General features: G+C 50.1%; 34 protein-coding genes, 1 rRNA gene, 1 other RNA gene and 1 riboswitch (1 of these 37 cut by a window edge). Of the genes, 10 read left to right on the top strand and 26 right to left on the bottom strand.

Features of this window, described 5'->3' with window-relative positions; genetic code table 11:
- From FN001_RS03810 to FN001_RS17960, 11 genes are all read right to left on the bottom strand, one after another.
- Positions 1 to 342: ribosomal RNA gene (locus FN001_RS03810) — 16S ribosomal RNA — on the bottom strand; the annotation flags it as partial.
- Between the two features lie 577 nt (positions 343 to 919).
- Complete coding sequence (locus FN001_RS03805) at positions 920 to 1669, bottom strand: CvpA family protein (protein WP_243121925.1); 750 nt, start codon at positions 1667 to 1669, stop codon at positions 920 to 922.
- On the bottom strand, positions 1669 to 2502 hold the full coding sequence (locus tag FN001_RS03800; RefSeq protein ID WP_118651041.1) for an HAD family hydrolase: 834 nt from the start codon (positions 2500 to 2502) through the stop codon (positions 1669 to 1671). The genes FN001_RS03805 and FN001_RS03800 overlap by 1 nt, the downstream gene beginning before the upstream one ends.
- Positions 2503 to 2751: 249 nt before the next feature.
- Positions 2752 to 5010 carry a tetratricopeptide repeat protein gene (locus FN001_RS03795; RefSeq protein ID WP_142410846.1) on the bottom strand — a complete coding sequence of 753 codons (2259 nt, stop codon included), beginning with the start codon at positions 5008 to 5010 and terminating at the stop codon, positions 2752 to 2754.
- A 45-nt stretch (positions 5011 to 5055) separates the two neighbouring features.
- Positions 5056 to 5655 (bottom strand): recombination mediator RecR, encoded by a 600-nt coding sequence (recR, locus tag FN001_RS03790; RefSeq protein WP_118298196.1) that lies wholly within the window; start codon positions 5653 to 5655, stop codon positions 5056 to 5058.
- 3 nt (positions 5656 to 5658) lie between these two features.
- Positions 5659 to 6009 carry a YbaB/EbfC family nucleoid-associated protein gene (locus tag FN001_RS03785; RefSeq protein WP_021903984.1) on the bottom strand — a complete coding sequence of 117 codons (351 nt, stop codon included), beginning with the start codon at positions 6007 to 6009 and terminating at the stop codon, positions 5659 to 5661.
- Between the two features lie 170 nt (positions 6010 to 6179).
- On the bottom strand, positions 6180 to 7907 hold the full coding sequence (gene dnaX / locus FN001_RS03780) for a DNA polymerase III subunit gamma/tau (RefSeq protein WP_142410845.1): 1728 nt from the start codon (positions 7905 to 7907) through the stop codon (positions 6180 to 6182).
- A gap of 6 nt (positions 7908 to 7913) precedes the next feature.
- A complete protein-coding gene (locus FN001_RS03775; RefSeq protein ID WP_117470010.1) occupies positions 7914 to 8996 on the bottom strand; it encodes a 6-phosphofructokinase in 1083 nt (360 codons plus the stop codon).
- Between the two features lie 331 nt (positions 8997 to 9327).
- Positions 9328 to 10815: a metallophosphoesterase gene (locus tag FN001_RS03770; protein ID WP_142410844.1), complete on the bottom strand. Its 1488-nt coding sequence runs from the start codon at positions 10813 to 10815 to the stop codon at positions 9328 to 9330.
- Between the two features lie 31 nt (positions 10816 to 10846).
- Positions 10847 to 11108: signal recognition particle sRNA large type (gene ffs, locus FN001_RS03765), an RNA gene on the bottom strand.
- 198 nt (positions 11109 to 11306) lie between these two features.
- Entirely contained in the window at positions 11307 to 12107 is an 801-nt protein-coding gene (locus FN001_RS17960) for a hypothetical protein (RefSeq protein ID WP_185911834.1), read from the bottom strand.
- Between the two features lie 382 nt (positions 12108 to 12489).
- On the opposite strand from FN001_RS17960, the gene FN001_RS03755 reads away from it, so the two are divergent.
- On the top strand, positions 12490 to 13341 hold the full coding sequence (locus FN001_RS03755; protein ID WP_142410843.1) for a YitT family protein: 852 nt from the start codon (positions 12490 to 12492) through the stop codon (positions 13339 to 13341).
- Between the two features lie 365 nt (positions 13342 to 13706).
- Here FN001_RS03755 and tadA read toward each other — a convergent pair whose 3' ends face one another.
- Positions 13707 to 14240 carry a tRNA adenosine(34) deaminase TadA gene (gene tadA, locus FN001_RS03750; RefSeq protein ID WP_207705618.1) on the bottom strand — a complete coding sequence of 178 codons (534 nt, stop codon included), beginning with the start codon at positions 14238 to 14240 and terminating at the stop codon, positions 13707 to 13709.
- A gap of 301 nt (positions 14241 to 14541) precedes the next feature.
- On the opposite strand from tadA, the gene FN001_RS03745 reads away from it, so the two are divergent.
- From FN001_RS03745 to FN001_RS03710, 8 genes are all read left to right on the top strand, one after another.
- Positions 14542 to 15504, top strand: a complete 963-nt coding sequence (locus FN001_RS03745; protein WP_142410841.1) for a type 2 periplasmic-binding domain-containing protein — start codon at positions 14542 to 14544, stop codon at positions 15502 to 15504.
- A 99-nt stretch (positions 15505 to 15603) separates the two neighbouring features.
- On the top strand, positions 15604 to 16104 hold the full coding sequence (locus tag FN001_RS03740; RefSeq protein ID WP_021903976.1) for a tripartite tricarboxylate transporter TctB family protein: 501 nt from the start codon (positions 15604 to 15606) through the stop codon (positions 16102 to 16104).
- A 16-nt stretch (positions 16105 to 16120) separates the two neighbouring features.
- Positions 16121 to 17617, top strand: coding sequence for a tripartite tricarboxylate transporter permease (locus FN001_RS03735; protein WP_021903975.1), 1497 nt, complete (start codon positions 16121 to 16123; stop codon positions 17615 to 17617).
- A gap of 2 nt (positions 17618 to 17619) precedes the next feature.
- A complete protein-coding gene (locus FN001_RS03730) occupies positions 17620 to 18978 on the top strand; it encodes a sulfatase family protein (RefSeq protein ID WP_142410840.1) in 1359 nt (452 codons plus the stop codon).
- 83 nt (positions 18979 to 19061) lie between these two features.
- A complete protein-coding gene (locus tag FN001_RS03725) occupies positions 19062 to 20180 on the top strand; it encodes a GntR family transcriptional regulator (RefSeq protein ID WP_243121924.1) in 1119 nt (372 codons plus the stop codon).
- A gap of 44 nt (positions 20181 to 20224) precedes the next feature.
- Positions 20225 to 21328, top strand: a complete 1104-nt coding sequence (locus FN001_RS03720; RefSeq protein WP_142410839.1) for a radical SAM/SPASM domain-containing protein — start codon at positions 20225 to 20227, stop codon at positions 21326 to 21328.
- Between the two features lie 11 nt (positions 21329 to 21339).
- Entirely contained in the window at positions 21340 to 21906 is a 567-nt protein-coding gene (locus FN001_RS03715; RefSeq protein ID WP_142410838.1) for a chromate transporter, read from the top strand.
- Positions 21903 to 22472, top strand: a complete 570-nt coding sequence (locus tag FN001_RS03710; protein WP_142410837.1) for a chromate transporter — start codon at positions 21903 to 21905, stop codon at positions 22470 to 22472. Before FN001_RS03715 ends, FN001_RS03710 begins: the two co-directional genes overlap by 4 nt.
- On the opposite strand, the gene FN001_RS03705 is transcribed toward FN001_RS03710, so the two are convergent.
- The 14 genes from FN001_RS03705 to FN001_RS03640 all read right to left on the bottom strand — a co-directional run bounded on the left by FN001_RS03705 (position 22459) and on the right by FN001_RS03640 (position 41340).
- Positions 22459 to 23841, bottom strand: coding sequence for a DUF6128 domain-containing protein (locus FN001_RS03705; RefSeq protein ID WP_142410836.1), 1383 nt, complete (start codon positions 23839 to 23841; stop codon positions 22459 to 22461). The genes FN001_RS03710 and FN001_RS03705 overlap by 14 nt on opposite strands.
- Positions 23842 to 23930: 89 nt before the next feature.
- On the bottom strand, positions 23931 to 25106 hold the full coding sequence (locus FN001_RS03700; protein WP_118532259.1) for an NAD(P)-dependent malic enzyme: 1176 nt from the start codon (positions 25104 to 25106) through the stop codon (positions 23931 to 23933).
- 376 nt (positions 25107 to 25482) lie between these two features.
- Positions 25483 to 27090 (bottom strand): gamma-glutamyltransferase family protein, encoded by a 1608-nt coding sequence (locus FN001_RS03695; RefSeq protein ID WP_207705617.1) that lies wholly within the window; start codon positions 27088 to 27090, stop codon positions 25483 to 25485.
- 194 nt (positions 27091 to 27284) lie between these two features.
- A complete protein-coding gene (locus FN001_RS03690) occupies positions 27285 to 28001 on the bottom strand; it encodes an ABC transporter ATP-binding protein (RefSeq protein ID WP_142410834.1) in 717 nt (238 codons plus the stop codon).
- Positions 27994 to 28965 carry an ABC transporter ATP-binding protein gene (locus FN001_RS03685; RefSeq protein WP_118298205.1) on the bottom strand — a complete coding sequence of 324 codons (972 nt, stop codon included), beginning with the start codon at positions 28963 to 28965 and terminating at the stop codon, positions 27994 to 27996. The genes FN001_RS03690 and FN001_RS03685 overlap by 8 nt, the downstream gene beginning before the upstream one ends.
- A 107-nt stretch (positions 28966 to 29072) precedes the next feature.
- Positions 29073 to 29912: an ABC transporter permease gene (locus tag FN001_RS03680; RefSeq protein WP_118728184.1), complete on the bottom strand. Its 840-nt coding sequence runs from the start codon at positions 29910 to 29912 to the stop codon at positions 29073 to 29075.
- Positions 29909 to 30862 (bottom strand): ABC transporter permease, encoded by a 954-nt coding sequence (locus FN001_RS03675; protein WP_142410833.1) that lies wholly within the window; start codon positions 30860 to 30862, stop codon positions 29909 to 29911. The genes FN001_RS03680 and FN001_RS03675 overlap by 4 nt, the downstream gene beginning before the upstream one ends.
- Before the next feature lie 5 nt (positions 30863 to 30867).
- Positions 30868 to 32511, bottom strand: coding sequence for an ABC transporter substrate-binding protein (locus FN001_RS03670; protein ID WP_142410832.1), 1644 nt, complete (start codon positions 32509 to 32511; stop codon positions 30868 to 30870).
- A 323-nt stretch (positions 32512 to 32834) separates the two neighbouring features.
- Positions 32835 to 33074, bottom strand: a riboswitch (cobalamin riboswitch).
- A gap of 56 nt (positions 33075 to 33130) precedes the next feature.
- Complete coding sequence (yfcE, locus tag FN001_RS03665) at positions 33131 to 33679, bottom strand: phosphodiesterase (protein WP_142410831.1); 549 nt, start codon at positions 33677 to 33679, stop codon at positions 33131 to 33133.
- 90 nt (positions 33680 to 33769) lie between these two features.
- Entirely contained in the window at positions 33770 to 34315 is a 546-nt protein-coding gene (locus tag FN001_RS03660) for a GNAT family N-acetyltransferase (protein ID WP_142410873.1), read from the bottom strand.
- A 272-nt stretch (positions 34316 to 34587) separates the two neighbouring features.
- Entirely contained in the window at positions 34588 to 36003 is a 1416-nt protein-coding gene (gene rlmD / locus FN001_RS03655; protein ID WP_185911830.1) for a 23S rRNA (uracil(1939)-C(5))-methyltransferase RlmD, read from the bottom strand.
- A 473-nt stretch (positions 36004 to 36476) separates the two neighbouring features.
- Entirely contained in the window at positions 36477 to 38177 is a 1701-nt protein-coding gene (locus FN001_RS03650; protein WP_142410830.1) for a carbon starvation CstA family protein, read from the bottom strand.
- Between the two features lie 836 nt (positions 38178 to 39013).
- Positions 39014 to 39958 (bottom strand): 3'-5' exoribonuclease YhaM family protein, encoded by a 945-nt coding sequence (locus FN001_RS03645; protein ID WP_118321794.1) that lies wholly within the window; start codon positions 39956 to 39958, stop codon positions 39014 to 39016.
- Between the two features lie 56 nt (positions 39959 to 40014).
- Entirely contained in the window at positions 40015 to 41340 is a 1326-nt protein-coding gene (locus tag FN001_RS03640) for a S1C family serine protease (protein ID WP_142410829.1), read from the bottom strand.
- 391 nt (positions 41341 to 41731) lie between these two features.
- Here FN001_RS03640 and FN001_RS03635 point away from each other — a divergent pair, with 391 nt between their 5' ends.
- Positions 41732 to 42805, top strand: partial view of an endonuclease MutS2 gene (locus FN001_RS03635; protein ID WP_118651063.1) — the 5' end (the start) only. The gene runs 1323 nt beyond the window's last position; the window shows 1074 of its 2397 coding nt (coding positions 1–1074); its start codon is at positions 41732 to 41734; the stop codon falls past the right edge of the window.

The raw sequence follows: 42805 nt of genomic DNA, 5'->3' as shown, positions 1-42805 counted from the left end.
TGTCTCAGTCCCAATGTGGCCGGTCACCCTCTCAGGTCGGCTACTGATCGTTGCCTTGGTGGGCCGTTACCTCACCAACTAGCTAATCAGACGCGGGTCCATCTCATACCACCGGAGTTTTTCACACCGTACCATGTGGTACTGTGCGCTTATGCGGTATTAGCAATCGTTTCCAATCGTTATCCCCCTGTATGAGGCAGGTTACCCACGCGTTACTCACCCGTCCGCCACTCGGTAAATAAGAATCCATCCGAAAACTTCAACTCATTTACCTCGTTCGACTTGCATGTGTTAGGCACGCCGCCAGCGTTCATCCTGAGCCAGGATCAAACTCTCATGTTAAAGTGTTTGTATCCAGGTTCAAAATTTAGCTTGGCTAATTTTTAAACCGTTCTACTGTTTTGTTAGGTTTTGTTCTGAATGTTCTCATTCATGGTCTAAACCAAAGACCATTTTTATAAGAATTTTCAGGGTTTTACATACTGTTCAGTTTTCAAGGAACTGTTTTTGTCGCTTCTGTGTTTCAGAAGCAACTCGTTTATTCTATCATACCGTTTCCGGTTTGTCAAGAACTTTTTAAAACTTTTTTTGAAGTAATTAAGAAGTTTTCTTAATGACTCTTAATAAGTTTTGCCCTGTCGCTCAAGGCGAATATTATAATAACAAATCTGTGCCGAAAAGTCAACTGTTTTTTCTATTTTTTTCGAAGTTTTTTCTTTTGCATGTGCAATTACAACATAATGGGGTACATCCGCATTTCCAACGCAAGATATACCCCATTTCTGTATTGTCTTATTCGTATTTATCTCAGTTAAAAACTGTATCTCCATCGAGACACTTTTATAGACTCTCGCCGCCTAAAAGGGAGTGGCGTCTTATCTGACCGGGTGATCCATTTCCCGATTACCGTCTCTTTCTATTACAAAACGCTTCTCACCAGTCCGACCACAAGATAGGAAAGCATGTTATGGTCATACAGCCATGTCAGCCAGATACTTCCGTTGATCTGGTCGATCATGCTCTTTCCGATCGGGCTGCCGGAAAACAGGGTAAGGACCAGACATCCTATCCACACAAAGATCAGCGCCTCCGTGAGCCCCAGGACTGCCCCTGTGATCTTATTGAGTCCATATATGATCGGCAGGCGGGAGAGCAGGTTCAGCCATACGATAACTATGTGAAGAGACGCATAGAATACCGTAAACAATACCGTAAATATGATCACACGGATCACACGGTCCGCCAGATATTTTCCGACATAGTCCTCAAAGATCTGTACTCCCATCTCCTGATATACTTCGCCGTTGTTGTTCTCGATCAGAAGCTTTTTGACCTGGTCCGGGATTTCCAGACTTTCGATAACTGCGCGTTCCCCCGCTTTTCCGGCGAGACCGGCCGTCTGGGCCATCTCATCCATCTTTTCATCAAGGCCGCTGGCCTTCAGTGCACTCTCCTTCATCGTTTCATAGAGTGCCGTATTGTGCTCCAGCCACGCAGCTGTCTGCGGGATCGCAACGCGCACCGCGAACAGCGTGATAAAAAGTGACATCACGGAGACTGCTATTCTTATAAATCCTCTGTAATGACCGTACAGCATCATCCCAATGAGATATGCCGCAACAGCCACCTCCAGCCAACGGCCGGATAACATTTCCAATATTTCCATCATTACTCAATTCCTGTAAAATGGCAGATCGCTTTCGCGACTCCCGCCTCATTGTTCGTCTTTGTGATATAATCTGCTGCCGCCTTTACGGATTCTTCGCCGTTTTCCATGGCAACACCGATCCCCGCCATGCGAATCATGGACAGGTCATTCTCCCCGTCTCCAAAGCTCATAGTAGCCTCCCGGTCGATTCCAAGGCGTGCTGCAAGACGGATCAGTGCTCCGCCTTTATCGGCGCCTTCCGCGTTGATCTCGAGGTTATTTGGAATCGATGAAGAGACAAGGATCCCCGGGATCTTTGAAAGTTCCTCACGCATCCTCTTTCTGGCATCCATATCGCAAAAGAACATGTTGATCTTATCCGCGTCCTGTCCGCGTTCTTTCAAATATGCAATGTTGTCCGGAACCGAATCCCTGGTTCTCCGCACAAGCTCCGCCAGACCTTCCGATGATACATATTTATATATATCATTATAAAATTCCGGCATCGTATATCCGATCCCTCCAATGTATACATCATACATGATCTCATCCGGGCTCGTCCGCGCCATCATCATGATCTTTTCCGCCAGCGCCACCGGGATCCGGCAGGAGTCGATAATCTCATTTTTTGCGAGATCTACCACCTGTGCCCCGTTTGTGAGGATCGCATAATGTACACCCGGCAGATTCCGGAGTTCATCCGGCAGTCCGCGCATCGTGCGGCCGGTCGCCGGGACGATCTCGATCCCACGCGCCGCACATTCCCGGAAAACGCGCAGATTTTCTTCCGGGATCTTCTTTTCATCGTCAAGCAGCGTTCCATCCATATCCGCCGCGATCAGTCTGATCTCCATAATATTCTCCTGTCATCATAGTCTGCCCACAAGATATCTTTTTAAGCTCCGCCCGCCGCCGTCATTTTCCGGCAGGAGATCTTCTTATCCGGCAGTTCTCATGGGCAGTAATCGTATTCCTCTCAGCAAACATAAGTTCGTATCTGTTGGTGAAAAATTTGCGCACCATCCCACTGCAAACGCAATGATCACATGGTGCGCATATTCATTTTTCAGCCTTTCAGCCTTCGCATCTGTACTTTTTATCGTTTAGTCGAAGAAGTCTTTTTCATGAAGGATCAGAAGGCCTTCTTTTGTATATGTCGGGGAGAAGAGTCCTGCGATCTTCTTTCCGAGAGACTTTTTCTCTGCCTTGTCAGCAGCTTCCTCGATCAGATCGACAGCCGCTGCCTTTGTCAGGCGGACTTCATCCTCTTCCATCATCTCGATGCGCTCATACAGGGCAAGAAGACTCTTTCCTGTGATGCTGCAGTCGATCTCTGATGCATATTTGCAAGCATACTGGGCGAATTCGTCCGGATCCATCTCTTCCTTATCGTCATAGTCTTCCGGAACAACCTCCTCTGCAGCTTCCGCTTTCACCGGAATCTTCGGTTTTTCTTTGTCTGCAGCCGGCTTCTTCGGAGCTTCTTTGGACTTTCCAAATATTCCTGTCTTCTTCGGCGGGATATATTCCTCTTCCTCCGGTTCCTCTTCCGGCTCTTCTTCCTCGTAAGCGTCTTTTTCCGGTTCTTCTGTTTCTTCAGCCGCCGGCATCTTCGGTTCTTCCTCCGGCTCCGTCTGTGTTTCCGGTTCCGGTGTCAGAGTATAAGCTTCCTCTTCCTCCGGTTTCTGTTCCGGCTCCTCTTCCATCTCCTGCTCCGCACTTACCACATCGCGGGCGATCTGTTCCTGTTTTTCTGTGGAACGTTTCAGAGCAGCTTCCATTTCTGCTTCCGCTTTTTTCTGTTCAGCCGCTTCCTCATCGCTTCCGATGTACTGGAATTTACTTGCGAGAGAGGTATTGTGGGCATGGAGCGCCTCAAGGTTCTCCGGGGTATCGATCAAGACAACGATCATGCCGGAGCGGTCTTTTTCCATCAGGTCATCCAGTTCATTCTGGACAGCATCAGTAAGACCTGCCGCGTGCTGGATGATCAGATCTTTCCCTGCGAGCATGTCAGCAACTGCGCTGATCCCGCGCTTATTTAATTTCTCACTGCTGATCTTTGCAACCGGGTTCTTGATCCCGAGCTCGCGGTGGATCTCCTTTAAGGATTCAACAGCCATGGAAAGACCTTCCGCGTCCGTCTCCGCCTCGATCATCAGGTTGTTGGTATCGAGCATATCATCCAGGGATTCCAGTTCCAGATCTTCCTCGTCGTCATCCTCTTCCGGAGCCGGAATATTGCGGACCTGGTTTCTGCGTGCGCGCTCTCTGTCGATCTCCGCCTGTTTTTTCACACGGCGTTCTTCTTCCTCGCGTCTCGCAGCTTCCCGCTCTTCCTCCGCACGGCGGAGCGCTTCCTCTTCCATCTCTTCCCGCTCTTTTGCGGCGCGGATCGCCAGTTTCTGGCGCTCGATCTCCCGTTCTTCCTCTGTCGGGATCGTGTGCTCCGTTTCTTCCGTTCCCTGCGCATCTTCCGCAGCTTCCTGTCTTTCCCGGCGGATCGCACTGAGATCTGCAATGGTTCTTGTCGCATCCATGTCGTTGTCTTCCTCGACAACAGCCGTCCGTCCCTCTTCCTCGGAAAGTCTGGACATCTCGTCTGCCAGCTTCTTTGTCTGGGCATCCTCATGGATCTGCAGGGCAACCTCTCTTGAGACATCCGTGTCTGGAGTTTCCTCCTCGTAGTCATCCTGTTCCGGGGCATTTCCGCTGTATTCTTCCTCAACAGCGCGCAGTTTTGCCTCGTATTTCTCCCTATTCTCCACAAGGTCCATCTGATATTTGTTCAACGGTGCATACTGAAGTTTCAGATCCATCGCCTTGTCCACATATTTGCCGAGACCGAATAAGAGCATGATGCGGTCACATGTGGCAACACACTTGTCCTCGATCCCTGCTTTGTGGTAGAGCTCTGCCAGCTCATACAGCCATTTCTCATCCACCTCGGATGAAGTATACACTTCCAGCGCACGGATCAGCTGATCCACCGGTGCCTTTTTCGCCTTTAAGATCTTGTAGCGGAGCAGGTACTGGCGCGGATCATCCTGTGCGAGATCGCAGAATTCTCTGTAGTACGCCTCTGCTTCAGCCGTGCTTCCGTCCTTTAAGGCGAGATCCGCCAGTTTATAGAGCAGGCGCTTACCGACCGGTGCGCGCTCGAAAGCCAGGAGCAGAATATCCTTCGCCTCCTGGTACTCCTCATTTTTCTCATAGATCTGAGCGATCATGGACAGCAGGCTCGCGTTGCGGACACGGTGCCAGTCGATGGTATCCGCGATCTTCATCGCAGTTCCGTAATCTCCGCGGCTGACCATCTTTTTGATCTGCTCGACTTTAATATTAAACTCGTATTTATCCATTTCTTTCGCATCTCCTGAAACCGGAACAGCCATCTGCTGCCGGTTTTATAATTCCACCCGGCCTTCCAACGCCCGGAGAAGTGTGACTTCATCAATATATTCCAGATCTCCGCCGACCGGAACACCGCTGGCGATCCTCGTCACCTTGATCCCTGTCGGCTTGATCAGTTTGCTTATGTACATTGCCGTCGTCTCGCCCTCAAGACTTGAGTTTGTGGCGATAATGACTTCCTTCACTTCTTCCGTCTGAAGACGCGTCATCAGCTCTTTTAATTTGATATCTCCCGGTCCGATCCCAAGCATCGGGGAGATCGCGCCGTGGAGCACATGGTACACCCCGTCGAATTTTCCCGTTTTTTCGTATGCCGCCAGATCACGCGGGTTCTCCACGACCATGATCACACTGTGGTCTCTGGTCTGGCTCCGGCAGATCGGGCAGAGTTCCTGGTCTGTCAGGGTGAAGCACTCCTTGCAGTAATGAACATTGTGTTTCGCATCCCGGATCGAGTTCGAGAGCCGTTCCACCTGTTCCTCCGGCATGTTGATGATGTGGAATGCCAGACGCTGGGCCGTCTTATTTCCGATTCCCGGAAGTTTCGACAGCTCCTCTATCAATTTTGATATCTGACTGCTGTAGTAATCCATAATTTAGAAGGAAAGTCCTCCCAGGTTTCCGAGACCGCCTGTGAGCTCGGACATCACTGCGCTGGACTCAGCCTCCATCTGGTGGAACGCCTCATTTGTCGCAGCAACGATAAGATCCTCGAGCATCTCAACATCATCCGGATCTACTGCCTCCGGGGAGATCTTTACAGCGACAACTTCCTTCTTGCCGGATACGGTAACGGATACAGCTCCGCCGCCTGCTGTTGCTGTGTACTGCTTCTCCTCAAGCTCTTTTGTCTTCTCTTCCATCTGGCGCTGCATTCTCTGCGCCTGTTTCATAAGATTTGTCATATTGCCGGGCATACCGCCCGGAAAACCGCCACGTCTTGCCATGGTGTATTTCCTCCTGATATTCTTAGTTTTTATAAATGATGTTCAGGCTCAAAAAAGCTTTTTGAGTCCTTCCGTCAACGCTGACCGGACATTGCCCATATAGGTATGACCGGTTCACAGGTTTCAAGTTGAATCTGTGTTTATATTAATCGCAGCTTTTATCACTGCGGCTAATCTTCGATTGTAATATCCATATGGATGTTTTCTCTCAGCTCATCATCGCTGATATAGCGGGTATCCATCCGTTCCCCGTTTTCCCGCATGCGGGATTTAAAATACAGGGATTTTCCGTATTTCTGCTCCACATACCTTTCCAGATCCCCGAGGACGCTCGGACGGCTTCCGATGGCAAAATTCATCGGATCATTGAACACGATGCAGAGACAGCTGTCGCCCGCCGGTTCCACTACGGTCTCCCGGAAACTCGGGCGTATGGACATACCCATGTCGCGGACGATCTTGCCCCACTCATTCCGGATCATGTTGAGATCCTCCAGCTGGGCTTTCGGCAGTGATACAGTCCTCGGCTCATAAGCCTGGCCGGAAGCCGGGGGATTCTGCATTCCCGCCGGATTCTGCGCTGGCTGACCTGCCGGTCCCGCGCCATTTCCCGGTGCTCCGGCACCGTCGTAAGCAGGCTGTGCATACATCTGCGGTGAAATCTGCGCGGCTCCCATCATCGGATCACCGGCGATCCCGGCATTCTGCGCGGGAACATAGCCGCCTGCGGGCATCGCAGGGATCCCTTCCTCCACCATGCGCTCCAGCCTTTCCAGGCGCTCCAGGATGGAATCCATGTTCTGATCCATCTCCGGCTTGGTGAGCTTGATGAATGCAAGCTCGATGAGCACGCGTTTCTGGTTTGCGAAACGGATCTGGTTGGAGAGCTCCGAGAACACGCGGATATATCTCATCAGAGTATTCTCGTCCACAAGCGCCGCGTCTTCCCTCATCTGCGCCAGATTGTCCTCCGACATATCCAGAAGGTCTTCCGCATCATCCGCCGTCTTTAACAGGAGCAGATTTCGGAGAAACCAGATGAAATCCACGACAAACTGGGAAAGTTCCCGGCCCTGGACTACCATCTCCTCAAGCTTCAGGATACAGTCCTTCGTCCGGTTCTCCCGGATCGCATGGAACAGATCCCGGAATACGCTGTTGTCGACAGCGCCGAGGACATCCAGCACATGTTCATACGTCAGCGTCTCGCCGAAGTGGAACGCCGCGCACTGGTCCAGGAGACTTAGAGCGTCTCGCATGGAACCGTCTCCGGCTTTTGCCACATAGCGGAGCGCTTTTTCCTCCACCGGCATATTTTCCGCTTCCGTAAGTTCTTTTAACCGTGCCGTGATCGTGTCCAGCGTAATGCGCCGGAAATCATACCGCTGGCATCTGGAAAGCACCGTGATCGGGATCTTGTGGACCTCTGTGGTCGCCAGGATAAAGATTACATAGGACGGCGGCTCCTCCAGTGTCTTTAACAGGGCGTTGAACGCGCCTGTTGAGAGCATATGAACCTCATCGATGATGTATACGCGATATTTTCCCTCCGTCGGCGGGTACTGGACCTGTTCACGGATCTCACGGATGTTCTCAACGCCATTGTTGGACGCAGCATCGATCTCCACCACGTTTAACGAGGTTCCCGCCGCGATCTGCCTGCAGCTCGGGCATTCGCCGCAGGGACTTCCGTCCACCGGATGTTCACAGTTTACCGCCCTGGCCAGGATCTTCGCCACCGTTGTCTTACCGGTTCCGCGGGTTCCGCAGAACAGATACGCATGCCCGATCCTGCCGGAACCGATCTGATTCTGTAAAGTTTTAACGATATGGTCCTGGCCTTTTACATCCGCAAAGACCTGCGGACGCCATTTCCTGTATAACGCTTGATATGACATGTTCTATCAGTCTCCGAAACTGATTCCGATAAGCTTCGCTTCTTTTACAATATCGGACTGCGGATCCACATATTTCAGTTTGCCGGCAGATTCTGCCAGCGGGATATCCGTGATCACATTGTTTTTTACAACGACCAGCTTGCCGAATTCATTATTTTTGATCATGTCGGCGGCATGAGCGCCGATCCTTGTGGAGAGAACGCGGTCATACGGGACCGGAGTGCCGCCGCGCTGCATATGGCCCGGAACGGTCACACGGATCTCCTGTCCTGTCATCTCCTGGATCTTCGCGCCGATCTCATACGCGACGGACTGGTATTTCGTTGCGCGTTCCTCCAGATACTTCTTATACTCTTTCTTGGAAAGAGCCGCCTGTTCTTTTGAGATCGCACCCTCAGCCACCGCAAGGATCGAGAAACGGCTTCCGTTCTTCGTCCGCTCTTTGATCTTCTTTACGACTTTATTTAAGTCATACGGGATCTCCGGGATCAGGATGATATCCGCTCCGCCGGCGATGCCTGCATGAAGTGTGAGCCAGCCGACTTTATGTCCCATGACTTCCACGATGAAGACACGTCCGTGGGAGGACGCGGTCGTGTGGATACAGTCGATCGCATTCGTCGCGATATCCACAGCGCTCTGGAATCCGAACGTCATATCCGTTCCCCAGAGATCGTTATCGATGGTCTTCGGAAGTCCGATCACGTTGAGTCCTTCCTGGCTTAAGAGATTTGCCGTTTTCTGGCTTCCATTTCCGCCGAGGACGACTAAAGCGTCCAACTTCAATTTATAGTAGGTGTGCTTCATGAGCTCCACCTTGTCGAGTCCGTTCTCGTCCGGCACACGCATCAGCTTGAACGGCTGTCTGGAGGTACCGAGCATCGTTCCGCCTTTTGTGAGGACGCCTGAAAAATCTGACTGTTTCATCATCAGGTAGTTTGCGTACATCAGACCTTTATAGCCGTCTTCAAATCCGATAATTTCCACTTCATCTTTGTAGATCTGGTACAGACCTTTTGCGACTCCGCGCATCGTTGCGTTTAACGCCTGGCAGTCGCCGCCGCTCGTAAGGAATCCAACTCTCTTCATCGTCTTGTCCTTTCTCCGATTTCTTTCAGTCGAAATGTGAATGCATGTATCCAAGATAAGATTATAATACAAAGAAAAGAGACGGGCAAGAAAAACTTGTCTCCTCTCTCTTTTCTAGGCATATTAGTTACTGTACACGGTAGGAATTTTCTGAACTGAAAATTCCGTACAATACAGTTGTGGCAGCAGATTTTGCCGATTCGGAATGCGAAGCATCGGCAAAATCGTGTTACAGTGCGCGGGCATAGAGTGCCCGTGTACTGTAACACATATTATGGACAAAAATAAGGTCCTCATGCAGACCGGCAGACGGTGCGTCCGCTCTTTTTTATTATTCCGGGCGTTTCAAACGGACCGGATTCGGGATCTCGGCATGGTTATTTGCCGACATCGTGTCGCGCATCATTCCGTCGAGCTGGCGGAACTCAACGCTCGGATCCATGTAGCGGACCCAGAGGCCGTATCCGAACTCGTTTTTCTTCTCCGAATAACTGATCGGCACTCCGGCATAGTAATCCTTGTAGATATCCGTATAAAAGTCCGCCATAACTTCTTTTAATTCTTTCGGCACATCCTCCAGGGTTTTAAAGATCTGATTCTTGATGACCGTCTGCAGATAATCCGCTGCATAGGATGAGAACTCAAGAAGGTTCGGATCCGTCTCCCCGTTTGCGGCCGCCCAGGTGGAAACATCCACGGTCTTTGCGAGATAATCGATGCTGCCGTCCGTGTTTAACGTTACAGTCCCGTACTGACATGGCGGCAGGATCAGGGAATTGCTCACGATCTCCCAGATTCCGTAAGTGTCTGAGCCCATTCCCGGCTCTGTCAGGTGTTTCATGACCTTCTGCGTGTGGAGATGGCCGCTGAAGTACACAGGCGTCAGATAACGTTCAAAGAGTTCCCGGACCTCGTCACAGTTCTCGATCACGCATTCCTCCACATAGACACGGCTCAGGCGCTGGAGATTGTGGTGTCCAACCGGGATCACGGTGATTCCTTCGGCATACGCCTCTTTCAGGCATTCTTCCATCCATTCCAGCGTTCCCTCTTTAATCTCACCGTACACCTCATTTTCCGGCTCGCAGACCGTCGTATCAAGCATCATGAGCCAGGTGGTATCATTCAGTTCCACCAGATAACTCAGGGAATCCGGTGCTTCGCTCTTTGCCTCATTGTATCCGAAATCTCCGTAAATCTCCCGGAATTCTTCCGACGTCACGCTTTCCACATCCGTTCTCTGATCCCCGAAGTATTCTCCGGCATTCGGCTTGTTGATATCGTGATTTCCGGGGATCACATAGACCGAGATCCCTGCGTCTTTGATCTTCCGGAGTTTTTCCGCAAATTCCAGGTGGTTTGCCTTTTCTCCATTTAAACTCAGGTCGCCGCTCAGGATCAGGGCATCCGGATGTGCCTCAAGAACTTCCGATTCAAACGCCTGCCATAACTGTGGCTGATAGCGGATCACTTTTCCATCACTGCTGTTTACAAGCTGGTCAAATGCTGCGCCATAATCCGTCAACGACGGTGACATGTAGTGGGTGTCAGACGCGATGATCAGATGCGTCTCGATCTTTTCCCGGTCCACCGGATCTCCGGGACCTTCCGTCTCCTCTTCGGTCGGCTCCTCGGTTTCTGTTCCAGTCTCCGATTCCGTTTCTGTCGGCGGTTCCGACTCGGTTGTTGACGGTTCTGTCTCTTCCGCGGCACTCTCTTTTGTTTGATCCGGAACATGATCCCGCACTGCGGGCAGGACAAAGATCACCCCAGCCAATAAAAAAAGAAGCGCCAGCAATAGCAGAAATTTCTTTCTCATTCACTGTCACCTCTTAAGATTTCTTTTTTATCCGCACGCTCTGCTTTGAATACGTCTCATAAACGTTACCCTGGCAGCCAGCTCGGTCCCGGCTCCCTCGCGGCACATGGAAGGTTCTCCTTAATGCTGCTGCATTCCTGCCCTGACATGGTTCAGAGAGTCCCATTGCGCGAGACCAAAACGTCAGCGCCGCTTACCAGGGGCAGCTTCACAAGGAAGTACCCGCGGCAGAACATCACCCCTGCTGTAGCGGATTGCAGGTACAGGGCACCGCTATCTCCCCGGCTGTGCGGACCAGTTAAGTATACATGGATGACAACAATTTGTCAAGTTAGTAAAACTTGTCAACACCATGTTATAAGCATGATACCAACAAGTTTTTATCAAGTCTGATCATTAAAAAATCCTCTCGTTAAAGCTCTCATTTTTACAAAATCCCCTGATCTATTCCTGACTTTAAATTGTATGTATTAAATATAAAATATCTATTTTTAATCAAACAGTGTTATCTTTGTGATTGGGAATGTCTGGTCCTCCAGCGGCGCATGCCAGATTCCGTACCAGACATCTTCCAGATTGTCACCGTCCGCTGCCAGGAAGCCGTAGACCTCGCTGTCAAACTCCGGGATCGCCACCGGGCCGTATAGCAGTGTGCTGCCATATTCGTTGTAGATATCCGATGCCATCTGATTCAGACGGTCGTCCGTCAGATATGCATCCTTGAAGCTGCCGTTTTCTTTATTCTCTCTGAGGATCTTGCAGACTTTTTCCGGAAGCTCCGTCACATCTCCATAGGTGTTGGAGTAGAGGTACATCGGATTCTTTTCCTTCATATACGCCTTCGGTGCCACCACGCAGCCATCCGCGCTTCCGAGAACTTCCGTATACTCATCGCCCTGTGTCACGATGGGACCAGCCTCTTCCAGGGTGTAGGCTGCCACCGGCTCCATTGTCGCAGAATCATCGGAGCCATTTATGTCGAAAGCAATGTATCCGAAGGAGCCGTGGAGGGAGATCCTGTCGATACTCACATAGTCGAGCTCCACTACCTGACCATAGGGCTGTTTTTTTGCGGTCTCGAGGTCCAAAATTGCGGCTTTTGTTCCTTCATCGGCGGAATTGCCAGGTTTTCCGGCGAGAAAGATCGATGTCGGTCCGTCCGCACCGCCGATAATGGCTACCGATGTCGCCACCTGAGTTTTATTTTTCTTCCATATATAAAATGCCGTCGCAGCGGCTCCCGCAAGGACAAGGATGCCTGCTGCCGCCAGGATCTTCTTTTTGTCGTTCATGATCTCCCCTCTTTCTGTTTTGATCGTGATGTTGCCGTATCCGTCACTAAGCAAAGCTGCCTGTATTACTTATATTACCATACAGTTTTTACCTCCACCTGTAAATTTCCTTAACTTTTTCTGTCCTTTATCAGGCAGTATTGCTGTTCATGCCCTGTGCAGGGGCTGTCGCATTAGCAAATATTTTTTTGCTGAGCGACAACCCCCAGCCACATCATCTTCTTGTTTTCATATTCTTTTATCATGGTCACACTTCACCACGTTCTCTTGCATATCATGTCCATCCAGTATATACTTGAACCGAAAATTGTACCCGTGAGGAAGACATAGAGGGAACACCCACGGGAAATCAGCAGCTTGCAATGGGAAAGGGTTCTGTATTATGAACAACAAGGGGTTAATCAAAGAAATTTTTGTCATGACTCTGGCTGACGCAATCACAGCCATCGCGGTTTTCTTTTTTCTGGTACCAAGCCACACATCGATCAGCAGTATTTCCGGTCTCGGAATTATTCTGACTCACTTTATCCCGCTTCCGCTTTCTGTGATCACGATGGCGCTCAACATCCTCCTGCTGATCATCGGATTTATTTTCTGCGGTAAGGAGTTCGGCGCAAAAACTGTATACACGAGTGTCATGCTGCCGGTCTTCTTAGGTATTTTCGAGAAAATCTTCCCGGATTTTACGTCCCTCACCGGAAGTCAGGAGCTGGATGCGGTCTGCTATGTGCTGGTGGTCAGCATCGGTCTCGCGATGCTCTTTAACATGAATGCATCATCCGGTGGACTGGACATCGTTGCAAAGATCATGAACAAGTACCTGCATGTGGATCTCGGAAAGGCAATGTCTCTCTCCGGCATGTGCGTGGCGCTTTCTTCCGCGTTCGTTTATGACAAGAAGACCGTCGTGCTCAGTGTGCTCGGTACATATGTGAACGGAATCGTCCTCGATTACTTTATTTTTGACCAGAATGTCAAGAGACGTGTCTGCATTATCACGAAGAAAGAGGAAGAACTCCGCGAGTTCATTATTAACAATCTGCACAGCGGCGCAACGATCTATGAAGCGATCGGTGCGTATAATTTTGAGAAACACAATGAGATCATTACGATCGTGGATAAGCGTGAGTATCAGGCACTCATGAACTATATCAGTTCCAGTGATCCGGAGGCATTTATCACGGTGTATAAGGTTTCGGATATCCGGTACCGGCCGAAGAAGATCAGTGCGTGATAGAATCAGCACTCTTCTTGGCCTTGGACACTTCTATCGTCTTTTTGAATCAATTTGATTTTGAATAATCGTCTGCATAGACAAAACCACCTCACAGATTCATTTCTGTTGGTGGTTTTGTTATGTAAACTTATTTGTAACTGTTCAGTAGGTCTGCGCACTTGCCGCGCTGACCGTAAGAAAACATAGGCTGGAAGGCAAAACCCCCATCAGTGAAGCTGATCTAGAATGGATTTTTGCACGTAACTATGAAGGTACTGAATAGTTACACTTATTTTATTTTTCTTCCGTAATTTTCATTGTTATATGAATTTGCTGTTGTGGGCTGTCATGGTTTTGATAAACGTAAGCATTCCAAATATTATTTAAGAATTAAGACCCTGCTTGTCTTCAGTTTCTTCTTTATTTGCTTCTTTCTGCACCTGTTCCAGCTTCTTCCGCTTTCCTTCCTCCCGCAGTGCCTTAAAGAAATCCTTCAGCATCTGTGAGCATTCCTCTCCCAACAGTCCTACTTCCGTCTCCACCTGGTGGTTGAATCCGTCCTCGTGGAGCATGTCGAGCACGGATCCGGCACAACCGGCTTTTGGGTTCATGCAGCCGATCACCACCTTCGGAATTCTCGCCTGAACGATGGCTCCGGCACACATCGGACATGGCTCCAAGGTCACGTACATCGTACAGTCCTCTAGTCTCCAATCGCCGAGAATGCGGCAGGCCTTCCGCATCGCGATGATCTCCGCGTGGGCCAGTACGTTTTTATCTACCGTCCGGCGGTTATATCCTCTCGCGATGATCCTTCCGTCATAGACGATCACGCAGCCGATGGGCACTTCCTTAAGCGCCGCCGCCTTTTTTGCCTGACGGATCGCCTCTTTCATATAATGTTCTTCTATCGTCATTTTTCTCATACGTTTCTCCACTTCCTGTCGCTTTATCTCCTGCCCCTTATTGTACCGTATTTTTGATTTCTGACAAGAGAAAATCGCCCGCCGTCCAGCATTCATTCCCCCTTCATGTGCAGAATGTCTAATAAATATCAATCTCGATTACAGCTTCTGTTTGATTCGTCAATAAACATACAACTTTATCTAAAAAATGGTAAAAGTTGTTGAAAATCATGTTTCCAGTATGTTAATCTTGTATCACAAGATACGAAAAAGGCGCTCATGAATCATCAAATTTTAACAAAGGAGAGGTAGTATGAAGAAAAAATTATTAGCACTCGGTCTCGCCGTTATGACGGCGGCTATGTCACTCGTGGGATGTTCGGAAAAAGCGGTTACATGGACAGTCACATGTCCCTGGGCTCCTTCCGGAGTCGCTGCTATGGTAAGCCAGAAGGCAGCAAGTCTTTCCAATACTTATTCTGATAAGATCATTCTCGTCGCTGACGCAGTAAAAGGTGACGCGGCAACGGTAAACAGCTGGGTTGCTCAAACAAAAGCAAACGATCCGGAACTTGTTTTCGCAGGTGAGGGACTTTTCTCCATCACCTCCATTCTTGATCCGGCAAAGATGCAGTTCACTTACGATGATTTCGAATTCGTTGAGAACCTGTATTCCTCCGTTTTCGTTATGTCTGCTGATTCCAAGCTCAATATCAAGAATATTGATGATCTGAAGACATACATGGAGGCAGGAAATCAGATCTCCGTCGCCGCAAACGGCGCAACCGGTTCTGAAGCATTCCTCGCAGCCGCATTATTCGGCTCCATGGGATATGGCGACCAGATCAAGATCGTCGCTTACAGCTCCGCTGCTGAAGCTGCACAGGCTGTCGCAAAGGGTGAGACAAACTTCGCAGTCTCCCACCAGTCCCAGATCCTTGAAACTTACCAGCAGGGCGGCGTTACCATCGTGTGCGCGTTCGACGGTGAAGACATTGCCGATGGTCCGTTCGCAGGTGTTGAGGGTGTTGGCAAATACGGTTATCCATACTTCAGAAACCGCTGCCTGATCCTTGCGAGAAAAGGCACTGACGCGAAGAAGGTTGCCGAGTTAAAAGACCTCTATGACAAGATCCTCGCAGATAAGAGCGTTACTGAGTGGCTTTCCGACACGATGCTTCTTGAAGTTGATACGATGACAAATGATCAGGTTCTTGAACATATCCAGAATGTACAGGATATCGTAAATGAGTACAAAGACCTGGTTGTCCAGTAAATAACTTTTCAAAACCGGGATGCTGCAAAAGCGGCATCCCACTTTTATTCTATGATGCCGGATATCCTGCGGCATGTTCCGCGGAAAGGAGAAAATCTTATGTTTAACGAGAAAAAATTAGATGAACTCGCAGCACGCATGAAGGAAAAAGAGATCTCGATCCCGACCGACCTCGCCGGATCCATCCTGTTCTTTCTCCTGGGCGCTGCCCTGTTTTTCCTGCTGCCGTCCCAGGTGCCGATCTCTGAAAATGATGTCGTGAACGGGCGCGTCTTCCCAAAGCTTCTTTTTTCACTCATGATGATCTGCAGTGCAATCCTGATCATCCAGAATGTCATCAAAATTTCAAAAAAACAGCCGGTCCAGGTCAGCACCTTTAATCTTCTGACTGAGGTGAAGGCACTCATGATCCTGGCGATCCTTTTTATCACTTATTTCATCTGCCGGATCACGGATCTGTTTGTTCTGGGCGCAGTTTTCTGTTCCATCGCGTTCCTTGTCTATTTCCGCTGCAAAAAGCGGTCCTACTATGCGATCACCATCGGAATGGCAGTGCTCATCTGGGCGGCATTCCGTTTCGGTCTGAACGTAAAATTTTAGAAAGGAGGAACAGAATATGCTCCAATATATCATCCCTGCTATGAAAATGCTGTTTACCGTTGAGAATTTCATCTGGATCAACCTGGGTGTCTTCATCGGTTCCGTCTTCGCGGCGATTCCCGGTCTGACCGTTATTCTCTGCATCATCCTGTTCCTGCCGTTTACCTACAAGATGACGGCGATCCCCGGCATGATGTTTCTTCTTGGAATCTACTGTGCCGGCGGATACGGCGGCAGCGTATCTGCAATTCTGATCAATACACCGGGTACTCCCCACGCGGCGACCACCATGCTGGATGGTCATCCGATGTCCGAAAAAGGCCGTACCAAGGCAGCGTTGAAGATTGCCCTTTACGCGTCCACCTTCGGCGGGATCTTCTCTGCACTGACTCTTTTATTTCTGGCTCCCCAGGTTGCAAAGGTCGCAGCAAACATCGGAACTGCCGAGTACTTCCTTGTCTGTGTCTTTGGGCTCACGATCATCGCCGGAATCTCCGGTAAAAGCATGATCAAAGGGATCATCTCAGCCTGCCTGGGCTTATTTATCTCCTGCATCGGCGCTGACCCGCAGACAAGCTATGACCGGTTTACCTTCGGAATTTCCAGACTTTATCTCGGACTTGATCTGGCGATCTGCCTCATCGGTCTCTTTGCCCTGATCGAGATCCTGAAAAAGGCGGAGTTAAAACCGGACCGTCTGAAGCTTGACACCTCAAAGATCATGGATGACGGAAAGATCACAAAGGACGAGTACAAGCGCATGGCCCGCCCGGCGCTGCTCTCTTCCATCATCGGTGTCATCATCGGAATCATTCCGGGTACCGGCGCTTCCATGGCATCCTGGTTCAGCTATGATGTAGCGAAAAATATGTCCAGACATAAAGAAGAATTCGGTCACGGCTCTGTTGAGGGAATCGCAGCGGCAGAAAGCGCCAACAACGCGGTTACCGGCGCTACACTGATCCCGCTTCTTACACTCGGTATCCCGGGCGACGGCTGTGTCGCGATCATGCTTTCCGCGCTTATGATCAATGGACTGAATCCTGGTTTGAGCCTGTTCACGACCCAGGGCGATATCATGTACGCCATTATGCTCGGACTGCTCTTCGTCAACCTGTTCATGCTTTTACAGGGCAAATATCTGACAAAGCTTTTTGCCAAAGTCGTATCGATCCCGCAGGAGATCCTGACTCCGATCATCGTGATCTTCTGCTTTGCAGGCGCTTACTCTGTCAATAAATCTTACTTTGACGTTGCCGTTACCCTGACGTTCGCAGTCATCGCGTGGCTTCTCTATAAGCTCGATTTTCCGACTGTTCCGATCCTGCTCGGTCTTGTTCTCGGAAACATGACAGAAACAAACTTCCGCCGGGCACTCCTGATCTCAGAAGGAAATCCTTCCATTTTTGTCAGCAGTCCATACTGCATCGCATTTATCATCCTGATCATCGGCGCTGTAGCAATGATCATCCGAAGCAAATTACGGGACCGGAACGTTCAGAAAGGGGCTTAACCATGAGAGAAAACATCATCTTCTATTTTACTGACCAGCAGAGGGCAGATACCTGCGGCTGTTTTGGACAGCCGTTAGATATCACTCCGAATCTCGACACACTGGCTGCGGGCGGTGTAAAATTCGACAACGCCTTTTCCCCGCAGCCGGTATGCGGTCCCTGCCGGGCATTATTCCAGACCGGAAAGTATCCGACAGAAACAGGCTGTTTCCGCAACAATATCATGCTTCCGAAGAACGTAAAAACTCTCGCGAATTATATCGAGGAAGCCGGTTACGAGACAGCTTACATCGGAAAATGGCATCTCGCAAGCGACGGTGAGCTTGAAAAACCGCCGACCATCGATCACACGATCACCGCTGTGCCGAAGGAACTCCGCGGCGGATATACCGGATTCTGGCGGGCGGCCGATGTGCTGGAATTCACCTCCCACGGATATGATGGATATGTGTTTGATGAGAACAATAACCGAATCGATTTTAAGGGTTACAGACCGGACTGCATCACAGATCTGGCGCTTCAATTCTTTGATCAATATGACCGGAAAAAGCCGTTTTTCATGACGATCTCCCAGATCGAACCACACCACCAGAATGACCACAATCACTACGAGGGACCTATCGGTTCCAAAGAGAAATTTAAAGATTTCGTTCTTCCGGGCGATCTCGCCGCTTTAAAGGGAAATGCTGCCGAAGAATATCCTGATTACCTCGGTCAATGCGCAAGTCTTGATGAAAATCTCGGGAGACTTGTAAATCGCCTGAAAGAAGAGGGACTTTACGATAATACAGTGATCATCTTTGCCTCCGATCATGGTTCCCACTTTAAGACCAGAAACACCGATGAGCATTTAAACGGCTATGACGATTATAAGCGGAGCTGTCACGATGCCGCCACCCATGTCCCACTCGTGATCGCCGGCGGTGCGTTCAAAGGCGGAAAAGAAATCACGGAACTCGTCAGCACGGAAAGTCTTCCGAAGACGATCCTGGCCATCGCCGGGGTCGATGTCGGCGATGCCATGATCGGTGAGAATCTTCTTGACGTAGTTCAGGGAAAGACCGATAATAGAGCTAACGAAGTTTATTCGCAGATCTCCGAAAGCCGTGTCGGTCGTTCGATCCGCACCGAAGACTACATGTACGCGGTCTATGCACCTGGAAAGAACGGCGGGGAATACGCGTCCGCAGACCTCTACGCAGACGATTTTCTCTACGATCTGAAAAAGGATCCATATGAACTTACAAATCTGATCCATGACCATGCTTATGACTCTGTTCGTCTGAAAATGAGAGAGAAGCTGCTCGCATGGATCGAAAAAGCGGAGCATACGCGGCCAGTAATCGTTGATCAGGCGTAATACCGCAGAACAATCGGGGATGTATCATCCGGCAGGACATGCTGTCAGTGTGTTTTGCCGGATTTTTGTCAGGAGGATTCCATATGCTGGATTCTGGTATGCAACTGGGTCGGAAAAAGGCCGACAAAATTTATAACTGGCTTCGGGCTTATATCGATGAAAATAAGTTTTCTTCCAACCAGAAGCTTCCATCCGAAAACGAGCTCTGCCGCAGGCTGGACGTGAGCCGCGAGACGGTGCGCGCCGCCATGACGCGTCTCGCTGAGGAAGATCTCGTGACCCGTGTCAAGGGAAGCGGCACTTACATCAATAAAGAGGCCGCTGTTTCCGGTCCCGCAAGGAGCTTAAACGCCGAGTATAAGATCGGGCTCATCCTGCAGGGACAGGATTCCCACGCTAACTCCCGCTTGATCGACGGGATCCGGGATGTGATGTCCGATACGGACGTAGATCTTCAGATCTTTTTTACGGACAACAAATTTTCCAACGAGAGAAACTGTCTCGATGTGGTAGCACACCAGGGATTTGACGGGTTTATTGTGGACGGTGTAAAGGCAAGCCTCTTAAATCCCAATCTGGACTGCTACCGGAATATTTTTGCGAAAAAGATTCCCGTCATCTTTTACAATAACTATTATAAAGAGCTGAATTACCCGCGTGTGATCAACAATGACTACAAGTGTGCCCGCGAACTGATCGGTCTCCTGACCAGAGCCGGTCACAAAAAAATTGCCGGGATCTTTGTCTACGACAACTATCAGAGTATTGAAAAATTCCGCGGCTATGTCGGAGCGCTCCGCAGCGCAGGATTAAAATTTGAGGACGACTACATCAAATGGTGTATTTCCAACGAGGCCCATGCCGACGGCTTTTACAAGGAGATCGGAAAGTTTTTAAAAGGTCTTCCAAAGTGTACCGCTATCGTCTGCTGCAATTACATGATTTTACAATCTGTCCTGCACTTTTTGAGGGAAACAGGTAAATCGGTTCCCGAAGATTACTCCCTGGTCTGCTTCGACTATTCCGGTCAGGACTGGGAACACAGTGGAATTACCTGTTCCATTCATCCAGGTTATGATATGGGAATCCAGGTAGGAAAACGCCTGCTGAAGATGATCCAGAATCATGAATACTGCGGAAACGGATACTCATATCTCATGGATCTGCGGATCTACGAGGGGCGTTCCATCCGGAAATTATGATATAATGAGTCCAAAAGAAAAATGTTTTTGAGGGGAGCAAAACCATGAAACACCTGACCATCATGCTGAAACCGGCATCTTCACTCTGCAATCTACGCTGTAAATACTGTTTTTACGCGGATATTACGAGTCTCAGGGAGGTTTCCTCTTTCGGAGTCATGAAAGAGTCCACAATGACCGCTGTCATGGATCACATATTTATGGATCTTGATGATGGGGACTATCTCACACTGTCATTTCAGGGCGGTGAACCGATGCTTGCGGGACTTCCTTTTTACCGGAATCTGGTACAGTATATTGCGGGAAAAAAACGAAATATCCATATAAACTATACCCTTCAGACCAACGGAATTCTTCTGGATGATGACTGGTGCAGGTTTCTTTCCGAATACGGGTTTCTCATCGGAATCTCTCTGGATATTCTCCCGGAAAGCCACGACGCGGTCCGGGTCGACGCATCTGGGCAGGGAACGTATGAACAGGTTCTTCATTCGATTTCCCTGTTGAAGAAATATCTCATCGAACATAACGTGCTCTGCACCCTGACAAAACAGACGGCGAGACATCCCGCAAAGGTCTGGGCACAGATCAAAAAGCTGGACCTGGCTTATGTGCAGTTTACCCCATGCCTTGGAGATCTCGCTTCTCCCGGAGCTTCCGCATATGCCCTGACTCCGGAACGCTTTTTTCACTTTTATTCGGATCTTTTTGATCTCTGGTACCGGGATTTCGCCGCAGGAAATTACCGAAGCATCAAGCTGTTTGACGATCTTCTCCAGCTGATCGCGAAGGGACTTGTGACTTCCTGCGGGATCGGCGGACACTGCCAGCCACAGATCGTCGTTGAAGCGGACGGAAGCGCCTATCCCTGTGATTTCTACTGTCTCGACCAGTTCCAGCTCGGCAGCCTGACTTCGGATTCTCTGCGGATGATCTACGAACGTTCTGCTGTGTCTCCATGCAAAACCAGGGATCCGCTCCCGGAATTATGTTCCGGCTGTCAATACCGAAAATTTTGTGGCGGCGGATGTAAACGCATGCAGCGGGAAACTGCATGTACGCCTGGTAATACATTCTGTGGTTATCAGGCGTTCCTGGACCACGCGCTCCGCCCGCTCATGCAGATTGCTGCCGGAATACCCGGCTAAAAGGAAGGATTATGGAAAATAGAAAGAAAATTCTTATGAAGCTTTTCGTCTCGACCCTGTATCTCAGCGCTTTTACGTTCGGCGGGGGATATGTGATCGTGACCTTGATGAAGAAAAAATTTGTAGATGAATACCACTGGATCGAGGAGAACGAGATGTTAGATCTCGTTGCGATCGCGCAGTCAGCTCCGGGACCCATCGCCGTCAATGGGGCGATCGTGGTCGGTTATAAACTGGTCGGGATGACCGGCGTGGTCACGGCGATCATCGGCACGATCATCCCTCCGTTTCTCATTATCTCCCTGATCTCGGTCTGCTACAACGCATTCCGTGACAACCTTATCGTCAGCCAGATGCTTTCCGGCATGCAGGCCGGTGTCGGGGCTGTGATCGCCTCTGTGACATATGAGATGGGGGCGGGGATCGTCCACGGGAAGAACGCCGTCTCCATGTGCATCATGGCTGGCGCTTTTCTTGCTTCCTGTATTTTTCATGTCAACGTCGTCTTCGTTGTCATCGCCTGCGGGCTGATCGGCGCGCTGCGGACACTTGCGGCGGAAAGGAGAGCAAAAAAATGATCTATCTCCAGCTTTTCTTGAGTTTTCTGCAGATCGGCATGTTCAGCTTCGGCGGCGGGTATGCGGCAATGCCGCTGATCCAGGGACAGGTCGTGACTGCCCATCACTGGCTTTCTATGGAGGAATTCACAGATCTGATCACGATCTCCCAGATGACACCGGGACCCATTGCTGTCAATTCCGCAACCTTTGTCGGAACAAAGATTGCGGGAACCGTAGGCGCTCTCGCGGCCACCTTCGGATGTATCCTGCCATCCTGTATCATCGTGACCTGTATTGCCAGACTGTACTTAAAATACAGAAACCTGGCACTTTTACAGGGAATCTTAAACTCCCTGCGCCCCGCGGTCGTCGCTTTGATCGCCTCCGCCGGGATCTCGATTCTCATCACCGCGTTTTGGGGCAGTCAGGCAGCGATCGCCCTCGCGAACACAAACTGGCTTCTTGTGGCGATCTTCGCTGTCTGCGTTGTCCTGCTCCAGAAGTTTAAAATGAACCCAATCTGGGTGATGGTGCTGGCCGGAGTCATAAAGACCGTCGTTTCCCTGATCGTCAGCGTATTTTAAGGTCCGTATACCAATACCCAAATCGCCCGTCCCCCACCGGCTGGCGTCTGGAGAGGACGAAATTCGGGAAGCCGAACATGGTTGCCATATATTTTTCACTGCTGTAATAGTGGCCCGGAACCCCCAAAAGGTAACGGGCTTTCTTTTTGTTTCCGCCGAGTTTTACGAGGATCAGGTAGCGGAAATTGTAGTAGCCATGGAGAAGGAAGCTGTTGTTTCCGTGGATCCAGCACTCTCTCGGGAGTTTTCCGATGTCCTGGGGACGGATCGTCAAAATATCACAGCCGTCCTCATACTCGAAGGGCTGGATCTTCGGGTATGATTTCTTTAGCTCTTCCCAGAGTTTTTCCGGGTCCGCTGCCAGATCCTCAGTCTCCTGTAAATAGCGCAGAACTTCCGGATTTTCGAGTTCCGGGGAGACCATGGGGGCAGGGGCGGCATTTGGCCGCGCTGTCTGGCTGTTTTGCGGCTGGGAGGGACATGGTGCAGCCGATACAGGGGCTGTTATCTGAGTTTGAGTCTCCGCTGATGAAGCAGACTTGGACATTACCGGCTGCCCACCCACAGAATTTTGCATTGCGTTCTGCATCGACCGCATTGGATCCTGACGCGGTTCTTCTGGTTGTTCTGTTATTTCTGCCCGATCTGTCTTTTCCTCTGCCTGGTCGATCTCTTCGGTTTCCTCCGACAGGTATACCATCCCATGCTCTTCACTATTCTCTTCCTGCTTCGGCTTCTCATCCTTTTCTGCATCATCCTGCACCGTTGTCTCACCCTGTGCCGATGAAGCTTCTTCCGTCTCCTGCGCTTCATCCCGCAGCTCCGCCGCATGCGCAGTCTTTTCCTCCTGTTCCCGGCGTTCCTCCTCTTTGGCGATCTCGGCCTCGATCTCTTTTACTACTTTTGAGACTGCCTGCGGTGTCATCTCTTTTTCTGCTTCCGGCAACATCTCCGCAGTAAATTTCGGCACAGAAAGAACTGGATTCTCCCCGGTATTTCCCTCTTCTGCTGCCAGCGCGTCCTCCCAGATCGTCTTATAGCACCGCCAGGAATTTTTCACGTCATGGACCGAGAGTCCGAAATATGTATCGAGCCCGGTTCCGGTTCCTTCCACATTTTTTGCATCCACGTTTGCCCGGAATTCCCCGTTTCCGCCCCGCACGAACACATTCCCTAGAAATGTCTCGCGACCGCCTGTCCCCAAAAGGTACACTCCGATGGCGTTTCCACCCATATAGATCCGCTTCACGTTCACATTGATCCTGCACTGCCCGTTCCGCGCCTCCAGCTTCGCGAATCCCACATTTTTTCCTTTTTGTTTTCCTTCGTACTCGTAAATATAAGAAATCAGTCTGCGATAATCTGCCATAATCAAAAACACTCCTTCTGCACTTATGTATATGCGGAAGGAGTATTCTTCATGATCATTCTATGAAATTTATCATTTGATATTTTTTATTACTTACGGATCGCGCCGGACTTCACAGCCGCCTCAGCCACACGCTTTGCGACATGCTCCGCAACGCCTTCTTCGAGGGCACCCGGAATGATATACTCTGCAGAGAGTTTGTCCGGTGTTACAAGCTCAGCGATCGCCTGGGCTGCAGCAACCTTCATATCGTAGTTGATATCTCTTGCGCCGCAGTCTAATGCGCCGCGGAAGATTCCCGGGAATGCAAGGACGTTGTTGATCTGGTTCGGGAAGTCGGAACGGCCTGTTCCCATTACCTTTACGCCTGCTGCCATCGCCTCATCATACATGATCTCCGGATTCGGGTTCGCCATTGCAAAGACGATCGGGTCTTTCGCCATCGTCTTGATCATCTCCGGCTTCAGTGCACCTGCTACGGACACGCCGATAAATACGTCCGCTCCGACGAGAGCGTCTGCAAGAGTTCCGCGCTTGTCCTCAAGGTTTGTGATCTCGCAGAGCATCTTCTTGTGGTCTTTGATGCCGACTCCGCGGTCTTTGTAGAGGATTCCGTTTTCGTCGCAGGCGATGATATTTTTCACGCCTGTCGCAAGCAGCATCTTGATGATCGCAGTTCCGGCAGATCCCGGTCCGTTTAATACGACATGGATCTCATCGATCTTCTTTCCGACAACTTTTAATGCGTTTAAGAGAGCTGCTGTAACGACAACTGCTGTGCCGTGCTGGTCATCGTGGAATACCGGAATATCAAGCTCTTTCTCCAGACGTGCCTCTACCTCGAAGCATTTCGGGGAAGCGATATCTTCCAGGTTAATGCCGCCGAAGCACGGAGCAATGTATTTCACTGCCTTGATGATCTCCTCAGTGTCTGTCGTATCGAGACAGATCGGGAACGCATCAACGCCGCCGAACTCTTTAAAGAGGACTGCCTTTCCTTCCATGACCGGCATAGCAGCTTCCGGTCCGATATTTCCAAGGCCTAAAACTGCGGTTCCATCAGAAACAACTGCTACCAGATTGCCCTTTGCAGTGTATTTGTAAACATCTTTCTTATTATCATGGATCTTTCTGCATGGCTCCGCAACACCCGGTGTATAGGCGGTGCTTAAGTCATCTCTTGTCTTTACCGGAACCTTGCTCGTAACTTCGATCTTTCCATGATGTTCCTCATGGAGCTTTAACGCTGCTTCATTGAAATTCATTGCGCTTTCCTCCTGCGAATTCATTATCATTACCAGACTGCCCTGCGGTCTCCTGTCTCCGGATGGTCTGCATTTTCCCATTTCCGGCGGTCAGATCCTTTCCCACAGTTTTCGTATTCTTTTCCGGGCAGTTCCTGATCTGCTTAATCTCGAGTTTACCACACTCACTCTGAAAAGGAAACTGCTTTTTATTTTTCTCCGCACATTGCCGCCAGGTTTTGGTTACAGTACACGGGCACTCTATGCCCGCGCACTGTAACAGGATTTTGCCGATGCTCCGCATTCCGAATCGGCAAAATCTGCGACCAAAACTGTATCATACGGAATTTTCAGTTCAGAAAATTCCTACCCGTGAAAAGTAACAGGTTTTGATCATCTACCACGCTGCCACCGTTCCGTCTGCCCGCGGTTCGGTTGCTCCGCAGAGCACATCGTTTTCATCTCTCCAGATAATCTGTCCTCGCCCGAAGGACAGGGAACTCTCAAGGACTTCCATCTCATGTCCCCGTTTTTTCAGCTCTTCCACGATCCCGGCCGGGAATGTCTTTTCCACCTGGATCTTCTTTCCGCCGATCCACTGCCATCTCGGCGCGTTGAGCGCATCCTGCGGATTCATCAGGAAGTCCACTGTATTCATGATAACCTGGACATGGCCCTGCGGCTGCATGAAACCGCCCATAACGCCGAACGGTCCAACTACTTTTCCTTCCTTCATCAGGAATCCCGGAATGATCGTGTGCAGAGATTTCTTTACCGGTCCCAGACAGTTTTCCATTGTCTCATCCAGTGTGAAGTTCGCCCCGCGGTTCTGCAGCGCGATCCCTGTTCCAGGTATTACGATCCCGGATCCAAATCCCATGTAATTGCTCTGGATGTAGGATACCATGTTGCCTTCCCCGTCCGCTGTGCAGAGATAGATCGTTCCTCCACGGAACGGATTGCCCGGCTCCGGTGTGAGCGCCTGTTCTCCGATGAGCGCCCGTCTTCCGTCCGCATATTCATCAGAAAGCAGCGTCTCCACCGGTGCTTTCATATAATCCAGGTCCGCAACATACCGGTTTCCGTCCGCAAATGCCAGTTTCATCGCCTCCAGCTGTTTATGCACGGTATCTGCATTGTCCCGCTCCGCAAAGGAATACCCCTTTAAAATATTCAATGCCATCAACGCAATGATCCCGTCTCCGTTCGGCGGGATCTCGCAGACATCATATCCCCTGTAATTTATGTGGATCGGTTTCACCCACTCACACCAGTAATTTTCAAGATCTGATCTCCGGAGATATCCGCCGGTCTTTCTTGAAAATTCGTCGATCTGATCCGCAAGTTCTCCACGATAAAACGCTTTTGCATGAGTCTGCGCGATCATTTCCAGCGTCTTTGCATGAGCTTCCGACCTCCAGATTTCTCCCGGCTGCGGGGCATGTCCGTCCGGGGCGAACGTTTCAAACCACGGCCGGAAACATTCTTCCGTCAGCGTTTCTGAAAACTCTCTGTATGCATTGTTCCATATTTTTGATGTCACCGGGCTCACCGGATATCCCTCTCGTGCATATGTGATCGCCGGTTCCAGCACCTCTTCCAGCGGAAGTCTTCCAAACTTTTCCGAGAGTTCCGCCCATGCGGACGGGGCGCCCGGGACCATCACCGGGATCCAGCCTCGTTTCGGCATTTCGGTGTATCCCTGTTTTTTCACTTCTTCTGCAGTGATCGCCATAGGTGATCTTCCGCTGGCATTCAGCCCGTGAAGTTCTCCCTTTGTCCAGACCAGGGCGAAGGCGTCGCTTCCGATCCCGTTGGACGTCGGCTCCAGAACTGTCATACACGCCGCTGTCGCGATCGCCGCGTCAACTGCGTTTCCGCCCCGTTTTATGATGTCGAGTCCCGCCTGGGCAGCCAAAGGCTGGCTCGTGCAGACCATACCTTTTTTCCCGTACACAACACTTCTTCGTGATGGATAATCATATTTCTGCGCATCAAATTTCAGCATATCCATTTCCTCCTGGTCAAGCCGTTTATTCCTGGGTTGTAAGTGTACCGCAATAAACAGAAAGTCCGTTTATTGCTTTATCATGCTGGAATCGTATCACTTGAAAGTATGAAATGTCAATAAAAAAGCAGCCTAAAAAACGGCGTAGAAATTTCTCTCGTTACTGTAACTTTCTCTCCACGCCGTATCTTTTATTCCAGTATAAAATTTTCCACCAGTTTTTTCGTGAACTCCATCTTCGAATGTCCGATCACATCCTCCGTCCGCCCTGTCTCCACGAACTTTCCTTCTTCCATCACTGCGATCTCATCGCAGAACCAGCGGACCACATCGAGGTCATGGGAGATAAACAGATAGCTCAGTCCCAGCTTTTCCTGGAGTTCCTTTAAGAGTGTCATGACCTGGGCCTGCACGGAGACATCTAACATGCTGGTCGGTTCATCCAGGATCAGGATCTTCGGATCCAGTGAGAGTGCCCGGGCGATCATGATCCTCTGCGCCTCACCTCCGCTGATCTGGTGCGGATAGCGGTCCAGAAGTTCCTCTCCGAGATCCACCAGATCCAGAAGTTCTCTGACCCGCGCTTTTCTCCCCGCTTTGTCATACATCCTGTGGATGATCATCGGCTCTTCCAGGCTGTATCCGATCTTTTTTGCAGGATCCAGGGATGTCTCCGGATGCTGGAAGATGATCTGGATCGTTCCATCGATCTCGATGGTTCCGGAGTCCGGCTTTATCAGTGACAGGAGCATGTTCGCGATCGTCGATTTTCCGCAGCCGGAATTTCCTACGATCCCGAATGTTTTCCCGTCCTGTACCGTAAAAGACACGTCCTTCACCGCTTCCACGCGGGTCTTTTTAATGATCCCGCCAGTAAATGTCTTGCTGATATGGCTGACTTTAAGCATACCGGACGCACCTCACTTTCCTTCCGTCCGGAAGTTCCGCCTCCGGGATCCGTCCATTTTTGCATGCGTCCACTGCATGCGGACATCTCGGGTAAAAACTGCAGCCGGAATTTCCCTCTTTTTTTCTCACTGCGCGCCCGATCGGGTTCATTCCCTTCCCCGGGAGCGATGCGATCAGTCCTTTCGTGTATGGATGTGCCGGATGTTCAAGGATCGTCTTTGTCTCCCCGGCTTCCATGATGCTCCCTTTATAGAGCACCATCAGCCGGTCACACAATGCCCCTGCCAGGGCAATATCATGAGTGATCACGATCATGCCTTCGGTGTCCGTCTCTGATATCTCTTTCAGGACCCGGTAGACCTGGCGCCGGAGAATCGCATCCAGGCCTTTTGTCGGCTCATCGGCGATGACCCATTTCGGCCGGTTCATGAGTCCCATGGCAGAGATCACGCGCTGGTTCATGCCGCCGCTCAGCTGGAATGAGTAAGCGCGGTTGATCCGGTCCGGATCTGAAAAGCCAAATCTGCGGAGAAACTCATCCCTCCGGGAATCGGCAAGCTCTTTGTCCTTATTTCCGTGGACTGTCATGCACTCCGTGAGCTGTTTTCCGATCCTGCGGATCGGGTTTAAGGATTCCGTGGGATTCTGTGGGATCAGGGCGATCTCTTTTCCACGGATCTTCTGCATCTCTTTTTCCGGCAGTCGGTACAAATCCATCCCTTTATACATACAGCTTCCTTCCACCCGGGCCTGCCCGGAGAGAAGTCCCAGGATGGACATGCCTAAAAGCGATTTCCCGCTTCCGCTCTCCCCGATGAGTCCTGTGACACTGCCCGACGGAAAGTATGCGCTGACATCTTCCATGGCATGGATCATCTCGCCGCCGTCCTGGAAGGTGACGGAGAGGTCGCGGATCTCAATGTCACTTTTTTCTTCTGTTTTCCATTCTTTTTTATCTTCCATCTGATCTTCTCTCCTGGCTGTTCCGTTTTTTCACAGTTACAGGCAAAAATCTGTTCCGGCTCAGCTATGCTGAGGAAATTTTGCCTTTCTTTGCATGCTTTCCGGCATCACATCGTCTTCATCACATCTTTCCGCACATCCAGCCGGTCGCGCAGTTCATCTGCCAGAAGGTTGATGCTGAGGGAAAGAAGCAAAATACAGAGTCCCGGAGCGATGACGAGCAGCGGTTCCTGGCGGAAATACTGTCTCGCATCGTTGATCATGACGCCCCAGTCCGGTGTCGGGGGCTGAAGTCCCAGACCAAGATAACTCATGGACGCCACCGAGATCACATTTCCGGCGATCCTGGTGGCAAAAAGGACGCTCAGCGTTCCTAAAATATTCGGGGAAATGTGGAGAAACAGGATCCGGAGATCGCCGGCTCCGATGGTCCTCAGACCTTTGATAAAGCTCTCTTGCTTTAATTTCATGACTTCACCGCGGACGATCCTGGAAAATCCGACCCAGGAATTGATCACGATCGCGATCAGCATGCTCTTCACGCCCTGTCCAAGAAGTCCGGCCACCGCGATCATCAGCGTCAAGCCGGGAAGTCCCTGAAAAATGCTGGAGATCGTCGTGATGATCCCGTCGATCCAGCCGCCGAAATATCCCGCGAAAAGTCCCAGTGCAAAACCGAGCAGCATCGAGAGGACGGTCGCCGCCAGGGCGAGAAGGATCGATTGTCTTCCGCCGTAGAGAACACGGCTCAGCGTATCTCTTCCGATATTATCCGTGCCTAAAAGATGCGCGGCAGACGGTTTCTGAAGTGCTTCCGACAGGTTCGAGACCAGCGGATCATAGGGAGCAAGGACCGGCGCGAGTACGCTGGTCAACAGGATCAATAATAAGATCACCAGACCGGTCTTTGCTTTTCCTGACAGGTGGAGTTCCTTTAATTTATTCATGATTCCACCGCCTCTCCCGCTCGGATCTTCGGATCAAGTGCGATATAGATCAGGTCGATCAGAATGTTTGTCAGCACATAGATACAGCCTGAAAACAGAACATACGCCTGCACCACATAATAATCCTTCGACTGCACACCCGCGATCGCGTAACTTCCGATCCCGGGGATCGCAAAGATCGTCTCCACGATCGAGGCGCCGCCGATGATGCCCGCCATATGGGTTCCCAGGTAGGTGATGATCGGGATCAGCGCGTTTCCGAACGCATGGTGGACCACTGCGCGGCGGCGGCTCATTCCTTTTGCATCCGCCACAGTCATGTACTGTCTTCCGATCTCATCGAGGATCGCGCTCCTTGTCAGTCTCGCACAGACTCCGATACTCGGGAGTGCCAGCGTGACCGCCGGGAGAATAAAGCCGGATCCGTCAGAGATCCCGCTGCTCGGCAGGATCTTCCACTGTTCCGCAAAGATAAAGATCAGGACGATGGCGATCCAGAACCCCGGAACAGACAATGCAACCGTTGAAAATGTTCCCAGCACATGATCCGGCAGCCGGTCTTTTCCCACCGCCATCAGGACTCCGAATCCCACACCGAACACGATGGTCAGGATCATGCTGAAACCCGCAAGCTTCAATGAGATCGGGATCCGCTTTGCGAGCTGGTCCATGACACTTTTGTTCGTGAAAAAGGACCTGCCCAGATCGCCGTGAGCCAGGCCGTCGACCCAGTTAAAATACTGGACGACGGCAGGCTGGTCCAGCCCCATCTTTGCAGCCATGGCATCATATTCTTCCTGCGTGTAGGATTCGTTTCCGTTTGGATTTAACACCTGGTCCACCGGATCCCCCGGTGACATGATCCCAAGTGCAAATGCAATGATACTGATCCCGACGAGCACCGGCAAAAGCATCAGCATTTTTTTCAGGATGTACTTTAAAAGTGACATATTGATTATTTCACCCAGGAAATTGTCGGAAGTCCAACACCGAAGGTCTTTCCTGCATAGTGTGTGATCGCCTTGTTGTGGATGTTTACGTTGATCTGGTAGCAGATCGGAACGCACGCGCTGTCATCGAAGAGTTCCTGCTGGATCTCATCATAGATCTTGCTGCGCTCGCTCACATCAGCGATCGTCGGAGCTTTTGCGACAAGTTCATCGATCTTCTCGTTGTAGTAGTTGTAGTTTAATGTCGTGTTGCTGTTTCCTTCGCTTGCGAAGTACTGCTTAAATGTGGAAGTCGGATCCGCATTGTTGATACCGAATACGGTAAGTGTCATGTCGTAGGTGCCTTCCTGCTGTCTCTCTTTGTAGAGGGAGGAGTCCACGATCTCAATATTGATGTTGACGCCAAGCTCCGCGTAAACCTGCTTTAAGTATTCTGCAACAGCCTTGCAGTTGTAATCGGACGCGGTGCTGGAACGGATGATCATGGTCATGTCGGCCGTCTTGTCTCCGAGAACTTCTTTTGCGAGAGATTTTGCCTTCTCCATATCATAAGTTCCCTGGATGTCCAGATGGAAGGTGGACTGGGTGCTTAAGAAGGAGTATGCCGGCTGTAAAAGTCCTCCGTAGATCACGCTGCAGATGCTGTCGCGGTCTGTCGCAAGGTTGAACGCCTCTCTCATGCGCTTATCCGCAAGGTACTCGTTTTTATCGTTGAACATGATGTACTCAGTCATATGGCTCGGAGTGCTGTCCATCTCAAAGTTGGAGTCTGTGTCGCAGAGATTCTTTGCAGCATCCATAGTGATCGCGCCGTTGTCTGCAAGTCCCATGACTTCGCCGGATTTTAACGCGGATACACGAGTCTCGGCATCCGGGATGCAGCGGATCTTGAAGGTCTTTACCTTGCCGTTCTCGCCATAATAGTTGTCATTTCTCTCAAGTGTCACATACTCGGACTCCACATGATCAACGATCTTATATGGACCGGTTCCGATCGCATAGTCGGAGATCACACCTGTCTCCTCGTCGAAGCAGTTCGGGCTGTACATCGGGCTGCCATAGTCGGAAAGGACATACTCAAGTGTTGTGATCGGCTGTGTAAATGTGAACTTTACAGTGTAGTCGTCGACTTTCTCCATCTTGTCGAGATTCGGGAGAGATTTTTCGATGCTGAGTGTTGTGTATGTAGAATTGATCCCATGGCCCCAACGCTCAATGTTTTTCAGGCACACATCGGCATTAAACTGAACACCGTCTGTAAAATATGCGTCATCGCGCAGGCTGAAAGTCCACTCGGTACAGTCATCGTTGTGCTCCCAGGATTTTGCAAGCCACGGATCGATCACACCACCGTTGTTTGCTGTGAGAGCTTCCCATACATAAGCGCCTTCCCAGCAGTAATACGCATCGCCGCTTCCCTGCACAGCATCACGCGGAGTCGCGATGACAACCTCATCTGTCTCGTTTTTCTCTGTGTCTTCCACTGCCTCTGCTGTGGCTTCTGTCTCTCCTGCAGCCGTTGTCTCCGCTGCAGCTCCTTCTGCTTTTGTCGTCTCAGCCGTGCTGTTATTCGCGCTGCTTCCGCATCCGGAAATTACGGATGCCGCCATTGCTGCCGCTAAGAACAGACTTACATGTTTCTTCTTCATGTTGTCCTCCATGTTGTGTAAAGATTATAATGTTTTTTTGCAACTGTTCACCAGGCCTGCGCACTTACTGCGCCGACTGTAATAACCCCATTGGTTTTAAAGCAAAAGTCCTATTGGTTCAGCCGTCTGAAATACATTTTTTGCCCGTAATCATGAAAGTTCTGAACAGTTTCATTGTTTTTACAATTTCGGAGTTAGTATGGAGATGTTCCATCTGAGAATTTTTTCGAATACCGAATGCTTAAGCATCAGAAAAAGATGTCCGCTGGAATCAGCCGACATATAAACGGTACGATCAATGCCTCGTGATCTGGAATTTTTCTTCCTGTACCAGCATTCCGGCAGGTTTCCTGACTCACAGATCATCACACAAAGCCGCCTTCCCAAATATTTCAAAACAGTCCTGTCAGACTGCTCCGTTTTTTCAGTGACCGCGCGTTCGCGCATGGCTTTGTATTCTCTGCTCACAGTGACGAGATCGCACAGGTCTTTCACCTGTTTCCCTTTTACCTGCTGTCCGCCCTCTTCAGGGCGGCAGCAGCACCGGATGCCTCTTCAATTGTTATGGGAGATATTTTAGCATCTTCGGGTTTATTATGCAAGGACCATTGAGACGTTTTTATAAACATTCACTATGATAGGTGGTTCCTTCCAGTGTTTTCCAGATCACTTTCCCATCCTGAAGGAGCATATAGCTATGTTCACTTTCCGCCTTCGGGATCGACACGGAACCCGGATTCAGGTACAGCTTTCCATCCCCGAACGGTTCCCACGCCGGAATGTGCGTGTGGCCGTGGAGGAGAATGTCTCCCGGCTGGAGAGGCGGGAGCTGGTTCATATGAAAGTGATGGCCATGAGTAGCGTAGATCAGGCGGTCTGCCGCCGGAAATACCGCGTAATCCGCAAGGATCGGGAACTCCAGCACCATCTGGTCAACCTCCGTATCGCAGTTTCCGCGGACACAGAAGATTTTCGTTTTCCGCTCATTTAACATTTTGATGACTTCCTTCGGCGCATACTCTTTCGGAAGATCATTTCTCGGTCCATGGTACAAAATATCGCCCAAAAGCAACAGGCGGTCTGCCTGTTCCCGGTCAAATGCCTCCAGCATTTTCCGGCAATAGTATGCGGAGCCGTGGACGTCGGACGCGATCATAAGTTTTTTCATTTTGTTGGTTCCTTCTTTCTTTTAAGTCGAGCACACGTAAGACTTGGCGTTTAATTCCTGTCAGCGCAAGCTGACAAATTTCTCTCAGAATTACTGCGCACCAGATAACTTTCTATGCTTGTCAAGAACATACACATGCTCTGTAACTGTCCTGTTCAGTAATTTCCATTCCAGGTTTTCATTCGTGTGATGATAGCGGAATCCGCATTTCTCCGCCACGCGCTTTGATTTTTCGTTCCCATCAAAGAACGCATACCAGATCCGTTTTAATCCCAGATCCTCAAATCCATAACGGATCAGCTCCTGTACTGCCTCCGGGATGATTCCCTGTCCCCAGTACGGAACGCCGAGCCAGCAGCCAATCTCACCTTCATCTTCTGGAAGCTTTAAATTGCTGGCAGCTCCCACAGTTAATCCCGCGCAGCCGACCGGTTTTCCGGAAGCTTTTAATACGACCGCATACGTTCCATCGGCCGACAATACGTTTTTAATCGTCTCTCTGCTGTTCTCCACACTCGTGTGTACCGGCCAGCCGGCAGATGGACCGACCTGCGGGTCTTTCGCGTATTCATAGCAGCTCTCTGCATCGCTCTCCTGCCATGGACGCAGGAGTAGGCGTGTTGTCTCTAATTTCATTTTCTTTTCTCCTATAATCTCCGGCAAGTTCTTATACAGCCGGTTCTCCACAAATATCACCTGATCCCCTTCATTGATTTCCTGCTCATAAAGCCAGTCATCTTCCTGACGGATCATGTGCTCATTTTCCTCTGAGTCCCTTAAGCGGACAAGAACCGTTCTTTTCGAACCTTCCGACCGTTCCTCACAGCCATAATCATCTTCCTGGATCTGAAGGATCGTGTATTGTAATTCAGGTTGCATGGTTTCACCTCTTCTTCAATAACCTCACGCTAATCTGCCTTAGTCAGAAGCGCCACCGTTTCCACATGCCCCGACATTCCAAACATGTCAACCGTCCGGACTCGCTTCACCTCGTATCCATGTTCCCCAAGATACTTCACATCCCGCGCCAGAGTCGAGGAATCACAGCTCACATAGACAACTTTCTCTGGTGCCATTTTTACGATCGTCTCGAGGCAGAGTTCGTCGCAACCTTTTCTCGGCGGATCTACAACGATGACATCGGCTTTAATGTGGTTCTTTTCATACTGTTCCGGAAGAACTTCCTCAGCTTTTCCGACGAAGAATTCTACGTTATCCAGGCCGTTGCGCTTCGCATTTTCTCTTGCGTCCTCGATGGCCGCCGGAATAATCTCGACTCCGCAGACTTTTCCCGCTTTCTGGGCGAGGAATGAGGAGATCGTTCCGATCCCGCAGTAGAGATCCCAGACAGTCTCACCGCCGTTCAGGTCAGCAAATTCCAACGCTGTTCCGTAGAGGCGTTCCGTCTGTACCGGATTTACCTGGTAAAAGGATAACGGAGAAATCCGGTATTCGATGTTTCCGATTTTATCTCTGATGTAGCCAGGTCCGTAGAGATTTTTGATCTCCGTTCCGAGGATCACGTTCGTCTTTTCCATATTAAAGGAGAGAGAAATACTGTCCGCGCCAACTTCCCGCATCCGCTCGATGAACTCTTTCTCGTGCGGCAGTTTCTTTCCGTTGATCACAAGGCATACCATGTGCTCGCCGCTGGCGAATCCTTTTCTCAGGAGAACATGGCGGACAAGACCTTTATGCCCTGTCTCATCATACGGCTCAACGCCGAAATCTTCCATAAATTTCAGCACTGCCGCCAGATAATCCTTATTTTCCCCACAGCCAAGCAGGCAGTCCAGCTCCGGTACCGGGATCAGGGAGTGGGTCCGTCCGGCAAAGAATCCCGCCGTCGGTTTTCCGTCCTTTCCGCGTCCGATCGGATACTGCGCTTTGTTGCGGTATCTCCACGGGTCTTTCATTCCGATGATCGGTTCCATGATGACTGCGTCCGGCACTCCCGCTGCCTGTTCCGCCTCCTCTGGCAGGAACAGGTTTTCCATGCCGCCGATGCGTTTTAAATGATTGTATACTTTCTTTTCCTTGAATTTTAACTGTTCTTTATAGTCCAGTTCCTGAAGCTGGCATCCGCCGCAGGCTCTCGCCACCGGACATTTCGCCTCCACACGGCCTTTTGCCGGGGTGATGACGCGCACAAGACAGGCAAAGCCGTAATTTTTTTTCATTTTCATGGCTGACGCCTCGATCGTATCACCGATCAGGGCATCCTTCACGAACCAGATATATCCGTCCACGCGGCCGATACCTGCACCGTCCTCTCCCATATCCTCGATGGTCACTGTAAATTTATCGTTTTTCTTGATTTCCATAATTCGTTCCTTCTATATAAATATTCTTGTTGTACATTTTTATCGCTGAGCCCACTCTGTCCTTTCACCTCACTAGCCCAAACTAATAGCGTATATCCCGTACTGAGAATATACCGAATACACAAAATGCAAAACAGACCTAAAAATAAGACTCAATGCTCAGTTTTTCTTAAGTATACAAGAATTACTCCCGCATTTGCAACCCCCATCACATAAACGAACGTGAAAATCTCTGCCCTATACCGCATACAGGCAAAACAACAGTGAAAAAGTGAATCCGATCCGCATTTTCAAATGAGTCACGTTTTTACGTTAATACAAAAAACCGGCTCCCCGCGCCCCGAAAACTCCCATTCAGAAGTCCCCGGAACCGGAAAACCGGTCTTAACATATCAACTCTATACGTTAAACATTATGTAAATCGCAATGTCCAGTGGGTATTCGCAATCCACTTTGCTGTTTACCTGATTCGATTATGCTCTTGCCTCAGAACCTGCCTTCTTGCTTAACAGCTCCTTACCGGATGTGACAACGATGATCACACCGAGAACCATAAGAAGGATCGCAACGATCAGCTGAAGTCCCTCAACCATAAATACTGCAGTACCTGCGCTGAATGCGCCTACAAGAGCGATGGTTCTCTGAACCAGGGCTGTGAAGGTTACGCAGAGCATGATCACGCACGGTACGATCAGGGTCTTGTTCTGTCTGCCTGTTACTTTTAAGAATACGCAGAGAGTGATCAGAACAAGTGCGCTTAACAGCTGGTTTGCGCTTCCGAATAACGGCCAGATGTTGGAGTAGCCGACTCTTGTGAGGACATAGCCAAATGCAAGTGTGATAACTGTGGATACATACTTGTTGCAGAGGAATTTTCTCCAGCCCTCTGCGTTCTCCATATCGTCTACGGAGAAAAGCTCCTGGAAGGACATACGACCGATACGTGCTACTGCATCAAGGCTTGTAAGAGCAAGTGCAGATACACACATAGTCATGAAGCACTGTGCGATGTAGATCGGAAGACCGAACATCTCAAGAAGTCCTGCAACACCTGAGGAGAAGATCTGGAACGGAGTTCCTACTGCTGCAGTACCGTCAGCTGCTGCAGCGGCACCTGCTACACAGAGTGCAAGTACGGCTAAGAGGCTCTCAAGAACCATTGCGCCGTAACCAACCTTTAACATATCTTTCTCATTCTCAACGGTCTTGGAGGAAGTACCGGAGGAAACGAGGCTGTGGAAACCGGAAACGGCTCCGCAGGCTACGGTTACAAAAAGGATCGGGAACATATTTCCGAGCTTCTCATTTGTGAAACCTGTGTACATCGGAAGGTTCATGTTCGGATGAGCAACAACGATACCGACAACGGCACCAAGGATCATGCCTGCGAACATGAAAGTTGTCATGTAGTCACGCGGCTGTTTTAAGAGCCACATCGGAAGAACAGATGCAAAGAAGATGTAAGCGAATGTAAATCCGGTCCATGCTTCCTTACCGCCGATCAGCGGGAATGCCATACCGATCGCAAGAGATGCAACTGTGCAGGCAAGTCCTACAAAGAACTCGCTCTTTCCTTCCAAGTTGAGCTTCTTCTGAAGAACGCCGAAGAACATTGCAAATACGATGAATGCGATGGAGATGGAACCTGCAGCTCCGTTTGTCTGGGCTGCTGCCGCAAGCTCTGTAACGCCGTCCTTAACGGTGTAAGCGTTGAATGTGCCTGCAACCATATCTGCGAAAGCAGCGATTACGATCAAAGTGAAGAGCCAGCAGAAGATCAGGAATAATCTCTTACCTGTCTTACCGATGTACTTTTCGATCAGAAGTCCCATGGACTTACCTTCGTTCTTTACACTTGCGTAAAGAGCTCCAAAGTCTGTAACAGCTCCGAAGAAGATACCGCCGACAAGGATCCAGAGAAGAACCGGAACCCAGCCGAATGCAGCCGCCTGGATGGCACCCGTTACAGGACCGGCACCTGCGATAGAAGAAAACTGGTGTGAGAAAACGATCCAGCCGTTTGTCGGTACATAGTCCTGTCCATCTTCATGTGTATAGGCAGGTGTCTTTGCCTTCGGGTCGATGCCCCAGGTCTTTGCCAGCCAGCGTCCGTATACCATATATCCGCATAACAGACACACAGCTGCGATGAGAACGATTACTAATGTGTTCATGTCATTTCGCTCCTTTGTAAATTCATTTTGTCATACCGGAATGTCGCAAGTTCCGGTCCCTGTAGTCCATCCATATTCAAACGATCCTGAAAATACGGCAAAAATCGCTGTGGAATCTACGTATAAAACAAAAAATCCCTCGTCTCCACAGGGATCACTCCCTTAGAAGACGAAGGATCTAACATTCTCCGCGTTACCACTTCTGTTGCCGGAAAACCGGCCTCTCAGTCCCATCCTCCTCAAGTATCTGCAGTACCTTCAGATGAATCGGTCCCCTTTTAACGGTGAGGTTTCCGTCCGGGATTACTAAAACGTTTTGTTCACCCCGGCTGCTTGCAGGTGATAACTTCCACTCGTAACTGTTCAGTCCCTTCACCGTTACGAGCAAAAATCCATTCCAAATCGGCTTCGCCGATGGGATTTTTGCCTTCAGGCAAATGTTTTCTTACGGTCAGCGCAGCAAGTGCGCAGACCTACTGAATAGTTACTTTCTCTCTTCTTACCTGCCTCGCACCATCCGGCAGTTCTCTGAATAAGATTTCGATTGAAAGTCCTGTCCCGTTCATCGCATTTGAATATGAACAACAATCATTTTAGTCAGAAAATTGATTTTGTCAACCGCTTCTTTTTTATCTTTGCACGTTCTTATCGCTTTCCAGCGCACATAAGTCTTTGTATAGCGGACATGCTTTCTTATGTGTCCGCCTCCAGCAAATTCACAGTGAAATTTTGCACGATTTATCGAATTGGACGGACCAATTTTTCTACAACTTACAAAACCTGCCGTCTGCATCTTTTTCAGTGCATAACGGCAGGTTCTCTCTATTCTCTATCTTCTATTCTTCGCTCGTACGGCGAACATTTGTCTCCATGAAGCGGTTATAACCGAGCCATCCCATGTTGTCACCGGCTCCTCTTAACACCTCTGTCATCGTCTCCATTCTCGCGTCCGCATTGTCCGCAAGGTTCAGCGCCATCGCCTCGATCAGCGCCGGTTTCTTCGGGGAACCGTATTCCAGCTCGCCATGGTGGGCAAGAATGCAGTGGATCAACTCACTCTCCAGTTTTTTCGGGAATCCCGGCATCGCATCGATCCGTTCCTTTACCATCTGGGAACCAATGATGATATGTCCGAGAAGTTGTCCGTCATCCGTATAATCATTGGCCGGGAATGCAGAAAGTTCCTTTGTCTTTCCGATATCATGGAACATCGCTGCTGTTAGAAGAAGATCGCGGTTGATCAGCGGATACTGTTTGCTGAAATAGTCGCACATCTTCACGACACTTAACGTATGCTCTAAAAGTCCGCCGACAAAACCGTGGTGAACACTCTTTGCCGCTGAGTGGAAGGAAAATGCCTTCATAAATTCCGGATCATTAAAATAACCGGATGCAAGTTTTCTCAGATATTCATTTTTGATCGTCGTAATGTACTGAATCAGTTCATGCTGCATCGCAGGGATATCCTTCGTCGTCACCGGAAGATAATCTGCCGGATGGTACTCACCTTCGTCTGCCTTGCGGATCCTCTTTACGTTTAACTGGTTCTGTCCCTGGAATAGGGTCACATCCGCATCGACATATACATAATCCAAAGCGGAAAACTCATTGATCCCCGGAGAACTCAGCTCCCAGATCTTCGCGTCAACGGTTCCCGTCTTATCCTGAAGTACAAGAGAGCCGTACTCTTTTCCATTTTTTGTAAGTGCGATCTGTTTTGTTTTGCACAGATATACATCCGAAATGTGATTTCCTTCCCGGAATGTTTCAATAAATCTCATAATTTCTCCTTTTCTGATCGGTCATACTTCTCACACAATCGCTGAGCCAGGTATGTTTACCTGGCTCCGATCGTTACCTGATACTCTATTTCTTTATATTCATCAATAGACTTCCGTTTTACTGTAACTTTCACGGTATCCCCGGTCTTTGTCTCCTCCAGCCGGTTCTGGAAGTCCCGGATCGTCTGGATCTCCAGATCATCAAACTTTGTCAGGATATCCCCGTTCTGGATTCCCACATTATAAGCCGGCCCATCTGCAATGGAATCTGTAATATACACACCGCTCGGGATCCCGCTCTCCATCATCGCGGAGGTCACATCCTGGCCGCGGATTCCAAAATACGGAGCGGACTGTCCGTTTGTGAGTTTCTGAAGCACGCCCTTGTACTCCGAGATCGGCATTGCCATCGTCCTATCTTCCGCCTGTGTGTTGTCCCCGGCCTGATAAATGGACGTCGCCCAACCCACAAGCTGACCGGAAAGATTTATAAGGAATGTTCCCTCATCCGCATGACTCTCAAATTCTGTATACAGGATATGGGTCTGACCGTCCACTGCCTGGACACCTTTCGCCACATAGGAGATCAGTCCCTGTTTGACGGAATGGACATGTCCGGACGGACTTCCCACTGCGAGGACCATGTCCCCGGTGCGGACGGAATAGGAATTTCCAAGCTCCACCGCCTTCATCCAGTTTACCGTCTGTTCTTCAATATCAGCGATCTTCGCACTGACAACCGCCATCCCGGCTGTTGAATCCTGGGATTTTAATTCCACTGCCGCTATTGATCCATCCCCGAAGGTCACACGCAGGGAATCAGCTCCCGCCACTGCGCTCTGTTCTGTTAAGATCAGCGCTTCGCTTGGGTTTACCGCGATAATGATCCCGGCGTACTGTCCCGTCGTCTCGATAGGGTTGTCAAACCAGTCCACATCGTTTTTCACCGCCGAGACTGTCACGATGCTTTTTTCTGATTCCAGGTAGATGTTCCGGAACGCATCGTTGAACTCGGTCAGGTTTTTCGTCGTCCAGGGGAATTTTTCCATGGCATCCCCAACGATCTTTTCCACCTCGTCCTTCAGGTCTTCCGAGCGGATCCCCTCTCCTGTGGTTTCCGCCATCGTCTCCACCGGTGTCGGCTCGCCGGACGGATCCTGGTCGCGCTCGATCGTGATCGGCGCGGATGTTGCCGGCTGGTCTTTTCCCAGGATTTTTTTTGCTGTCGGAAGGGATACCACAAAGCTTACCGCCGCAACGCCGCCGAAAACAACCGCAAAAAGAACATAGCACAGGATCCGGCCTGCGGCCCTGCGCTTATCGATCGGGGGTTTTACGATCTTTTCTCTCATAAAATTTTTTTCGTTAGGTGTATCTGACATGAAAAAATCTCCTTTTCATATCTCGCAGCAATCCGGAATTCTTTCTGCTGCGGGCAAATATCCATCAAGATCCTGTCACATTTGCGGATTCTTTGCTTTTAGCCTATCTTTTTTCCATTATAATTTTTTTCTACTTATTATGCAAGAAAAACTTGGTGCCCACGGGTCCTGAGTGAGAGCATCCCTGTTACTTTTCACAGGAAAAAATCCCTATGATATTTGAACTGTTTGTGTTATACTTTTTCTGTGCAGACAGGCATCTTCGCCTGAAATCTCTGCATATTCCATAAAAAGGAATCTTGTTACCGGACACGGGCGTCCCTGCCCGCGCACTGTAACTGGCAGTGAATGAAATCAAATATCTGCCATTGAAAGGAAAAAGGATCGACCTATGAATCAGAAAGTATTAAAAACACTTGAATATTATAAAATCATTGAACGCCTGACTGACTGTGCGGCGTCTGAACCCGGAAAGAAGATGTGCCGGGAACTGACCCCGTCCTCAGATTTTAACGAGATCGTTCAGGCGCAGACGGAAACCGCGGACGCTGTGACCCGTGTTCGCCAGAAAGGAAGTCTCTCACTGGCCGGAGTCCGGGATGTGAGAGATTCCTTAAAACGCCTGGAGATCGGCAGTTCCTTAAGCATTATGGAACTCCTCTCCGTCAGCGGACTTCTGACATGCGCGGCGCGTGCGAAAAACTACGGCCGTCACCCGGAAAATACAGAGCTGCCGGACGATTCTCTTGATGAGATGTTCCGGACGCTGGAACCGCTGACAAATGTCAACAGTGAGATCACCCGCTGTATTCTCGGAGAAGATGAGATCGCCGATGACGCAAGTCCGGGACTCCACCATGTCCGCCGCCAGATGAAGATCACCGCGGACAAAGTCCACACTCAGCTGAACGCGATCTTAAATTCCAGCCGGACCATGCTGCAGGACGCCGTAATTACGATGCGTGACGGACGCTACTGTCTCCCGGTCCGCGCGGAGTACAAAAGCCAGTTTGCCGGAATGGTCCACGACCAGTCCTCCACCGGTTCCACACTCTTTATCGAACCGATGGCGATTATCAAATTGAACAATGAGCTGCGTGAACTGGAATTAAAAGAGCAGAAAGAGATCGAAATGATCCTGGCTGCCCTGAGTACCGAACTTGTTCCGTATATCGAGCCGATCACAACAGATTTTGAGATCCTGACAAAGCTGGATTTCATCTTCGCGAAGGCAGCCCTGGCCAGGATCTACAACTGTTCCATGCCGAAATTCAACCGGAAAGGTTACATCCATATCAAAGACGGCCGTCATCCGCTCCTCGACCCGAAAAAGGTCGTTCCGATCAATATCTGGATGGGAAGAGATTTCGACCTGCTGATCGTGACCGGACCGAATACCGGCGGTAAGACCGTCTCCCTAAAGACGGTCGGCCTGTTTACCCTGATGGGACAGTCCGGACTTCAG

Origin of the sequence: Clostridium sp. Marseille-P7770 (genome assembly GCF_902143525.1) — a bacterium.
Classification (GTDB): Bacteria; Bacillota; Clostridia; order Lachnospirales; family Lachnospiraceae; genus Pilosibacter.
Note: the sequence above shows the minus strand (reverse complement) of the source record. Positions and strands in the feature narration are given on the sequence as shown.

Coding starts and splice junctions, on each gene's coding strand:
- FN001_RS03805 (WP_243121925.1), bottom strand. CDS start 1,669: ATGATGGAAATATTGGAAATGTTATCCGGCCGTTGGCTGGAGGTGGCT.
- FN001_RS03800 (WP_118651041.1), bottom strand. CDS start 2,502: ATGGAGATCAGACTGATCGCGGCGGATATGGATGGAACGCTGCTTGAC.
- FN001_RS03795 (WP_142410846.1), bottom strand. CDS start 5,010: ATGGATAAATACGAGTTTAATATTAAAGTCGAGCAGATCAAAAAGATG.
- recR (WP_118298196.1), bottom strand. CDS start 5,655: ATGGATTACTACAGCAGTCAGATATCAAAATTGATAGAGGAGCTGTCG.
- FN001_RS03785 (WP_021903984.1), bottom strand. CDS start 6,009: ATGGCAAGACGTGGCGGTTTTCCGGGCGGTATGCCCGGCAATATGACA.
- dnaX (WP_142410845.1), bottom strand. CDS start 7,907: ATGTCATATCAAGCGTTATACAGGAAATGGCGTCCGCAGGTCTTTGCG.
- FN001_RS03775 (WP_117470010.1), bottom strand. CDS start 8,996: ATGAAGAGAGTTGGATTCCTTACGAGCGGCGGCGACTGCCAGGCGTTA.
- FN001_RS03770 (WP_142410844.1), bottom strand. CDS start 10,815: ATGAGAAAGAAATTTCTGCTATTGCTGGCGCTTCTTTTTTTATTGGCT.
- FN001_RS17960 (WP_185911834.1), bottom strand. CDS start 12,107: ATGAACGACAAAAAGAAGATCCTGGCGGCAGCAGGCATCCTTGTCCTT.
- FN001_RS03755 (WP_142410843.1), top strand. CDS start 12,490: ATGAACAACAAGGGGTTAATCAAAGAAATTTTTGTCATGACTCTGGCT.
- tadA (WP_207705618.1), bottom strand. CDS start 14,240: ATGACGATAGAAGAACATTATATGAAAGAGGCGATCCGTCAGGCAAAA.
- FN001_RS03745 (WP_142410841.1), top strand. CDS start 14,542: ATGAAGAAAAAATTATTAGCACTCGGTCTCGCCGTTATGACGGCGGCT.
- FN001_RS03740 (WP_021903976.1), top strand. CDS start 15,604: ATGTTTAACGAGAAAAAATTAGATGAACTCGCAGCACGCATGAAGGAA.
- FN001_RS03735 (WP_021903975.1), top strand. CDS start 16,121: ATGCTCCAATATATCATCCCTGCTATGAAAATGCTGTTTACCGTTGAG.
- FN001_RS03730 (WP_142410840.1), top strand. CDS start 17,620: ATGAGAGAAAACATCATCTTCTATTTTACTGACCAGCAGAGGGCAGAT.
- FN001_RS03725 (WP_243121924.1), top strand. CDS start 19,062: ATGCTGGATTCTGGTATGCAACTGGGTCGGAAAAAGGCCGACAAAATT.
- FN001_RS03720 (WP_142410839.1), top strand. CDS start 20,225: ATGAAACACCTGACCATCATGCTGAAACCGGCATCTTCACTCTGCAAT.
- FN001_RS03715 (WP_142410838.1), top strand. CDS start 21,340: ATGGAAAATAGAAAGAAAATTCTTATGAAGCTTTTCGTCTCGACCCTG.
- FN001_RS03710 (WP_142410837.1), top strand. CDS start 21,903: ATGATCTATCTCCAGCTTTTCTTGAGTTTTCTGCAGATCGGCATGTTC.
- FN001_RS03705 (WP_142410836.1), bottom strand. CDS start 23,841: ATGGCAGATTATCGCAGACTGATTTCTTATATTTACGAGTACGAAGGA.
- FN001_RS03700 (WP_118532259.1), bottom strand. CDS start 25,106: ATGAATTTCAATGAAGCAGCGTTAAAGCTCCATGAGGAACATCATGGA.
- FN001_RS03690 (WP_142410834.1), bottom strand. CDS start 28,001: ATGCTTAAAGTCAGCCATATCAGCAAGACATTTACTGGCGGGATCATT.
- FN001_RS03685 (WP_118298205.1), bottom strand. CDS start 28,965: ATGGAAGATAAAAAAGAATGGAAAACAGAAGAAAAAAGTGACATTGAG.
- FN001_RS03680 (WP_118728184.1), bottom strand. CDS start 29,912: ATGAATAAATTAAAGGAACTCCACCTGTCAGGAAAAGCAAAGACCGGT.
- FN001_RS03675 (WP_142410833.1), bottom strand. CDS start 30,862: ATGTCACTTTTAAAGTACATCCTGAAAAAAATGCTGATGCTTTTGCCG.
- FN001_RS03670 (WP_142410832.1), bottom strand. CDS start 32,511: ATGAAGAAGAAACATGTAAGTCTGTTCTTAGCGGCAGCAATGGCGGCA.
- yfcE (WP_142410831.1), bottom strand. CDS start 33,679: ATGAAAAAACTTATGATCGCGTCCGACGTCCACGGCTCCGCATACTAT.
- FN001_RS03660 (WP_142410873.1), bottom strand. CDS start 34,315: ATGAAATTAGAGACAACACGCCTACTCCTGCGTCCATGGCAGGAGAGC.
- rlmD (WP_185911830.1), bottom strand. CDS start 36,003: ATGGAAATCAAGAAAAACGATAAATTTACAGTGACCATCGAGGATATG.
- FN001_RS03650 (WP_142410830.1), bottom strand. CDS start 38,177: ATGAACACATTAGTAATCGTTCTCATCGCAGCTGTGTGTCTGTTATGC.
- FN001_RS03645 (WP_118321794.1), bottom strand. CDS start 39,958: ATGAGATTTATTGAAACATTCCGGGAAGGAAATCACATTTCGGATGTA.
- FN001_RS03640 (WP_142410829.1), bottom strand. CDS start 41,340: ATGTCAGATACACCTAACGAAAAAAATTTTATGAGAGAAAAGATCGTA.